The following is a 54,858-nucleotide window of genomic DNA, read 5'->3' as shown; positions in this document are numbered from 1 at the left end:
AGTCACGTCCATGGACATGGACGCCCAGGGCGTCGCCCGCAAGCCCGACGGCAAGGTCGTCTTCATCGACGGCGCGCTGACCTCCGAGATCGTCAGCGCCAACACCCACCGCAAGAAGAACAACTGGGAGCAGGCCAGCCTTACCGCCATCCACCGCGAATCGTCGCAGCGCGTACGCCCGGGCTGCCCGCATTTCGGCCTGCACGCCGGCGCCTGTGGCGGCTGCAAGATGCAGCATCTGCACGTGGGCGCCCAGGTGGCGTCCAAACAGCGCGTGCTGGAAGCCAACCTCTGGCACCTGGGCAAGGTGAAGGCCGAAACCGTGATGCGCCCCATCGAGGGCCCGGCCTGGGGCTACCGCTACCGGGCCCGGCTGGCGGTGCGCCACGTGATCAAGAAGGGCACCGTGCTGGTGGGCTTCCACGAGCGCAAGAGCCGCTACATCGCCGACATGGCCGTCTGCCCGGTGCTGCCGCCGCACGTGAGCGCCATGCTGGTGCCGCTGCGCGGACTCATCGCGTCGATGGATGCGCGCGATACCTGTCCGCAGATCGAGCTGGCCTGCGGCGACGACGTCACCGCGCTGGTGCTGCGGCACCTGGAGCCCCTGTCCGAGGCCGACCTGGCCCGCCTGCGCGCCTTCGCCGCCGAACAGTCGGTGCAGTGGTGGCTGCAGGCCAAGGGGCCGGACACCGTCAAGCTGCTGGACGAAGGCGGGCCGCAGCTGTCCTACGCGCTGCCCGACTTCGGCATCACGATGCCGTTCAAGCCCACCGACTTCACGCAGGTGAACCCGCACATCAACCGCGTGCTGGTGACCAAGGCGCTGCGCCTGCTGGACGCGCGCAAGGACGAGCGCGTGATCGACTGGTTCTGCGGCCTGGGCAACTTCACGCTGCCCATCGCCACGCAGGCGCGCGAGGTGCTGGGCATCGAGGGCAGCGAGACGCTGGTCGCCCGCTCCCGCGAGAACTACCAGCTGAACCAGGCCGCCGCCCCCCAGGGCCAGCCGCTGGCACCCACCGGCTTCGTTGCGCGCAACCTGTTCGAGATGACCCCCGAGATGCTGGTGGCCGACGGCGCCGCCGACAAGTGGCTGGTCGATCCCCCCCGGGAAGGCGCCTTTGCCCTGGCCAAGGCGCTGGCGGACATCCACCAGGCACGCATCGGCGCCGAAGATGCGGCGCCCCTGCCGGCAGCGGCGGACGGCTGGACGCCTCCGCAGCGCATCGTGTACGTGAGCTGCAACCCCGCGACGCTGGCGCGCGACGCCGGCCTGCTGGTGCACCTGGCGGGCTACCGCTGCGTGGCGGCGGGGGTGGTCAACATGTTCCCGCACACCGCGCACGTGGAGAGCATGGCGGTGTTCGAGCGGGCTTGAGGGGCCTGGCGTTGCAGGGCGGGGCGCGGCCTCGGCCGTGACCCGGGGCTCTGCACGGGCCTCTTTTCAGGGTCATAGAGGGCTTCAGCGCCCTATCCATCGGCGCATGTCGCTATAAAAAGTATAGCAATTGTGCGCTGTTCCACCCGGCCAGCCCGGCCAGCTCGTTCTATCAGGCCGCAGCGCGCTCGCGAACCGCCGCCTGGCCTCAGCCGCGCGTGCGGGCGGTGGATTCCCCGGACCGGCCGCCCGAGCCTTCGCCGTCCGTGGCGCGCTTGGCGGGCGTGGCGGGTTTTTCCTCGACCTTGCCCAGCACCGAGGGCGTGCCCTCGATCTTGTTCTCCCGCATGTAGCCGTCCATTTCCTTCCACCCGGCGAAGACCTGCGCCTTGGGTGCTTTCGGATTCAGGACGAAGCAGTCCTCCAGCCCGCGCATCGCGTGCCGGCAGGCGCCGCCCACCGCCTTGGCCTCTGACTCCTTGGCGACCGTGCGCGGATCCGGGCCCAGTCCAGGAATCTCACAGCCGGCTAGCAGCGGCAGAACCAGTACCGAGGCCAGCCAGCAGCGGCGAACGGAGGCGTGCAGTGGGTGCAAAAGGGCAGTCATGTGGTGAGCTTATCGGCAACGGCCCGGCTTAATTGAGGCCCATCGTGCAGGCCGCTCCGATCCACCGGGCATGAAAAAGGCCTCCGAAGAGGCCTGGCAGCTGGCTTGGCCGGCGTGGTTCACGCAGGCAGCCACGCTCACTCGCGTTCGCCGCCCATGATGCCCAGCAGCGCCAGCAGGCTCTGGAACACGTTGAAGACGTCCAGGTACAGGGCCAGCGTTGCGCTGATGTAGTTGGTTTCGCCGCCGTCCAGGATCTGCTTGAGGTCATACAGCATGTAGGCGCTGAAGATGCCGATCGCGGCGACCGAGATCGCCATCATGCCGGCCGACGAGCCCACGAACATGTTGATGACCGCGCCGACCATCAGCACCATGGCGCCCACGAAGAGCCACTTGCCCATGCCGGAGAGGTCGCGCTTGATGACGCTGGCCAGGCTGGCCATGACGAAGAACACGCCTGCCGTGCCGGCGAAGGCCGTCATGATGAGCTCGGCGCCGTTGGAGAAGCCCAGCACCATGCCGATGAGGCGCGACAGCATCAGGCCCATGAAGAAGGTGAAGGCCAGCAGCACGGGCACGCCGGCCGCCGAACGCTTGGTCTTCTCGATGGCGTACATGAAGGCGAACGCGCCGCCCAGGAACACGATCAGGCCCACGCCGCCGCGCAGCGACTGGGTGATGCCCGTGGCCACGCCCACCCATGCGCCCAGCACGGTGGGGAGCATGCTCAAGGCCAGCAGCCAGTAGGTATTGCGCAGCACCTTGTGGCGCTGCTCCTGCGAAATGCCGTAGCCCGCAGTGCCGAGGGAGGTGACTTCGGTGTTCATGATGTGGATTCTCCTGAGTGCCCGCAGGTTGCGGGTCATCAAATTCTAGGTGCAGCACCAAAACCGCATTGCAATACCCGCGCGTCGTCCCGTACTTTGGGCCCGGTCCGCCGCCGCTGCCTGCCCCGCGGCCGATCCCGCACTTTTGGGATGCATTGTTTTGCCCAGGCCGCACACGTGCTGGCTATGCACGCCGCTATGCTCTGCGGCTCCTTTGTTGTCCTTTATTCATCCGCCAGACGGCACTGCCCATGAAGACCAAACACGAACTCGAACTCGCCGACGTCAAGAAGATCGCTGCCGCTGCGGAAGCGGAAGCCTTGAAGAACCAGTGGGCCGTCACGATCGCCATCGTCGACGACGGCGGCCATCTGCTGTGGATGCAGCGCCTGGACGGTGCCGCAGCCATCTCGTCGCTGATCGGCCCGGCCAAGGCCCGTACCGCTGCCTTGGGCCGTCGCGAAAGCAAGGTCTACGAAGACATCATCAATGGCGGCCGCACGGCCTTCCTCACGGCGCCCGGCGTCGACGGCTTGCTGGAAGGCGGCGTGCCGATCATGAAAGACGGCCAGTGCCTGGGGGCCGTGGGTGTGAGCGGCGTGAAGTCCACGGAAGACGCGCAGATCGCACGCGCCGGCATCGCCGCGCTGGGCCTGTGACGCCGAGCAGCTGCATTTGCTATACATTCGATAGCATTCTGCACTGGTTCTGCCAGGGCATGGGGCACAAAACGATGGAGATCGTCATCGTTTCGTGCACCCACAAAAAAACCGGCCTTGTGCCGGTTTTTTTGTGGGGTCAGCGGTGGCAGCCGGTCATTGCGGCCCAGGGGAAAAAAGGCCTGGCTACGCAGGCGGTATGCCTGTTGGCTGGCTAAAACGACCCTTCGAATCCGCTGGCTGCGGATTCTGGAGTCGCCCCACGATGAAACCGTTGATTGTTGGGCACAGCGAGCTGTGATGATGTGCTGGCGGCCGGCCAGCGGGCTTGCCTGCCTACTTGGTCAGGATCAGTTTGCCCAGTTTCGTGGCCTGCAGGCGGTACACCGAGCCGTTGTGACTGATCGACACCGTCTTCTGGCCCTGCAGCAGTGCGCTGCTGTCCACAGAGTGGGCCGAGCCGGCATCCTGCCGGGCGGCAGAGCCGGAATCACCGGCGCCGCGCCCGTCGAACGGCTGGCCGGCGAAGAAGGAAGAGGCGGAGGGAGCGGTCAGGGTGGCTTGCATGAGAAATCCTCTTTGCGTTGCGGTTGAGTTAATGATAACCATTCGCAATTGATAGTCAAGCCTCAGTGCAGCTTTGCCACCGGCATTTGGTAAGAAAGTGAATCGCTGGCGGAGGGAAGCCGTTCCCGATGGCGCGCAGATGGGCCGCATTTACGGCTGCCCACCTGCCCGGCAGCCCGGCGGTGGCTACGGTTGCGGCTCGGTCACGAAACCGATCTTGCGCACGCCGGCCCGCTGCGCGGCCGACATGGCCTGTGCCACGCGCTCATAACGCACGTCCTTGTCGCCGCGGATGTGCAGGTCGGGCTGAGGATCCTTCGCCGCCTCGGCCTTCAGGCGCGGCTCCAGCTCGTCGTCGCCGATGGTGGTCTCGTTCCAGTGGTACTTGCCGTCGGCGGTGACGGAAAGGCGGATGGTTTCAGGCTTGATGTCCTCGCGCTGGTTGGAGGCGCGGGGCAGATCCACCGGCACGGCATGCTTCATGACCGGCACGGTGATGATGAAGATGATCAGCAGCACCAGCATGACGTCGACCAGCGGCGTCATGTTGATCTCGTTCATCACCTCATCGGCGTCGTCTTGCGTTCCGAAGGCCATGGCGCATCAACCCTTCTTGATCGGCAGCACCTTGGCCTGCTCACCGGGCGCGCTGACGCGGGCGCCGGTGACGAAATAGGCATGCAGGTCATGCGCGAAGCTGTTCAGGTTGTTCAGGATCGACTTATTGCCGCGCACCAGGGCGTTGTAGCCCAGCACGGCAGGAATGGCCACGGCCAGGCCCAGCGCCGTCATGATCAGTGCCTCGCCGATGGGGCCGGCGACCTTGTCGATGGTGGACTGGCCCGACGTTCCGATGGCCACCAGCGCGTGGTAGATGCCCCAGACCGTACCGAACAGGCCGATGAAAGGGGCGGTGGAACCCACCGAGGCCAGGATGGCGAGGCCCGACTGCAGGCGCGCGGTGAATTCGTCGATGGAATTGCGCAGGCTGCGCGTGACCCAGTCGCTCACGTCCAGGCTGTCGTGCAGATGCGCCTTGGTGTTGCGGTGGTGGGCAGTGGCTTCGCGGCCCTCCAGCGCCAGGTGGCGGAAAGGGTTGGTGTTGTCGTTGCCCAGCTTTTCCATGCCGGCGGCGAAATCCTCGCTATGCCAGAAGTCGCGCGCCATGCGGGCGTGCTTCTTGAATTTGACGATGTCCAGCGCCTTGATGAGGATGACGATCCACGACGCCAGCGACATGCCGAGCAGCAACACTGCCACGGCGCGCGTGACGAAGTCGCCCTGAATCCAGACGTTGGCGATGCCGAATTGCGATTCCATGAAAACTCCTGAAGATTATTCGAGAACAAAATTGACGGGGACCAGGTTCCACATGGTCTCTGGCACACCATTGCGCTTGCCCGGAACGAAGCGCCAGCGCATGACGGCATCCTGGGCCTGGCGGTCCAGCCGGTCGAAGCCGCTGGACTTGTTGACTTCCACCTTCTGGGGCAGGCCGTCTGTGCCGATCAGCACCCGGAGGATCACCTTACCCTGCTCACCCAGGCGCTTGCTGATGGCCGGATAGGTGGGTTTCGGATTGTTCAGGTAGGCCGCGTCGCTCGACGGCATCTCGATCTTGGGCGGTGCCGGCGGCGCGGGCGGAGCCGGGGCGGGTGCCGGTGGCGCCACCGGAGCCTGGATCGGCGGCGCCGGGGGCTGCGGTTCGACCGTGCCGGTCGGAGCGCTCGGAGCCGGGGTCGGGTCGGGAATGGCCACGGGCATGGGCGCAGGCCGCGGTGCTGGCGCACGCGGTGCCGGCTTGGGCGGGGGCGGGGGGGCCGGCTTCGGTGGGGGCGGCACTGGGGCAGGGGGCGGTGCGGGCGGGGTGATGAACTCGCTCAGCACTTCGGCTGGAACGATCACCTCGGCGGCACGGCGCAGCAGGCCGGATTGCAGCGCCCACAAACCCGCCACGTGCAGCAGCACCACCGAACCGGCGATGACCGCGTTGCGGCTCAAGCCCCCGGAGGAGCCATATCGATCGAACTGGGACATAGGAATAGGTACGGCCGGCGCCGCCCTCACGGCCCGCCGGCGGCCTGGAGGCCGGAGAAGTTATTTACGGAGAATCCAGCAGACCGAGCCGACGACGAGGATCAGGCTGCCAGCGAGTGTGGAGAGGAGTTCCATGCTTTGCTTTCCACGATGGATTTGGCAAGCTGGATCGTCTGCGTCGTCTCGTTGTGCAGCGCGGCCACCGGAAACGACACACCGCACTGCGCCACCACGGCGCGAGCGCAGTCTTCGCATCGGCCGCACTGTGTGGCGACACCCAACTCGAACTGGATCTCGTCGAAGCTCATGCCCGCCGTCGCATGGCGTGCAATTTCGCGGTCGGACACACGGCGGCAGACACAGACGATCATGGGGCAGGCAGTGTTGGCTGGCTGTTGAAGATGGCGCGATTATAAATGCGAATTCATCGCATTTGCAATTTCTATCGTCAAAGGAGGGGTAAGGCAACGTAAGAACGGGCTGGGCGCCGCATGGCCTGCCGGGCACGGATGGAGCGCCCGGATCTGCCCGGACGCCCGGACCGGGCACAAAAAAACCGGCACGCAGGCCGGTTTGTTTCCGAGGCATCCGCCCGGGGCGCAACGCCTTACTTGACGTGCTTGCCGATCAGGCCGGCCATTTCGAACATCGACACCTGGGGCTTGCCGAACACTTCCTTGAGCTTGGCGTCAGCGTTGATCATCCGCTTGTTGGACGCGTCTTGCAGGTTGTTGGCCTTGATGTAGACCCACAGCTTGCTGATGACTTCGGTGCGGGGCAGCGGCGTCGAGCCGACCACGGCGGCCAGGGCGGGGCTGGGGGTCAGGGCCTTCATGAAGGCGGCGTTGGGAGTGCGCTTCTTAGCGGGGGCGGCAGCCTTGGCTTCGGAGGCCGGCGCTTTTTTTGCAGTTGCCATGTTGGGTTTTCCTTGTTGGAAGTGAAATACGTTACCAGCGAAAACCTGCTTCCCACTGGCTGTGGCGATGCTAATAGGAAAAAAACGCGAATCCAAGGTGGGAAACTTTTTTTTGCCTCTAGATGTTGCGCCGCTGCGCTAGGGAAGCTCTGCCCGAATCGAGCGGAAAGTGGGCGCTGCGGATCGGGAGGGGCTGCAAGGCGCAAACCGCAGCCATGGCGGGGCTATGGCGAGGATTTGCAACGCCGCAGACTGCCCGAATCCGCAGAGGCACACGGCGCGGCGATTCATGCAGAGGGTCGCTAGGGGGTTTTGCGGCCCAACACTCCCGGGCCGACGCCTGCGGATCACGCCCGGCGGCTCTGGCGGGCCAGCAAGATCACCAGTACGGCCGTCATGATCACGCCGCAGGCCATCCATTCGCGCGGGCTCACGGCCTCCCCAGCCATCACGCTGCCCAGCAGCAACGCGATCAGCGGGTTGACGAACGCATAGCTGGAGGCCAGCGCCGGACTGGCATGGCGCAGCAGGTAGAGATAGGCACTGAAGGCCACCAGGGAGCCCAGCACCACCAGATAGAGCCACGCGGCTGCGGCCGCCGGCTGCGGCGGCCAGCTCGGCCGCTCACCCAGCGCCCAGGACACCGCGAGCAGAACCACGCCCCCGCAAAGCATCTCGCTGGCGAAGCCCGCCGCGCCGGGCGCGAGCGGATAGCGCGTGGTCGACAAAACCGAACCCAGCGACCAGGCGGCCGTGGCGCCCACCATGCACAGCATGCTGAGCGGCGACGCCGCGAAGCTGGCGCCGCGCACCAACAGCAGCACGCCTCCGAGCCCGAGCACCATCCCCAGGCATTCGCTCACAGAAGGCCGCCGCCCCCAGAGCAGTCCCCAGCCGCCGATCATCATCGGCACCACCGCGATGCAGGCTGCGATCAGCCCGGAGCCAATGGCCACGCTGGCTTGTGCGGTCAAGCCCATTCCTGCCCCGAGCATCAGGCTGCCGATGACTCCGGCATGGGCCCACTGCCGCGCCGTGGGCAGCGCGAACGCCGGTCGGTCGCCGCTGGAGAGCACGCGGCGCCCCAGGACCCAGCCCATCAACAAAAGGCCTGCGACGAGGAATCGCGAGCCCATCTGAAAGAAGGGCGGAAAGCTCACCAGCGCGACCCGTATCGCCAGATAGGTGGAACCCCAGACGAGATAGCACGCCAGTAGCGCGAGCACAACGGGCGCCGATCGCGTCGGCGTGAACCACCGCGCGGGGTGGCAGGACCAGGTGTTCATGCCGGGAATGCTACCCACCGGGTTGCCACACGGCCATGGCCGTTTCAAGGTTGAAATGCGCGCTCGCCTGGTTATTGCTGGTTAAATGGTGTGATGACCGAAACTTTGGGAATGGATGCGCACGATGGCCGTATATTGGCCGAGCTGCAGGCGGATGGCCGCCTGAGCATGGCCGAGCTGGGCCGCAGGGTGCACCTCAGCCAGCCGGCGGTGACCGAGCGGGTGCGTAAGCTGGAGGCGGCCGGTGTCATCCAGGGCTACGGGGCGCGGGTGAACCATGAGCGGCTGGGCTACGGCATCCGCGCGCTGGTGCGGGTGGGCCGGGCCGAGTACGCACGCGTGGTGAGGCTCATCGAGAACACGCCCGAAGTGCTGAATGCTTTCAACGTCACCGGGGAAGACAGCTGGATCCTGGAGATCGCGGTCATCGATGTGAGCCACCTGGACGCCGTGGTGACCGGGTTCTGCCTCCTCGCCCAGACGTCCACCTGCATCGTGCTGAACGCCGCGCGCGAGCATGCCCCGTTGCTGCCGGCGCGTCGGGACGCCATCCGACCGCCCATCCGCAAGGTCACGGGCCGCTAGCGCGGCCCGGAGGCCGGGGGTCTGGCTGGCGCACGGCCACGGGGAACGGGCAGGGTGGCGAGTACCACGCTCGCCAGCGCAATGCCGAAGGCCACCAGTTGCATGGGCGTCATGCGTTCGCCCAGCACCAGCACACCCACCAGCGTGGCGCTGACGGGCAGCAGCACCGTGAAGATGCCTCCCTGTGCAGCGGGCACGGCCTTCAGGCCGGTCATCCACAGCCACACGCTCCACACGCAGGCCGCCAGCGCGTAGAACACCAGCAGCAGCCAGGTGCCGGCGCCCACGGCACTGAAGTCGAACCGCCACGCGGTGTAGATGCCAAAGGGCGTCGCGATCACGAACCCCCAGAGATTGATGAGCGAGGTGATGCGCCGGGGGCCGAGCGTGCCGGTCAGCTTCTTGCCGATCACCGAATAGGCCGCCTCGCACAGCGAGGCCGCGACCAGCAACGCGTACCCCAGCCAGACCAGATTGTGGGCGTTTTGCGGCTGCAGCGCCGATGGATCAACAGCATGGTGCTCTGGTTTCGATAGCGAAAAAAGCAGAATGCCCACCACCGCCATGGCGACCGACAGCCAGGTGCGCAAGGCCACGCGCTCTCTAAGGAATGCCCAGCTCATCACGGCCACCGCTGCTGGGATGGACGACATGATCACACCCGCCGATGTGGCGCTCGTCATGCTGACGCCATAGATCATGCATACCGTGAACAGGAAATTGCCGAGCAGCGACTGCAGGAACAGCAGGCCCACGGTGCGGCCGGGGAGCGGGGCTTCCGTTGCCGGCTTGCGCAGCCAGTGGAGCATGGCGACGCCGCCGATGCCGAACCGCATCCAGGCCAGCAGAAACACCGGAAAGGCGGCAGCCAGCGGCTTGGACAGGGCAACGTAGCTGCCCACCAGCGACATGCTCAGTGCGAGGCAGAGGTAGGCGACGGGGCGGCTGGGCGTATTCACTAGACTGCGGCACAAATCATTGGAGATCCGATCATGCCCCACGAATCCACCACCGAACAGCCGGCGCCGGAGCGCCATGTCTTCGTCTATGGCACGCTGCGGCGCGGCGGCAGCAACGACATCACCCGGTTGCGTCCCGCGCCTCGGCTGGTTGGCACCGCCAGGTTGCGCGGAGTGCTCTATGGGCTGGGCCCTTATCCGGGCATGCGGCTCGAAGGGCATGGCGAGGACGATCCGCCGGTGATCGGCGAGGTCTACGCCGTCAGCGAGGCACTGGAGCGGCAACTGGATGTGATCGAAGGCCTGCGGCTGGACCTGCCGGCGCAGGACCTGGATGAGTACGCCAAGCGGGATGTGGTGGTCGAGGTGGGGGGCCAGCCTGTCGAATGCTTCATGTATGAGATCCACCCCCGGTTTGCGGAAGCCACGGCGCGGCTCTTGCATGGGGACTGGTTTCAGGTGGTGCCGCCGCAGCAGGCCGAACTGACCGAGGTGGAACTGGACGTTCAAACGGTGGAAACGCTCTCCCACCATGTGAAATAAGGCGATGCGGCGTTGCACAAAAATTTCTTGATATGAGAAATGTTTTTTCACATGGAAAGATTGGCATGCCAAGCCATTGAATTCAAAAGGAAATATTTAACTCTTGTATAAGACATAAGAGCTTGCGCAGGTCTTATAGAAGACTTAAAGTTGATCCCAAGGGCCAACGCCCGATGTGTCTGAAACTTCCCTTTCTGGAGAGAACCATGCCCCAATCGCTGAACGCCCAACTGAGCCGTGAACAACAGATCGCAGCCCTTGAACTCGATTGGGCTCAGAACCCGCGCTGGAAGGGCGTGAAGCGCAACTATTCCGCGGCCGACGTGGTGCGCCTGCGCGGCAGCGTGCAGCCAGAGCACACCTATGCGCAGCGCGGCGCGGAAAAGCTCTGGGACAAGATCAACGGCGGCGCCAAGAAGGGCTACGTGAATGCCTTTGGTGCCATCTCCGCCGGCCAGGCCATGCAGCAGGCCAAGGCAGGTCTGGAAGCGGTGTACCTGTCGGGCTGGCAGGTGGCTGCCGACGGCAATACCTCCGAAACCATGTATCCCGACCAGTCGCTGTACGCCTACGACTCGGTGCCCACCATGGTCCGCCGCATCAACAACACCTTCAAGCGCGCTGACGAAATCCAGTGGGGCCGCGGCGTGAACCCGGGCGACAAGGAGTTCATCGACTACTTCCTGCCCATCGTGGCGGACGCGGAAGCCGGCTTCGGCGGCGTGCTGAACGCCTTCGAGCTGATGAAGAACATGATCGCTGCCGGGGCTGCCGGCGTTCACTTCGAAGACCAGCTCGCTGCGGTCAAGAAGTGCGGCCACATGGGCGGCAAGGTGCTGGTGCCCACCCAGGAAGCCATCGAAAAGCTGCTGGCCGCGCGCTTCGCCGCCGACACCATGGGCGTGCCGACCATCATCCTGGCCCGCACCGACGCGGAAGCCGCCAACCTGATCACGTCCGACCACGATGCCAACGACAAGCCCTTCCTGACGGGCGAGCGCACGCAGGAAGGCTTCTACCGCGTGAAGAACGGCCTGGAACAAGCCATCAGCCGCGGCGTGGCCTACGCCCCCTACGCCGATCTGGTGTGGTGCGAAACCGGCGTGCCCGACATCGGCTTTGCCCGCGAATTCGCGCAGGCCGTGCATGCCGCCTGCCCGGGCAAGCTGCTGAGCTACAACTGCTCGCCTTCCTTCAACTGGAAGAAGAACCTCAATGAAAAGCAGATCGCGTCGTTCCAGGAAGATCTGTCCGCACTGGGCTACAAGTACCAGTTCATCACGCTGGCCGGCATTCACATCAACTGGTACAACACGTTCCAGTTTGCCCATGCCTATGCTCGCGGCGAAGGCATGAAGCACTACACCGAAATGGTGCAGGAACCCGAATTCGCAGCGCGCGAAAAGGGCTACACCTTCGTGTCGCACCAGCAAGAGGTGGGCGCGGGTTATTTCGACGACGTGACCACCGTGATCCAGGGCGGCTCCTCCAGCGTGAAGGCGCTGACGGGGTCCACCGAAGAAGAGCAGTTCCACTGATCTGCCGAGCTTTAGGCGGCCCAGGTGCCGTCCGTGCCACGGAAGCCCGGCCAGTGCCGGGCTTCGTCATTCGGGGCGGCGGCGACCCGAGGTGTGGGGTCGGCGGCGGGACGGGTTAAAATCCCCCGATCTCAACGCACAAGGGCGAGAAAGGCAATCTGGTTATGACACCGCGAACTACATCGGAGCCATCCACCGGCCTGTAAAGGCTGGACGTTCGCGCCTGCACACACCCATTGCTGCACCTTCCATCCAAAAGCGCGGACGCATGTTCCGCGCTTTTTGCTTTCGGGCGTTGCGCGGGCTCTTCCGGATGAATGGACGAACAGGATTTTCGAATGATTCAGATCACGCTTCCCGACAACTCCCAGCGCGAATTCCCCGGCCCGGTCACGGTGTCCGAAGTGGCCCGCTCCATCGGCCCCGGTCTGGCCAAGATCACGGTGGCCGGCAAAGTGGATGGCAAGCTGGTGGATGCCAGCGACCTCATCGACCACGACGCACGCCTGCAGATCATCACGCCGCGCGACCAGGAAGGGGTGGAAATCATTCGTCACTCCTGCGCGCACTTGGTGGGGCATGCCGTCAAGCAGCTCTATCCGACCGCCCGCATGGTGATCGGTCCGGTGATCGAAGAGGGCTTCTACTACGACATCGCCTTCGAGCGGCCTTTCACGCCCGAAGACATGGCCGCCATCGAGCAGCGCATGAAGGAGCTGATCGCGCTCGACTACGACGTCATCAAGAAGATGACGCCGCGCGCGGAGGTGATCGAAGTCTTCAAGTCGCGCGGCGAGGCGTACAAGCTGCGGCTGATCGAGGACATGCCCGATGAGACCGCCATGGGTCTTTACTACCATCAGGAATACGTGGACATGTGCCGCGGCCCGCACGTGCCGAACACGCGCTTCCTGAAGGCGTTCAAGCTCACCCGCGTGTCGGGCGCCTACTGGCGCGGCGATGCGAAGAACGAGCAGCTGCAGCGCATCTACGGCACGGCCTGGGCCGACAAGAAGGACCTGGACGCCTACATCCAGCGCATCGAGGAAGCCGAGAAGCGTGACCACCGCAAGCTGGGCCGCGAGCTCGACCTGTTCCACATCGACGAGTATTCGCCGGGCACCGTCTTCTGGCACCCCAAGGGCTGGACGGTGTGGCAGGGCGTGGAGCAGTACATGCGCCAGGTCTACCGCGACAACGGCTACCAGGAGGTGAAGGGCCCGCAGATCCTCGACAAGCATCTGTGGGAGAAGACCGGCCACTGGGACAAGTACCGCGAGAACATGTTCACGACGGAGAGCGAAAAGCACGACTACGCGCTCAAGCCGATGAACTGCCCGGGCCACATCCTGATCTTCAACCAGGGGGTGAAGAGCTACCGCGATCTGCCGCTGCGCTTCGGCGAGTTCGGTCAATGCCACCGCAACGAGCCCACGGGCGGCCTGCACGGCATCATGCGCGTGCGCGCCTTCACCCAGGACGATGGCCACATCTTCTGCACGGAAGACCAGATCCAGCAGGAATGCATCAACTTCACGGCACTGCTGCAGAAGGTCTACAAGGACTTCGGCTTCACCGACATCATCTACAAGGTCGCCACGCGGCCCGAGAAACGCATCGGTTCGGAAGAAAGCTGGGACAAGGCCGAGAACGCGCTGATCGAAAGCCTGAAGGCCTCGGGTTGCGACTACCAGATCGCGGTGGGCGACGGCGCCTTCTACGGCCCGAAGCTGGAGTACACGCTGCGTGACGCCATCGGCCGCCACTGGCAGTGCGGCACGATCCAGGTCGATCCGTCGATGCCCGAGCGGCTGGGCGCCGAATATGTGGGCGAAGACGGTGCGCGCCACACCCCCATCGTGCTGCACCGCGCGATCGTCGGCAGCCTGGAACGATTCATCGGCATCCTGATCGAACAGCACGCTGGCGCACTGCCCACGTGGCTGGCGCCGGTGCAGGTCGCGGTGCTCAACATCACGGGCGCGCAGGACGAATACTGTCGCGAAATTGCTGCAAAGCTTCAAAAAGCATTGCCGAATCAAGGCCTTAGAGTCGTGACCGATCTGCGTAACGAAAAGATCACGTATAAAATACGCGAGCATTCGTTGCAAAAGCTGCCTTACATCCTCGTCGCAGGCGAGAAGGAAAAGGCAGCCGGCGCCGTCGCAGTGCGCGCCCGAGGCAATCGAGACCTCGGTGTGATGTCTCTCGAAGCGTTCGTCGCGCTCATCGCAGAAGATATCGCCTCTAAAGCTTGATTTGGTTGAAAACATGCTTTAGCCCGCGTGGACAGTGCGGCATTAGCTACTATTTTTGTAGCATTTTGATTGAAGGAATAGAGCCATCGCTACTGAATTTCGTGATCGTCGCCACCGTGAAGAGCGCAAGCACCGCCTGAACCGGGAAATCATGGCCCCTGAGGTCCGCCTCTCGGGTCCTGACAACGAGCCTTTGGGTGTTGTGAGCCTCATGGAAGCTCTCCGCATGGCGGGCGAGTTGGATGTGGACCTGGTGGAGATTGCCGCCACGGCCAGCCCCCCCGTTTGCCGCCTCATGGATTACGGCAAGTTCAAGTACCTTGAACAAAAGCGCGCGGCGGAGGCCAAGGCCAAGCAGACGGTCATCGAAATCAAGGAAGTGAAGTTCCGTCCCGGTACCGACGACGGCGACTACAACATCAAGATGCGCAACATCCGCCGCTTCCTGGCGGAAGGTGACAAGTGCAAGATCACGCTGCGGTTCCGTGGACGGGAAATTACCCACCAGGAACTGGGGCTGGCACTGTTGAACCGCATCCGTGACGATCTGGGCGACACGATCCTGGTGGAGCAATTCCCCAAGCTCGAAGGGCGCCAGATGATCATGATGATCGCGCCAGGCCGCAAGAAGCCTGCGGCAGCCAAGCCTGCGGGCGAGGCCGCAGGCAGCGCCGCTCCGGCGGCCTGATGCGAGAGGCGGATCGTTCAGGTCCGCCAGCGGTGTCTTGAAGAATGTGCGGCGTGGGGCTGATCAAGCCCCGCGCGGCATGAGACGGCGTGAAAACGCCGTCGCGCAGCGCAGCGATGCAGCTGCTTAAAAGTGGCTCGGGGCCAACAAGTTTGCGAATCGGTTTGCAAACGCCTCACGAGCACAAACAAGAAGGAGCATTCACATGCCCAAAATGAAGACCAAGAGCAGCGCGAAAAAACGTTTCCGCGTTCGTCCCGGTGGCACCGTCAAGCGCGGTCAAGCCTTCAAGCGTCACATCTTGACCAAGAAGACCACCAAGAACAAGCGCCATCTGCGTGGTGCGGTTGCTGTGCACGAGACCAACATGGGCTCGATTTCACAGATGCTGCCCGGCATGGGCGTTTAATTTACTGACGAACAAGGAGTACTCACATGCCTCGCGTCAAACGTGGTGTAACGGCCCGTGCCCGTCACAAGAAAGTTCTAGCCCTCGCCAAGGGTTTCCGTGGTCGCCGCGGTAATGTCTTCCGCATCGCCAAGCAGGCGGTGATGAAGGCTGGGCAATATGCCTACCGTGACCGCCGCACCAAGAAGCGCGTGTTCCGCCAACTGTGGATCGCCCGTATCAACGCCGCTTCGCGCGAACTGGGCCTGACCTACAGCCAGTTCACGAACGGCCTGAAGAAGGCTTCCATCGAGATCGACCGCAAGATGCTGGCCGACCTCGCGGTGCACGACAAGGCTGCCTTCGGCAGCATCGTGGAACAAGTCAAGGCCAAGCTGGCTGCTTGAGTTCACGGTCGACTGCTACTGAATAGATAGCAGTCTGCGCACTAACAACAAGGGCTAGAGCTTGAAAAGGCACTAGCCCTTGTTTATTTTCACGAGTCGATATGAACGAGCTGGATTCCCTGGTCGAGAGCGCGCGGCAACTGTTCGCGCAAAGCACAACCCCTGCTGATCTGGAAAACGCCAAGGCGCAGTTTCTGGGCAAGTCCGGCCGCCTGACCGACCTCATGAAAGGCATGGCGCAGCTGACGGTGGAAGAGAAGAAGTCGCGCGGCGCTGCGATCAACCTGGCCAAGCAGGCCGTGGAAGCGGCACTGACCGACCGCCGCCAGGCGCTGGCCGATGCGGAACTGCAGCTCCAGCTCAAGGCCGAGGCGCTGGACGTGAGCCTGCCAGGACGCCAACGGGGCCGGGGTGGCCTGCACCCCGTCACGCTCACGCTCGAGCGGATCGAGCAGATCTTCGGCTCGATGGGTTTCGAGGTGGCCGAGGGCCCCGAGATCGAGACCGACTGGTTCAACTTCACCGCGCTCAACACGCCGCAGGATCATCCCGCGCGCTCCATGCACGACACCTTCTACGTGGAAGGTGGCACCCCCGATGCGCCGCACCTGCTGCGCACCCACACCAGTCCCATGCAGGTGCGCCACGCGATGCAGCACGTCAAGCGCCATCGCGCGAAGATCGATGCAGGGCAGGGCATGCCCGAGATCCGCGTCATCGCGCCCGGCCGCACCTACCGCGTCGACAGTGACGCCACCCATTCGCCGATGTTCCACCAGTGCGAAGGCCTGTGGATCGGCGAGAACGTGAGCTTCAAGGACCTGAAGGTCGTGTTCACGGCGTTCTGCCGCACCTTCTTCGAGAGCGATGACCTGGTGCTGCGCTTTCGGCCCAGCTTCTTTCCGTTCACCGAGCCCAGTGCCGAGATCGACATCCAATTCCAGACCGGACCGCTCGCCGGCCGCTGGCTGGAAGTGGCCGGCTCCGGCCAGGTGCACCCGAACGTGGTCCGCAACATGGGCCTGGATCCGGAAACCTACATCGGCTTTGCCTTCGGCATGGGCCCCGACCGGCTGACCATGCTGCGCTATGGCGTCAACGACCTGCGCCTGTTCTTCGACGGCGACGTCCGCTTCCTCACGCAGTTCCAGTGAAGCGCGCCGGCCCTGAGGCCTGAACGCCAGGGGCTGCACAGCGGCCCGACCATCGACCGAATCTAGAGAATCCGAAAATGCAATTTCCAGAATCCTGGCTGCGCGAGTTCTGCAACCCGCCGCTGACCACCGCCGAACTGGCCGAGACGCTGACCATGGCGGGCCTCGAAGTGGAAGAGCTGCGCCCGGTAGCGCCGGCTTTCACGCGCATCGTCGTCGGCGAGATCAAGGAGGCCGTGCAGCACCCCAATGCCGACCGTCTGCGTGTGTGCCAGGTCGACGTGGGCCAGGACGTGTTGCTGAACATCGTCTGTGGCGCCCCGAATGCGCGCGCCGGCATCAAGGTGCCGTGCGCGCTGGTCGGCGCCGAACTCCCGCCGGGTGAAGACGGCAAGCCGTTCCTGATCAAGCTCGGCAAGCTGCGGGGCGTCGAAAGCCAGGGCATGCTGTGCTCGGCCAAGGAATTGCAGCTGGCCGACGACCACGGCGGACTGCTGGAGCTGGCCGGCGACGCCGTTCCGGGCCGTGACATCCGGGAGCAGCTGGACCTGGACGACACGCTTTTCACCCTGAAGCTCACGCCCAATCTGGCCCACGCGCTGAGCGTGTACGGTATTGCCCGGGAGCTGTCCGCGCTGACTGGCGCGCCCTTGAAGTCGCCCGGCTTTCCCGCCGTGGCGACGCAACTGGAGGAGCGCCTTCCCGTGGCGGTGGTCGACGCCGACCTGTGCGGACGGTTCTCCGGCCGGGTGGTGCGCAACGTCAACACGCGGGTGGCCACGCCGCAATGGATGGTGGACCGGCTGGCCCGTTGCGGGCAGCGCAGCGTGTCGCCACTGGTGGACATCTCCAACTACGTGATGTTTGAATTGGGCCGGCCCTCCCACATCTTCGATCTGGACAAGATCGACGGCGGCCTGGAAGTGCGCTGGGGCCGTGAGGGTGAACAGCTCAAGCTGCTCAACGGCAACACGGTGACCGTGGACGGAGCCGTCGGTGTGATCGCCGACCGGCAGGCCGTCGAATCGCTGGCCGGCATCATGGGCGGCGACGCCACTGCGGTGTCGGACGACACGCGGCACATCTACATCGAAGCGGCTTTCTGGTGGCCCAAGGCGGTGGCTGGTCGTTCGCGCCGGTTCAACTTCTCGACCGACGCCGGGCACCGTTTCGAGCGTGGCGTGGATCCGAAGAGCACGGTGGAGCACATCGAGCGCATCACGCAGCTGGTGCTGGACATCTGCGGCACCCCCGAGACGGCATGTGGCCCGGTGGACGACCAGGTGCTGGACATCCCCCAGCCCAGGACCGTCACCCTGCGCGTCGCCCGCGCGGCCAAGGTCATCGGCATGCCGCTCACGCAGGAACAGTGCGTCGATGCGCTTGAGCGCCTCGGCCTGGACGTGACGGCGCAGGGCGGTGTGCTGCAGGTCGTGGCGCCTTCCTACCGCTTCGACATCAATATCGAAGAAGACCTGATCGAAGAAGTGGCACGCATGATCGGCTACGAGCAGCTGCCCACGACGCCGCCGCTCGCACCCATCACGCCCAAGCTGCGGGCCGAATCGCGCCGCAGCGCCTTCGCCGTGCGCCGCGAGCTGGCCGCGCTGGGCTATCAGGAAACCATCAACTTCAGCTTCGTGGAAGCGGCCTGGGAGCGTGATCTCGCGGCCAATGCGCAACCGATCCAGCTGCTCAACCCCATCGCCAGCCAGCTGAGCGTGATGCGCTCGTCGCTGCTGGGCTCGCTGCTGCAGGTGTTGAAGTTCAATCTGGACCGCAAGGCCGATCGCGTGCGGGTGTTCGAGCTGGGCCGCGTGTTCCTGCGCGACGGCTCTGTGGTCGACAGCGACACCACGGTGGCGGGTGTGCATCAGCCGATGCGCGTTGCCGGCCTGGCCTACGGTCCGGCGGACATGCTGCAATGGAGTGCCAAGACCACCCCGGTCGATTTCTTCGACGGCAAGGGAGACGTGCAGGCGCTGCTCGCGCCGCTGGCCGCCACCTTCGAGCCGGGCACGCACCCGGCCATGCACCCAGGGCGCTGTGCGCAAGTGGTGCTGGACGGAGAAGTCATCGGCCACGTTGGCGAGCTGCACCCGCAATGGCGCCAGTCCTGGGGATTGCCGCTGGCGCCTATAGCCTTCGAGCTGGACCTGGAAGCCGTGCTGCGCCGCCCCGTGCCGGTGTTCTCGGCCGTGGCCAAGCACCAGGCGGCCGAACGCGACATCGCGGTGGTGGTCGCCGAGCGAGTCACCCATGCCGAGGTCATGGCCGCCATCCGCTCCGCAGTGTCTGCCGACGTGCTGCGTTCTGCCGTGCTGTTCGACGTCTTCCGGCCCAAGCCCTTGCGCGACGGTGAGGTGCCGTCTGCAGGCGCACTGGCGGCGGGCGAGAAGAGTCTGGCGGTGCGGCTGACCCTGGGCAGCGACGTCGCCTCGCTGACAGAAGCCGAGATCGACGGGGCCGTGCAAGCGGCATTGCAGGAGCTGTCGCGCCGCACCGGCGCGAGGCTGCGGTGACATGTTGAAGGAAGGTTCAGACGTGGTGGAATTCACCGTGGAAAGCCTGGAGACGCCGGCGCTCACCAAGGCGCAACTGGCCGATCTGCTATTCGATCACATCGGGCTGAACAAGCGCGAGTCCAAGGACATGGTGGACGCGTTCTTCGATCTGATCGCCCAGAGCCTGGTGGAAGGGCGCGATGTGAAGCTGTCGGGCTTTGGCAACTTCCAGATCCGCACGAAAGCGCCCAGGCCTGGTCGCAACCCGCGCACCGGGGAGGCCATTCCCATCGAAGCGCGGCGGGTGGTGACGTTTCATGCGAGCAGCAAGCTCAAGGATCAGATCCAGAATCCGCCCGCAGCGTAAAGCGTGGCCTTGCGATTTGGCACTGGCAAGCCGCAGGGCCCTGGGGTACGCTTGCCGGCTGGCCTTTTCGTCCGCGAAGTTCCATGAGCACATCGCTTCCGTCCATTCCCGCAAAGCGCTACTTCACGATCGGTGAGGTGGCCGAGCTTTGCGGCGTCAAGCCGCACGTGCTGCGCTATTGGGAGCAGGAGTTCACCCAGTTGCGGCCGATGAAGCGCCGCGGCAACCGGCGGTACTACCAGCATCACGAAGTGCTGATGATCCGGCGCATCCGGGACTTGCTCTACGACCAGGGTTTCACCATCAGTGGCGCGCGCAACCGCCTTCAGGATGGCCCGGCGATCGAAGAGGACTTCGCGGTGGGCGGCTCGGAGCTTGCGCCCCCAGAGGTGGCTGTCACGGCGCCCCTGCTCCATGGCGCGGCGGTATCCATGGCCGGTGCGGGGCTGGATGCGGAATCGATTCGCAAAGAATTGCGCGAAATTCGCGAGCTTCTTTCGGAAGGCTGAATTTCCGTCCTATAATTGCGGTCTTGTCGGCGTGTAGCGCAGCCTGGTAGCGCACTTGCATGGGGTGCAAGGGGTCGCGAGTTCGAATCCCGCCACGCCGACCATTTTATCGATCGAATCAATGGGCTATGCCGCAAGGCGTAGCCCATTTTTTCTGCGCCCGCTGTGCCCGCGCAGCACGGCGCGCGACTGATGGGGGCGCCTTCGTGTTCCAGTGGATCGGCCGGGCCAGCCGTTGCGCGGTCAGTGCAGCTTGGAGGCGAAGAGAGTGCGAACCAGTGCCGGCAAGCACTGTTCCAGGGGCATGGCCTGCGCGATCAGGGTTTCGGCCCGCTCCACCTGGGCGCTCAGGATGCGACGCGTCTGCCGGGGGCCCACCATCGACACGAGCGTGGATTTGCCCGCGTCCTGGTGGCAGTCCTTGCCCAGCGTCGCTGGCTCCATTTCGAGATCGGCAAGATCGTCGGCCAGCTGGAAGGCCTGGCCCAACGCGTCTGCAGCCTCTCGCAGCAGGCCCCGGGTGCCGGCGTCGGCGCCCGCAGCCAGCGCCGCAATGTCGAAGGCGGCGGCAAACAGCACACCGGTCTTCAGTTCATTCGTTCGCGCGATGTGCGGCCTGCTCGACTCGCCGGCTGCGGCATGCAGATCGCGGTACTGTCCCGTCACCAGCCCTTCGATGCCCACGGCGTCGGAGAGGACCGCAACCATCTCGGTCCTGACATGAGCAGGAATGGCCGCGGCGGTGGCGGTGATCCGCCACGCCCGGGCCAGCAGCGCGATGGATGCCAGCATGGCGACGTCTTCCCCGAATGCGATGTGCACCGTCGGTTGGCTCCGGCGCAGCTTCGCATCGTCCATGCAGGGCAGATCGTCCAGGAAGAGGGAAGCAGCGTGCACCATCTCCAGGGCGCATGCCGCGTCGAGCACGTCGGTGGGATCGAGCTGGAACCCGCGGGCAGCCAGCAGCACCAGCAGCGGCCGCACGCGCTTGCCTGGTGCCAGCACACCGTACCGCATGGCGGCAGCCACGCGATCCTGTTGCGCATCGGCCGCAGGCAGTAGCATGCCAAGTCGCTCGTCGATCATCCGCCGCAACTCGTCCGTCGAATGCTCGGCGGGCTGGGCGATGGGAGCAACGGGAAGGGCGAAGGACGGCAAGACCGCAGGGAGGGCAAGCATGGTGTGACACTCATTGGTGCGCCCGCCAACCGGACGCCAAGGTTGGCACCTTAGTCACAAAGGCAGCGCTTGAACGGTCGCGGGGCGCAACTCGGGCCCGCGTCCTACAGCCGAGGTGGACACAATAGCCCGGTCGGCTCCTGGTTTGCCGCCAGGAACACACGCCCATGCATTTCGCCTTCATCGCTCCGCCTTTCACCAGCCATGTGCGCGCGTTGGAGGCCCTGGCGTCGGTGCTGCTGAACCGGGGCCATCGGGTGAGCTGGCTGCATCAGGCAGATGTCTCGCCCCTGTTGCATGACCAGCGCATCGAATTCCACGCGCTGGGTGCATCGACGCATCCGGCAGGACAGCTCGAAACCATCGTCGCCCGCGCTGCGAATCCGGGCGGCGTCGGCGGCCTGCGCAGGGTGATCGGCGACGTAGCCAGCGGAACCGACATGCTGTGCCGTGAGGCGCCAGCGGTGCTGGCGCGGCATGGCGTGGAGGTCATCGTCGCCGACCAGATGGAAGCGGCGGGTGGCCTGCTTGCGGCCGGTCTGGGTTTGCCATTCATTTCGGTGGCGTGCGCCCTGCCGGTGAACCGCGATCCGCGCGTGCCGCTGCCGGTCATGCCTTGGGGTTACGCCCAGGATCAGCGCGGCGAGCAGCTGAATGAGGGCAGCACCCGGGTGTACGACTGGTTGATGACACCCCATGAGCGCGTGATCCAGCGGCATGCGGAACATTTCGGCTTGGAAGGCCGGCGCACGCTGGCCGATTGCCTCTCGCCCATCGCCCAGATCAGCCAGACCACCGCCGGTTTCGACTTCCCCCGCGCGGATCTGCCCGCGCATTTCCACCATGTCGGTCCACTGCGCGGGCCTTTGGTGGCGGAACCACCGCTGGACCTTGAACTCAACGACTCCCGACCCTTCGTCTTCGCGTCCCTGGGCACCTTGCAAGGTGGCCGCTTGGGGCTCTTCCAGCGCATTGCGCGCGCGTGCCGCGCCGAGGGCCTGCAATTGCTCATAGCGCACTGCGACCGTCTGAACGGTGCGCAGGCGGCCGCCCTGGTGCAAGCCGGGGCTTGCGCAGTGACCGGCTTTGCGCCGCAACGCACTGCCCTGGCGCGAGCGGATCTGGTCGTGACCCATGCGGGCCTGAACACGGCGATGGATGCGCTGGAGGCAGGCACGCCGCAGCTGGCGCTGCCGCTGGCTTTCGATCAGCCAGGCGTGGCTGCGCGCATCGCCCATGCCGGCACCGGCATCAAGCTGCTTCCGCCGCTTGCCAGCGTGCGGGCGATGCGGCGTGCGCTGCGCACGCTGCTGAGCGAGCCGCAGTTTGCCGAGCGTACGCGGGTGCTTGGCAGAGAGGTCGCTGCTGCGGGCGGCGCTGAACGGGCGGCGGACATCGTGGAGGCGGCTCTCGGCCCGGCTACACCAGGCCTGCGGGCCGCGCCGTCAGTCCACCCGCGTTCTGCGGCCGCCAGTGCGGCAACAAGCCAGGCCATCCATGCGTGATACCGCCGCCGCATGTTCCCTGGACGCCGATCTGCTGCTGGTGGGCGGCGGGCTCGCAAATGGTCTGATCGCCCGGCGGCTGAGCGAAGCCCGGCCGGGCATGCGTATCCTGCTGCTGGAGGCTGGAGACACGCTGGGCGGCAATCACACCTGGAGCTTCCACGCTTCCGACCTGTCCGCGGCCCAACAGGCCTGGATCTCCCCGCTGGTCGTGTACCGATGGCCGGCGCACGATGTCGCCTTTCCCGGCTACCAGCGCCGCGTGGAAGGCGATTACTGCAGCGTCACCTCCGACCGCTTCGATGAATTCCTGCGCACGCGAACCGGCGTCGATGTTCGGCTCGGTTGCCAGGTCGATACCGTCGCGCCTACCAGTGTGCATCTCAAGAATGGACAGGTGCTGCGGTCCCGCGCGGTGATCGACGCACGGGGCGCGCCGGAGACGGCCCACCTGGCATTGAGATTCCAGAAATTTCTCGGCCAGGAGCTGCGTCTCGAACGGCACCACGGTCTCACCGCGCCGATGCTGATGGACGCCACCGTCGATCAGGTCGACGGCTATCGCTTCGTCTATGTGCTGCCGTTCACGGCAGATACCGTGCTGGTGGAAGACACCGTCTACGCCGACGGCAGCGACCTGTCGCGAGAGCGGCTCCGCGCGCACATCGCAGACTACGTGGCTGGCCGCGGGTGGCGTGTGGCCGAGTTGCTGCGAGAAGAAGAGGGCGTGCTGCCGATTGCACTTGCCGGCGATGTCGAAAGCCTCTGGCGTGACGCTCAAGGCGTGCCGAAAGCCGGGCTGGCCGCTGCCCTGTTCCATCCCACCACGGGCTATTCGCTGGCGCAGGCGGTCCGGCTGGCGGATCATCTGGCGGCCTTGCCGCGCAGCGCCTGGGACGACCCGGCGCAGGTGTTCTCCGCCGTGCGCGCCGCTGCCGTCGCTCAGTGGAAGTCCGACGGGTTCTTTCGCCTGCTCAACCGCATGCTGTTCCTGGCGGCAGAACCCGCCGCGCGGCGGGTGGTGATGGAGCGCTTCTACCGGCTGAAGGCAGGCCTCATCCACCGCTTCTACGCAGGTCGGCCCACCTGGCGAGACAAAGCCCGCGTCCTGACGGGCCGCCCGCCAGTGCCCGTGGCGGCTGCCATTCGTGCAGCGCTGCATCCCGTACCGGACGCGCCTTCCGATTCTTCGTTTCGTCCATCTGTCACGGCATCCCCTGAATGAATCCTTCCTCTTCTTCAGCGGCCACTGCCGCAGTCATCGGTTCGGGCTTCGGCGGCCTGGCGCTCGCCATGCGCCTGCAGGCCGCTGGTGTGCAGACCACGGTCTTCGAGTCGCGTGACAAGCCCGGCGGGCGGGCCTATGTCTATCGCGACCAAGGCTTCACGTTCGATGCCGGGCCGACGGTGATCACCGACCCTTCGGCGCTGGAGGAGCTGTTCGCGCTCTCCGGCCGATCGCTGGCCGACTATGTGGAGCTGCTGCCGGTCGCGCCTTTCTATCGCCTGTGCTGGGAGGATGGCACCACGCTCGACTACGCCAACGACCAGCAGGCGCTGGACGCACAGCTGCGGGCGTTTTCCCCCGACGATGTCGAGGGTTACCAACGCTTTCTGGAGTACTCCCGCGCGGTGTTCGAAGAGGGCTACCGCAAGCTCGGCACCGTCCCCTTCTTGAATTTCCGCGACATGGTGGCCGCCGGCCCGGCTCTGGTGAAGCTGCAGGCCTGGCGCAGCGTCTACAGCAAGGTGTCGCAGTTCATCAAGGACGAGAAGCTGCGGCAGGTCTTTTCGTTCCACTCGCTCCTCGTCGGCGGCAACCCGTTCGAGACCAGTTCCATCTACGCGCTGATCCACGCGCTCGAGCGCGAATGGGGTGTCTGGTTTCCGCGCGGCGGCACCAGTGCGCTGGTGCAGGGCATGGTGCGTTGCTTCGAGGACATGGGCGGCACGCTCCGGCTGTCCACGCCGGTGGAGCGTATCGAGGTGCAGTCGGGCCGTGCAAGCGCCGTCGTGGCCGGTGGGCAGTCCCATGGCTTCGATCAGGTCGCATCGAACGCGGACGTGGTTCACACCTACGAGCGCTTGCTCGGCCACACTCCGCGCGGACAGGCCGAGGCGCGGCGTCTGAAGGGCAAGCGGTTCAGCATGTCGCTGTTCGTGGTGCACTTCGGGCTGTCACGGCCACAGCCCCAGCTGCGGCACCACACGGTGTGCTTCGGCGCGCGCTACCGCGAATTGATCCGGGACATTTTTCACGGCAGCGAAATCCCCGAGGATTTTTCGCTCTACCTCCATGCGCCCTGCGCCACCGACCCGTCGCTCGCGCCTGCCGGCTGCTCCAGCCACTACGTGCTGGCCCCGGTGCCGCACCTGGGCAATGCGCCGGTCGACTGGTCGGTGGAAGGGCCACGCCTGCGCGACCGCATCTTCGACTACCTGGAAGCGCACTACATGCCGGGCCTGCGCGAGAGCCTGGTCACCAGCCGGATGTTCACGCCAGCCGACTTCCGGGACGAGCTGAACGCGCACCACGGCTCCGCCTTCTCCCTTGAGCCGGTGTTGACCCAGAGTGCATGGTTCCGCCCGCACAACCGCGATGCGGAGATTCCCAACCTCTACATCGTCGGTGCCGGCACGCATCCGGGCGCGGGCGTCCCGGGCGTGGTCGGCTCCGCCAAGGCCACCGCCGGCCTGATGCTCGAGGAGGCGGGCCGATGATGCGCGCGCACACGCCTGCGGCGGCCCGGGTCATCGCGCACGGCGATGCGGCGATTCGGACTGGCTCGCACAGCTTCGCCGCCGCGGCCCGGCTGTTTGCGCCCGAGGTGCGGGAAGCTGCGGTGATGCTGTATGCATGGTGCCGGCACTGTGATGACGTGGTGGATGGCCAGACCCTGGGTCACGGTCAACGGGCTGCGCACCCGGGTGACAGCGCTGCCTTGCTTGCCCAGTTGCGCCATTCCACGCGCCAGGCGTGCAGCGGTCTGCCGCAGGACGACCCGGTCTTTGCCGGGCTGGCCGAGGTGGTGCGGCGCCACCGCATCGCGCCGGTCTATTTCGAGCACCACCTGGACGGCTTCGCCATGGATGTGGCGGGCCAGCGCTACGCCAGCCTGGACGACATACTGGCCTACTGCTGGCGCGTGGCCGGCGTCGTCGGCGTGATGATGTCGCAGATCATGGGCCGCAGCGATGCGCCCACGCTGGATCGTGCCTGCGACCTGGGCATGGCGTTCCAGCTCACCAACATCGCCCGGGACGTGGTCGAGGACGCCGCCATCGGCCGCGTGTACCTGCCTGCCGACTGGCTGGCCGCCGAAGGCCTGCCAAGTGACGCGCGGCTGGCGGAACCGCAGCACCGCGCGGCGCTGGCGCGCGTGGCCCAGCGGTTGGTACAGACGGCCGAGCCGTACTATGACTCGGCGATGGCGGGTCTGCCTTCGCTGCCGCTACGCTCCGCCTGGTCGATTGCCACGGCGCGTTGCGTCTACCGGGCCATTGGTCGCAAGGTGCACCACCGCGGTCCTGCCGCATGGGACACCCGCGCCCGCACGTCGGGCGTGGAAAAAATCGGCTGGGTGGTGGCTGCCGCCGCGCAGGCTGTCGCGTCCAGGACGCACGGTCCGGCGCCAAGAGATCCGCAACTCTTTCAGCGCCCGGTCTGAGCGAAGAGGGCAGGGGACAGCCGCTCAGCCCCGGCTCGGGCGGCGTTCCTTGCGCAGTCGCTGCACTTGCTGCAGGCGCTGCTTGAGCCGATCCGGCGCAGGCGCCCACAGGAAGCCGAACGACACGCAGTCTTCCCGGCCATGCACCGCGTGGTGCAGGCGATGGGCCTGGTAGAGGCGTTTCAGGTAGCCGGACCGTGGCACCCAGCGCCACGGCCACCGCTTGTGCACCAGCCCGTCATGCACGAAGAAATAGAGCGCGCCGTACAGCGTCATTCCCGCGCCCACCCACTGCAGCGGCCAGTGCCCCGACGTTCCCAGGGCGATCAGCACGATCGCCACGCCAGCAAACACCACCGCATAGAGGTCGTTCTTCTCGAACCAGCCCGTCGCGGGCTCGTGGTGGGAGCGGTGCCAGCCCCAGCCCCAGCCGTGCATGATCCAGCGGTGCGCAGCCCACGCGAAAACCTCCATGCCGGCCACCGTGGCAACCAGGATTCCGAGCGAGGCGAGTGGCGTGTCCATGGAGAGGCGCGCATTCGCGCGGCGAGGGGGAAACCGGACATGCTACCTGATGGTGAGGGAGCGACGGCGCTCGCCGTGCCTGGCCGGCACGCAAAACAGCCCGCCACGAAACCCTGCCCGGCACCCTGCCGGGCGGCGTGATCGATGCGGGTTATCCCGCGCTCATGGCGGGTCCGGCCGGCACCTGCGGATATAATCGGGGGCTTTCCCGCAAAAACGTCGCCCGGCCGCACCCAAAGCAATTCCCCAACAAGCAGCAGTCCTCAGGAACGCCTTCCTGCGGGCTCCGGGCGACCCGTAACCATTCGGAGAACCCAGTGCTCTTGTCTTTACAGGGATCCTTCCCGCCCGCCATCCTGGCGCTCGCAGACGGCACGGTCTTTATCGGCAACTCGATCGGTGCCACCGGCACCACCGTCGGCGAAGTGGTGTTCAACACCGCCATCACCGGCTATCAGGAAATCCTCACCGACCCCAGCTATTGCCAGCAGATCGTCACCCTGACGTATCCGCATGTGGGCAACTATGGTGTCAATGGCGAGGACATCGAGGCTGACAAGATCCACGCTGCCGGCCTCATCATCAAAGATCTGCCGCTGCTGGCCAGCAACTTCCGCAGCACCGAGACGCTGTCGCAGTACCTCGTGCGCGAGAAGACCGTCGCCATCGCCAACATCGACACCCGCAAGCTCACCCGTCTGCTGCGTGACAAGGGCGCGCAGAACGGCGCCATCCTGGGCCTGGCGGCGGGCGAGGCCGTGACGCAGGCGCGCGTGGACGAAGCCCTGGCAGCCGCCAAGGCGGCCCCCAGCATGAAGGGCCTGGACTTGGCGCAGGTCGTGAGCACCAAGACCTCCTACGTCTGGGACCAGACCGAGTGGCAGCTGGGCTCGGGCTACGGCCGGCTGGAGCAGCCGCGGTTCCACGTGGTGGCCTACGACTTCGGGGTGAAGAAGAACATCCTGCGCATGCTGGCGCAGCGGGGCTGCAAGCTGACCGTGGTGCCCGCCAAGACGCCGGCCGCCGACGTGCTGGCGATGAACCCCGATGGCGTGTTCCTCGCCAACGGCCCCGGTGATCCGGCGCCCTGCGACTACGCCATCGAAGCCACGCGCCAGGTGATCGATGCTGGCGTGCCGACCTTCGGCATCTGCCTGGGACACCAGATCATGGCCCTGGCCAGCGGCGCCAAGACCTTCAAGATGGACAACAGCCACCACGGCGCGAACCACCCCGTGAAGGATCTGGACGACGGTCGCGTGAGCATCACCAGCCAGAACCACGGCTTCTCGGTGGAAACCGACTCGCTGCCCTCCACGCTGCGCCCGACGCACATCAGCCTGTTCGACGGCACCTTGCAGGGCCTGGAGCGCACCGACAGGCCGGCCTTCTGCTTCCAGGGCCACCCCGAAGCTTCGCCCGGACCCCACGACATCGCCTACCTGTTCGACCGTTTCACGGCCCTGATGGAAAAGCACAAGACGGAGAACAAGAATGCCTAAGCGCAGTGATCTCAAATCGATCCTCATCATCGGCGCCGGCCCGATCATCATCGGCCAGGCCTGCGAGTTCGACTATTCCGGCGTGCAGGCCTGCAAGGCGCTGCGCGAAGAGGGCTACAAGGTCATCCTGATCAACAGCAACCCTGCGACGATCATGACGGACCCGGCCACGGCGGACGTGACCTACATCGAGCCCATCACCTGGCAGACGGTCGAGAAGATCATCGCCAAGGAGCGCCCCGACGCGATCCTGCCGACCATGGGCGGCCAGACCGCGCTGAACTGCGCGCTGGACCTGTGGCACCACGGCGTGCTGGAAAAGTACCAGGTCGAGCTGATCGGCGCCACGCCGGAGGCCATCGACAAGGCCGAGGACCGGCTGAAGTTCAAGGACGCGATGACCAAGATCGGACTGGGCTCGGCCCGTTCCGGCATCGCCCATTCCATGGACGAAGCCTGGGCCGTGCAGAAGACGGTGGGCTTTCCGACCGTCATCCGCCCCAGCTTCACGCTGGGCGGCACCGGCGGCGGCATCGCCTACAACCCGGAAGAATTCGAGACCATCTGCAAGCGCGGCCTGGAAGCCTCGCCCACGAACGAGCTGCTGATCGAGGAATCGCTGCTCGGCTGGAAGGAGTACGAGATGGAAGTGGTCCGCGACAAGGCGGACAACTGCATCATCATCTGCTCCATCGAAAACCTGGACCCGATGGGCGTGCACACCGGTGACTCGATCACCGTGGCGCCCGCGCAGACGCTTTCCGACAAGGAATACCAGGTGCTGCGCAACGCCTCGCTGGCCGTGCTGCGCGAGATCGGTGTGGACACCGGTGGCTCGAACGTGCAGTTCTCCATCAACCCGAAGGACGGCCGTATGGTCGTCATCGAGATGAACCCGCGCGTGTCGCGTTCGTCGGCGCTGGCTTCCAAGGCCACGGGTTTCCCGATCGCCAAGGTGGCGGCCAAGCTGGCGGTGGGCTACACCCTCGACGAACTCAAGAACGAGATCACCGGCGGCGCCACGCCGGCCTCGTTCGAGCCGTCGATCGACTACGTGGTCACCAAGATCCCACGGTTCGCGTTCGAGAAATTTCCCACGGCCGACAGCCGCCTGACGACGCAGATGAAGTCGGTGGGCGAAGTCATGGCCATGGGCCGCACGTTCCAGGAGTCGTTCCAGAAGGCCCTGCGCGGCCTGGAAGTCGGCGTGGACGGCATGAACGAGAAGACGCAGGACCGCGAGCTGCTCGAAAAGGAACTCGGCGAGCCCGGCCCCGAGCGCATCTGGTACGTGGGCGATGCTTTCGCCATGGGCCTGTCGGTCGATGAAGTCTTCGAGCTGACCAAGATCGACAAGTGGTTCCTCACCCAGATCGAGCAGATCGTGAAGATCGAACTCGACATCGACAAGCTGGTGTCCGAGAAGGGCGCCGGCGCGCTGGCCGCGCTCGACGCCGCCACCCTGCTGTCGCTGAAGCAGAAGGGTTTCTCCGACCGCCGGCTGGCCAAGCTGCTCAAGACGAACGAGAAGGCCGTGCGCGAGGCACGCCGCGCGCTGCAGGTGCGCCCCGTGTACAAGCGCGTGGACACCTGCGCGGCCGAATTCGCCACCAACACGGCGTACCTCTACTCCACCTACGAAGCCGCGCCCTACGGCGGCACGGCCGAGTGCGAGGCCCAGCCTTCTGGCAACAAGAAGATCATGGTGCTGGGTGGCGGGCCGAACCGCATCGGCCAGGGCATCGAGTTCGACTACTGCTGCGTGCATGCCGCGCTCGCCATGCGCGAGGACGGCTATGAAACCATCATGGTCAATTGCAACCCCGAGACCGTCTCGACCGACTACGACACGTCGGACCGCCTCTATTTCGAGCCCGTCACGCTCGAGGACGTGCTGGAGATCGTCGACAAGGAAAAGCCGGTCGGCGTGATCGTGCAGTACGGGGGGCAGACGCCGCTGAAGCTGGCCCTGGGCCTGGAAGCCGAAGGCGTGCCGATCATCGGCACCACGCCTGACATGATCGACGCCGCCGAAGACCGCGAGCGCTTCCAGAAGCTGCTGGGCGACCTGGGCTTGCGCCAGCCGCCCAACGCCACGGCTCGCACCGAGGCCGAGGCACTGGAGAAGGCCGCGGCCCTGGGCTATCCGCTCGTGGTGCGTCCGAGCTACGTGCTGGGGGGCCGTGCGATGGAGATCGTGCACGAGCAGCGCGACCTGGAGCGCTACATGCGCGAGGCCGTGAAGGTGAGCAACGACTCGCCCGTGCTGCTGGACCGCTTCCTCTCCAACGCCATCGAATGCGACGTGGACTGCGTGCGGGATGCCTCCGGCGTCACCTTCATCGGAGGCGTGATGGAGCACATCGAGCAGGCCGGCGTGCATTCGGGCGATTCCGCCTGTTCGCTGCCGCCGTACTACCTGTCGCAAGGCACCATCGACGAGATCAAGCGTCAGACGGCCGCCATGGCCGCAGGGCTGAACGTGGTGGGCCTGATGAACGTGCAGTTCGCCATCCAGGAAGTGGACGGCAGCGACGTGATCTACGTGCTGGAAGTGAACCCGCGCGCCTCGCGGACGGTGCCGTTCGTCTCCAAGGCCACGGGCATCCAGCTGGCCAAGGTGGCGGCGCGCTGCATGGCTGGCCAGACGCTGGCGTCGCAGGGCATCACGAAGGAGGTCACGCCGCCTTACTTCAGCGTGAAGGAAGCCGTGTTCCCGTTCGTCAAGTTCCCCGGCGTGGACACGATTCTCGGCCCCGAGATGAAATCCACCGGCGAAGTGATGGGCGTGGGCAAGACCTTCGGCGAGGCATTCGTGAAGAGCCAGCTCGGCGCGGGCACCAAGCTGCCGACGTCCGGCAAGGTGTTCCTCACCGTCAAGAACGCCGACAAGCCGCGCGCCGTCGACATCGCCCGCCAGCTGGTGGCCCTGGGCTTCGAGCTGGTGGCCACCAAGGGCACGGCAGCCGCCATTGCCGAGGCCGGCGTGCCGGTGGGCGTGGTGAACAAGGTCACCGAGGGCCGCCCGCACATCGTGGACATGATCAAAAACGACGAGATCGTCATGGTCATCAACACGGTGGAGGAGCGCCGCAACGCCATCGCCGATTCGCGCGCGATCCGCACCAGCTCGCTGCTGGCCCGCGTCACCACCTTCACCACCATCTTCGGTGCGGAGGCGGCGGTAGAAGGCATGAAGCATCTCGAAAACCTGGATGTGTATTCGGTGCAGGAACTGCATGCGCAGCTGACCGCCTGAGAGGGCCCGGGGCTGTGCGCCAGGGCCCGCCCGGACGCCGGGCCCGCCCGTGCCGGCCGCAGGGTCCACGGGCTTTCCAGAGGGAGAGTGCAGCTGCAAACGCGGCATAATCCCCTGTCGAACCAAGAACCGCCGCGCGGCAACGCGCGGCGGTTTGCTTTTGGTGGCGTCGCGGCACTGCAAGGCAGTGTGGCTTGCGCGCCGAGCAGCGCCGCGCGTTCGTCGCGCGGCAACGAGTTGAACGGAGAGATCACCCATGGCCACCATTCCGATTACCAAGCGCGGCGCAGAGAAGCTGAAGGAAGAGCTGCACCGCCTGAAGACCATTGAGCGTCCCGCTGTGATCAACGCGATCGCAGAAGCGCGCGCGCAGGGCGATCTCAGCGAGAACGCCGAGTACGAGGCTGCCAAGGATCGCCAGGGCTTCATCGAAGGCCGCATCCAGGAAGTCGAAGGCAAGCTGTCTGCCGCGCAGATCATCGACCCGACCCAGCTGGATGCTGGCGGCAAGGTCGTGTTCGGCGCGACGGTGGAACTGGAAGACGAGGAGAGCGGCGAGGCCGTGACCTATCAAATCGTGGGCGAGGACGAGGCGGACCTGAAGCTGGGGCTGATCAATGTGTCCAGCCCCATCGCCCGCGCGCTCATCGGCAAGGAGGAGGGCGATACGGCGGAAGTGCAGGCACCCGGCGGCCTGCGTCGCTACGACGTGGTGGCGGTCAGCTACCGCTGAGATCCCAGGAATCGCAAGAGGCGCGCGCCATGCAGGAACGTCTGCCCCTTCTGGCTGCCGCGTTGTGGTGGGGCAGCCTCTCGGCCATCGGTTTCGTGGTGGTGCCGCTGCTGTTCGTGCACCTGCCCACGCCTGCGCTGGCGGGGGCCATGGCCGCCCGCCTTTTCGAGGCGCAGACTTTCATTTCGATAGCATGTGGCGCCCTGCTGCTGGTGCTTTCCAAGCGAAAGTATGCGGAAGTCGAGGAGGCATGGGCGCGCGCTGCTATGGTTTTCATCATCGGCGGCCTGTTGCTGGCGCTGGTGTCGCAGTACGGCGTGTCGCCGCGCATCGTCGCCCGGCAGAACCTCAAGGTCTGGCATTCGGTCGGCACGGTGCTGTATGCGCTCCAGTGGCTGTGCGCGCTGCTCGTGCTCTGGCGCATCGCCCGGCCGCTGGTGTCCGCTCCCGCCTTGCCTCCCGCTGCCGCGACAACGGCTGACTGATAGTCCGCTGTGCGCCCCAGGCTGCAGCCCGGCCACTGCGGCTCGTGCTGGTGCTGGTGCTGGTGCTGGTGCTGGAGGGCAGGGCGCGCCGAGCCGGCCGCCCCGCAGATTTACTGCTTTGTCTGGCTCATTCGTGCCAGTGCTCGGCCACCCAGGTGGCCGGCTGGATGTGCCGAAACCGCCGGTTGCGCCGACCCGCCAGCGCATCGGGCGGGTTGCATTCCCCATGGAAGATCACGATGCGTGCGCCCGGCGGCACTGCCGGCGCCTTCCAGTAATTGGACGGCCAGGCGGGAATGCTGTGGTATTTGAAGCTCGGGCACCACGCGTCGGGCCAGTAGGACAGCTTGTTCTGGCGATGCAGGAAGTCGGACAGGTAGGCCTGCTCGTTGCGGAACCGGCTTCGGATCTCGTCGAAATGCCCGCGGAAGTACTCCAGCACGTCCGGGTGCGCACCGATCTCGAAGCGGTAGACCGACGAGTTGCCGGTGACCCGCCAGGGGCGCTTGTAGTCGTGGATGATCACGAATTCGCCCGGCTGCGTGAAGAAATCGTCCAGGCTGCCGGTGACGACCACGTCCACGTCCAGGAACAGCGCCGTGCCCCGCAGCCCGTGCAGGTCTGCGCTGAATGTGGCGAGCTTGGTCCAGCCGCGCTCCGGAATGCCTGCGGGCAGGTCGAGCGGCGGAATGGGCAGGCACAGCACTTCGCTGCGGATGCCCTGGGGGTCGTCCGTCAGGCAGACGAAGCGGAAATCGCCGCTCAGGTGGCGGCGCACCATGGCGTAGAGCCGGTTGACGTATTCGGGGCCGTATTTCGTGCCCCACTTCATGCAGATGACGTGGCGCTCCGGCGCCGAGGCGCCAGGCATCAATCGGCCTGCCGTTTCTTGACCGACTTCTGCTTGGGTTTGGCGCGCTTGATCTGTCCGCCCGGGGTGAGCCGCTGGTTGCCCAGCACCCGCAGCTGCTTGACTTCTGGACGCTGGCCGCCGCGCTTGCTGAATTTCAGCACCTTCACGTCGCGCGGGCCGGGCATGCGGTCCTCGTCCACGGTTTTCTCCTTGGGCGGGATCGGCCGCCACAGCACCAGCAGCTTGCCGATGTGCTGAATGGGAGCGGCGTTCAGGTCATTGGCGAGCTGCTGGTAGATCTGCTCGCGCGCCACGCGGTCGTCGTTGAACACGCGGACCTTGATGAGGCCGTGCGCGTTGAGGGCGGCGTTCACCTCTTTTTGCACGGCGGGGGTCAGGCCGTCGCCGCCGATCAGGACGACGGGGTCCAGGTGGTGGGCTTCGGCGCGGTGTTCCCGGCGCTCGGCGGGAGTCAATTGAATGAGGGGCATGGGCCGTATTATCTCAATGCGCCGGGCTGGTGCCGGCAACCGGCTCCGCGGCAGGTGAATGCACAGCGAAAAAACAGATGAAAGCCGACAACAAACCCAAGAAGGTCAACAAGGCCTGGCTGCACGACCACATGAACGATCCCTACGTCAAACAGGCGCAGCGGGACGGCTACCGGGCGCGTGCGGCGTACAAGCTCAAGGAGATCGACGAGCAGCTCGGCCTCATCCGCCCTGGCCATGTGGTGGTCGACCTGGGTTCGGCCCCGGGCGCCTGGAGCCAGTACGTGCGCAGGCGCCTGTCGCCCGGGGGTGCCGCCTCCGGCACGCTCAACGGCACCATCATCGCGCTCGACATGCTGCCCATGGAGCCGATCGAGGGCGTCACCTTCCTGCAGGGCGACTTCCGGGAAGACGAGATCCTCGCCCAGCTGCAGGAGGCCGTGCAGGGGCGGGCGGTCGACGTGGTGGTGTCGGACATGGCGCCCAATCTCTCCGGCATTGCATCGGCCGACGCCGCCCGCATCTCTCTCCTGATCGAGCTGGCGGTGGATTTCGCCAAGTCGCACTTGAAGCCCGAAGGCGCACTCGTCGCCAAGCTGTTTCACGGGGCGGGCTATGACGAGCTGGTCAAGCTCTTCAAGGACAACTTCCGGACCGTGAAGCCCTTCAAGCCCAAGGCGTCGCGTGATCGTTCGGCCGAAACCTTCCTGGTCGGCATCGGCTTGAAGTGACGCGGCCGCCCTTTGGCAGGCGGACGCCCGGGCGGTGACCATGATCTCGGCTGGGGTAAGCCACTCCGGCGCCCAGCTTGAAACGCCTAAAATGCGCCTCAACTGAGATAGAACGGCTTCATGACGGGTTCATGGCTGTTCCACCCTTCCCTATCTGGAGTTCCGCTTGAACAATCAGTGGTTTTCAAAAGTCGCCGTCTGGCTCGTCATCGCCATGGTGCTTTTTACGGTGTTCAAACAGTTTGACACCCGTGCCGGTGCCGGCGCCGGCGCCGTCGGCTACTCGGAATTCCTGGACGAGGTGCGCAGCAACCGCATCAAGAGCGCCACCATCCAGGAAGGGCAGGGCGGCACCGAGATCGTCGCCGTCACCAACGATGATCGCAAGATCCGCACGACCGCCACCTACCTCGACCGGGGCCTCGTCGGCGATCTGATCAACAACAACGTCAAGTTCGACGTGAAGCCCCGCGAAGAAGGCTCGCTGCTGATGACGCTGCTGGTCAGCTGGGGCCCGATGCTGCTGCTGATCGGCGTGTGGGTGTACTTCATGCGGCAGATGCAGGGCGGCGGCAAGGGCGGAGCTTTCAGCTTCGGCAAGAGCAAGGCGCGCCTGCTGGACGAGAACAGCAACACCATCACTTTCGCCGACGTGGCGGGCTGCGACGAGGCCAAGGAAGAAGTGAAGGAAGTCGTCGACTTCCTGAAAGACCCACAGAAGTTCCAGAAGCTCGGCGGCCGGATTCCCCGCGGCCTGCTGCTGGTCGGCCCGCCCGGCACCGGCAAGACGCTGCTGGCCAAGTCCATCGCTGGCGAGGCCAAGGTGCCTTTCTTCAGCATCTCCGGCTCCGACTTCGTCGAAATGTTCGTGGGTGTGGGTGCGTCCCGCGTGCGCGACATGTTCGAGAACGCCAAGAAGAACGCGCCCTGCATCATCTTCATCGATGAAATCGATGCCGTGGGCCGCCAACGTGGCGCCGGCCTGGGCGGTGGCAACGACGAGCGCGAGCAGACCCTCAACCAGATGCTGGTCGAGATGGACGGCTTCGAGACCAACCTGGGCGTGATCGTGGTGGCCGCGACCAACCGGCCCGACATCCTGGACGCCGCCCTGCTGCGTCCCGGCCGGTTCGACCGCCAGGTCTACGTGACGCTGCCCGACATCCGGGGCCGCGAGCAGATCCTCAATGTGCACATGCGCAAGATCCCCGTGGCGCAGGACGTGAACCCTAGCGTCATCGCCCGCGGCACGCCTGGCATGTCGGGCGCCGACCTCGCCAACCTGTGCAACGAGGCTGCGCTGATGGCCGCGCGCCGCAGCGCCCGCACCGTGGAGATGCAGGACTTCGAGAAGGCCAAGGACAAGATCATCATGGGCCCCGAGCGCAAGAGCATGGTCATGCCCGAGGAAGAGCGCCGCAACACGGCCTACCACGAGGCCGGCCACGCCCTGATCGGCAAGCTGCTGCCCAAGTGCGACCCGGTCCACAAGGTCACCATCATTCCCCGTGGCCGCGCCCTGGGCGTGACGATGAGCCTGCCGGAGAAGGACCGCTACAGCTACGACCGCGAATACATGCTCAACCAGATCAGCATGCTGTTCGGTGGCCGTATCGCCGAGGAAGTGTTCATGAACCAGATGACCACCGGCGCCAGCAACGACTTCGAGCGTGCCACGTCCATCGCCCGCGACATGGTCACCCGTTACGGCATGACCGAGGCCCTGGGCCCCATGGTGTATGCCGAGAACGAAGGCGAAGTGTTCCTGGGCCGCTCGGTCACCAAGACCACTAACATGAGCGAGCAGACCATGCACAAGGTGGACAGCGAAGTGCGGCGCATCATCGATGAGCAGTACGCCCTGGCGCGCCGGCTCATCGAAGAGAACCAGGACAAGATGCACGCCATGGCGAACGCCATGCTCGAATGGGAAACCATCGACGCCGAGCAGCTCGATGACATCATGGCCGGCCGCCCGCCCCGTCCTCCCAAGGACTGGACGCCTCGCACTCCTTCCTCCGGGGGGGACCATCCCGGGGGCGGCACGCCTGCGGTGAACACCGATCCGGCGCCCACTGCTGCGTGAAGCACCGGGTCGGAAAAAAAGCAACGGGGCCTTGGGGCCCCGTTCTCGTTGAGGGTGCCTACCTTGCCTGAATCAACCACAGTCGATCCCGCCGGCGGCAACCCGGTGACTGGTCCCGCCGAGTCCGTCAGCCGCTGGCGGACGTCCCGCTACCTGCTCGACCTTTCCGCGCCCCTCGTCATGGGCATCGTCAACGTCACGCCGGACTCGTTTTCCGATGGCGGACGGAATGCGAACACCTCCGCAGCGCTCGCCCACTGCGAGCAGCTGCTGGCGGACGGCGCAAATATCCTGGACATCGGCGGCGAATCGACGCGTCCGGGAAGCCCGGCCGTCCCGCTGGAAGAAGAGCTGGCCCGTGTCCTGCCGGTCGTGAGGGAAGCCACGCGGCTGAACGTGCCCCTCTCGGTGGACACCTACAAGCCTGAGGTGATGCGCGCCGTGCTCGATCTGGGTGCCGACATCGTCAACGACATCTGGGCGCTGAGGCAGCCGGGGGCCGCGCAGGTGGTGGCCAGCCATCCGCAGTGCGGCGTTTGCCTGATGCACATGCACCGCGATCCCCAGACCATGCAGCAAGCGCCCATGGAGGGCGATCCTGTCCAGCAGGTGCTCTCGTTTCTGGAGCGCGCAGCCCTGGATCTGCAAGGGCTGGGGGTGGAAAAGTCCCGCATCGTTCTGGATGCGGGCATCGGCTTCGGCAAAACGGTCGAGCAGAACTTCGCGCTGCTGGCGCAGCAAGCGCGCTTGCAGGCGGCCGGCTATGCGTGGCTGGCAGGCTGGTCGCGCAAGTCGTCCCTGGGCGCCGTCACCGGTTTGCCGGTCGATCAGCGGCTGGGCGCGAGCGTCGCCGCCGCGGTGCTGGCCGTGGAGCGGGGCGCCCGCATCGTTCGTGCGCATGATGTGCGCGATACGGTCGCGGCGCTGCGGGTGTGGCAGGCGATGCAGGCGCAACAGGATGCGTTGCGCGGGAGTTCGGCGACGCAGCCACAGTGACCCACGCCCGCGTCGCTTCCCCGCACAGGCGGGGCAGGGAGAGCCGGTGTCGCGGACTGCGCAGGAGGCGCAGGAGGCGCAGCCTATGAAGCGGTATCGGCTCCGCCAAACCACCTTCCTTCGAGACAGTGCCGACCCAAACAACCAGATAGAGAGGAAGAAACAATGAAAAGAGACTATTTCGGCACCGACGGCATTCGCGGCACGGTGGGCCAGCCACCGATCACGCCCGACTTCGTGTTGCGGCTCGCGCACGCCGTGGGTCGGGTACTGCGCGAAACCGACAAGCGCCCCACGGTGCTCATCGGCAAGGACACGCGCATCTCGGGTTACATGCTCGAGAGCGCGCTGGAATCCGGCTTCAATTCTGCTGGCGTGGACGTGGTGCTGCTCGGGCCGCTGCCCACGCCCGGCGTGGCCTACCTGACCCGTGCGCAGCGCGCCAGCCTGGGCGTGGTGATCAGCGCCAGCCACAACCCCTATCCCGACAACGGCATCAAGTTCTTCAACGCCCAGGGCGCCAAGCTGTCCGACGCCTGGGAGCAATCGGTCGAGCGGGCGCTGGAGGCGGAACCGGTCTGGGCCGACTCGGCCTCGCTGGGCAAGACGCGCCGGCTCGACGACGCGGCCGGCCGCTACATCGAATTCTGCAAGAGCACCTTCGCGCATGACCTGACGCTGCGCGGGCTCAAGATCGTGGTCGATGCCGCCCATGGCGCGGCCTACCACATCGCGCCCAAGGTGTTCCACGAACTCGGCGCCGAGGTGCTGGCCATCGGCTGTTCGCCCGACGGCCTGAACATCAACCACGAAGTGGGTGCCACCCATCCGGATGCGCTGGTGCGCGCCGTGCGGGCCAATCACGCCGACTACGGCATTGCGCTGGACGGCGACGCGGACCGCCTGCAGATCGTCGATGCCGGCGGTCGCCTCTACAACGGCGACGAACTGCTCTATCTGATGGCGACCGACCGCCTGAACCGGGGCGAAGCGGTACCCGGCGTGGTCGGTACCCTGATGACCAACATGGCGGTGGAAGTGGCACTGCGACAGCGCGGCGTGCAGTTCGTGCGGGCCAAGGTGGGGGACCGCTACGTGCTCGAAGAGCTGGCCCGCAACGGCTGGCTGCTGGGTGGCGAAGGTTCGGGCCATCTGCTGGCGCTCGACCGCCACACCACGGGCGACGGTCTGGTCAGCGCCCTGCAGGTGCTGCAGGCATGCGTGCGCAGCGGCCGCACGTTGCCGCAGCTGCTGGACGATGTGACGCTGTTCCCCCAGGTGCTGCTCAACGTGCGGCTGGCTCCTGGCCAGGACTGGAAGGCCAACCGGGTGTTGTCGGATGCCATCACGGCCACGGAAGCCGAACTGGGCGACAGCGGGCGGGTGCTGATCCGGGCCAGCGGTACCGAGCCGCTGCTGCGGGTGATGGTGGAGGCGCGTGAGGCGGAGCAGGCCAATCGCTGCGCGCAACGCCTGGTGGATGCCGCCCGGGCCGGCTGAGCGCAGTATTCCCCCGCGCCGGCACGGCGTCAGGTGGGCCCGGCAGCCGCCGCGCTGCAGAAGACCGCCGGGTGGTCTCTCGGCGGCTTCGGACGGACTTCAGCTGACCAGTGCCGACAGGTCCTGCTCCGCAGACGGTGTCGGCAGGGCCAGACTGCCACGCAGCAGCGGCGTGATCTGATCGGCTGGCATGGGCCGGCTGAGAAAGTAGCCTTGTGCCTCGTCACAGCCCTGTTGCCGCAGGAAGGCCATCTGTTCCGCTGTTTCCACCCCCTCGGCGGTGGTCCGCATGCCCAGCGCCTGCGCCATGCGGATGATGGCGCTGACGATGGCGCGGTCGTTGGGATCGTGCCCCAGGTCGCGCACGAAGGACTGGTCGATCTTCAGCTTGTAGATCTGGAAGCGCTTCAGATGGCTGAGCGACGAGTAGCCCGTGCCGAAATCATCCATCGACATGTGCACGCCGCGTTCGCGCAACTGGTCCATAGTGGCAATGGCCGAGCGCGGATCATCCACCGCCACGCCCTCCGTCAATTCCAGCTCCAGCACATGGGCGGGCAGCACCGCTTCTTCCAGAATGCGGCTGACCAGCTCGGGCAGCTGCGGCTGCCGGAACTGCACGGCCGACAGGTTGACCGCCACCTTCAAGCTGTGCAGGCCGAGCGCGTGCCAGGCATGCAGTTGCGCCAGCGCGGTGCGCAGTACCCACTCGCCGATCTGCAGGATCTGTCCCGTATCTTCCGCGATGGGAATGAATTCGGCGGGCGACACCGAGCCCAGCTCCGGATGGTCCCAGCGCAGCAGCGCCTCCACGCTGCGGATCGCCCCCGTGCTGAGCGTGACCTGGGGCTGGTAGTGCAGATGCAGCTGGTCGCGCTCCAGCGCCCGGCGCAGCGCATTTTCCAGCCGCAGGGCGCGGGCGGACTGGGCGTGCATCTCGGGCGTGAAGAAGCGGAAGGTGTTCCGGCCGTCCGACTTGGCGCGGTACATGGCCGTGTCGGCCGACTGGGTCAGTGCCTCGAAGTCGGCGCCGTCCTGCGGGAAGAGGGCGATGCCCATGGAGGGCGCCATGGTCAGTTCGTGATGCCCGATCTGATAGGGCTGGCGCGAAGCCTCCTGCAGCTTGCCGGCGACCCGCGCCGCGCCAGCCGCATTGGCGCCCGGCAGCAGCAGCACGAACTCGTCGCCGCCCAGCCGGGCCACGGTGTCGCGCTCGCGCACGATGGCGCGCAGCCGCTTGCCGATCTCGACCAGCAGGTCGTCGCCCACGCGGTGACCCAGCGAGTCGTTGACGTGCTTGAAATGGTCCAGATCGAGGAACATCACGGCCAGCGGCGTGCCGTTTTCCTGGGCCAGACGGATCGCCTGCTGACTGCGTTCGGCCAGCAGCGTGCGGTTGGGCAGGCCGGTGAGCGCGTCGTAGTGCGCCAGCCAGTAGATGCGCTCCTGGTCGAGCTTGCGGTCGTGGATCTCGCGGTGCAGGTTGGTGACGGTGGTACGCAGCTCCGCCGTGCGGTCCAGCACCAGTTGCTCCAGTTCGTCGTTGAGCCGCTGGATCGTGGTGGGCGCGGGGGGCAGCTCGCCCGTGCTGCGCGCCAGCGTCCACAGCATTCCGCGATGATCTCCCTCGGCGCTCGGCAGGGCCCGGATGGTCACATGGCACGGTGTGGGCAGGCCGTCGCGCCCGTGGAACGTGACCATGCCATCCAGCACACCGGGCGCCGCCTGAGGCCAGGTCAGCGACCCGACCTGCTCATCCGGCGCATAGCCGAGCAAGGCTTTGCAGGCAGCATTGCAGTGCAGAAGATGCTGCTGATCCACCAGGGCCACGGGAGCCCCGATGCCTTCCAGCAGTGCCGCGATCCACGCATGCTGTTCGGAAAACACTACGTCGGGCAGGCTTTCCGAAGCGGATGACAGGGGCGGCATAAAGAAGGAGTGAGACGGCGGGAGGGCGGATTTGTACCAAATTGTATTCGCTTCACGGTTTTGCCCTTCCTGCGCTCCAGCGACGCACACCGTGAGCGCCAGGCCGTCAGGCCATTCCGCACCTCGACTGTGCAACCGCCTCCTGCGCATACATCTTTCCAGCGATGTACTCGCCATGCGTCACATACAACAGACCGGCTACTTTGTTGATGACGTGCTGCTCCTCCACGCCGGCGTGCCCGTCGGCGTAGGCCACCCGCCAGAGCGCCTCCACGAAGCTGATCTTCTGCGGCTGCGTCCAGTGCTCGTTCAGGGCCGAGGTGAAGTGCTGGAAGTCATACGCCGTGCGGGCGGCTGCGTCTGCCTGCTTCAGCAGAAGCTCCAGATCAGCGGCCTGCAGGCTGAAGCGTTCGTAAAGCGCCCGCGCAACCGCCTGCCGCTCGGCGTCGCCCGCTTGGGGTTTGGCGTGCGCGACCTCGACCAGCAGCACCGCGGTGGCCAGCTGCACGGCATGCAGGCGTTCAGCCTCAGTGGCCTCCGCGCTCGCAAATCCCAGGGTGTCGAGGAATTCGTGAAGTGTCTTGAGCATCCCTCTGTGATTTAGGCCGCGATCTTTGGTTCCGGCCCCGCAGCGCACCCGCTGCGCACCAGTAGCGCACTCGCTGCGCAAGGTTCTCCTACACGCCCAAGGCTTTCCGGACGTCCCGCAGCGTCACGGCGGGTTCGTAGCTTGCAGGCTTTGACCCCAGAAAGGAACCCAGCCATGGTCGACGAATTGCGGGATGCGTTGAAAGAACTGCTGGCCTATGACGATGCGCGCGCCAGTGCGCCCTTCGAACACGGCCTGGTGGCCTTGGCGGGCTGCGGGCTGCTGGCCTGCGCACTCACGGCGCCATCGCGCGGCCAGGCCGTCGGCCGCGCCCTGGTGGCGGGCGCGTTGTTGCTGCGTGCGGCTTCGGGGCAGGACGGCTTGCGAAAGTGGGTGCAGGCGCCCCAGCCCGGGCAGGTGGCCGAAGAAGGCAAGAGTGTGATCGCTTTTCCCTAAAGCGATCCGCCGCACAGCTGCCGACGCCGCTCTCGTTCTGCAGGACCCGCGGCAAGCCCCGCGATCCGGCGGCCCGAAAGAGAGCGGGCTGCCTAGCGGGTGAGCGCCCGGTGCGCGGCCATCTGGCGGCTGCCGCGCAGCTCCAGCACCTTGCGCGCGTCATCCGCTCGCAGCATGGCGCGCCCGACACCCGTGACTCCGTGCACCCAAGCGGGGTGTCCGGGCTCGTCGGGCAACTGGGCCTCCACCATCCCGGCGGCGCGCAGGACGCGCAAATGATCCACCGAGGTTTCGTCCTTCACCAGGACGGGAAACACTTCGCAGAAGGCCAGCTGGCGCAGCAGTTCCATGGACATGGTGGCGTGCTCGATGAGGCGGCCGGATGCGCGGTTCACTGCCGCGTTCATCCTCCGTGCTTGCCCGACAGGGCTTGATGGAGCGATTGCGAAAGTTCCAGGTGCCGGCGCAGGTTCAGCAGCGTCCGTGCGGCGAACTCCTGGATGTCCCGGTCCTGCGTGCTCCGCTCCACCTGCTCGAAGAGCGCCACGCTGGCGCGGTGCGCCTGCACGCCCAGCACTTCCACGTATTGCCGTTCAAACGCTTCCGGCGCCAGGGGGGCCATCCGTTCGATCTGCGCCTGTTGTGCCGCGTCGGGCGTGCGGGGCAGGGCATGGCTGCGGGCGGTGGCCAGGCTGGCCAGTTCGCGGTTGACGACCGCATGGTCGTCGGCCATTTGCTGCGCGAAGGCACGCACCTCTGTCGTGCGGGCCTTGCCCTGTGCCAGCCGGGCGGCGGCGATTTCGGCGAGCCCGTTGCGCGCAGCGGTGTCGAGGAAATGAGACTCCTGCGGCGTGAGGGCCCGCGTCAGCGGTTTTTGCGACCATGCGGGCGCAGCGGCCAGCATTGCCAGGCAGGCTGCGGCCAGGCCCAGGCTGCGGCGCGTCCAAAGGCGGCCGGGGTGCTCGGGATGATCGGAACATCGGGTCATTCGCTTCGCTCCTTCGTGCGATACCTTGTGCAGAGAAAAAGGGGAGGACGGAGATGACGGCCGATCCTTGAGGCGCGGGTCGCGGCGCGTCTGTAGGAATGCGCCGCATGCCCCAGGCTGGCCCAGGCCCCCGCCTGCCCGACAATCGCAGCAATGACCCCGATCAAAACGAACGCCCCGACCCTGCTGCCCCGCCAACTGCTGGTGGCCCCCGACCCGCACGACCCGCAACCGCTGGTGCTCTACCACGGCCGCTGCGCGGACGGCTTCGGCGCCGCCCTGGCTGCCTGGACCTATTACGGCGGCCAGGTCGAATGCGTCGGGCTGTCGCATGGCCAGGCCACCTCGGTGGAAGACCTGCCCCCGCTGGACGGCCGGGCGGTCTACATTCTCGACTTCGCCTTCGCGCCCGATCTGCTGGGCGCCATCGACGAGCGCGCCGCCAAGCTGGTGCTGCTCGATCACCACAAGAGCGCTGCCGAACAGCTGATCGGCTTCGCCTGCCGCTGCGGCGTGGTGCACTTCGACATGAGCAAGTCCGGCGCACGTCTGGCGTGGGACTTTTTCCATCCTGACGCGCCGCTGCCCGATCTGGTGCGCTTCATCGAAGACCGCGACCTGTGGGCGTGGAAATTCCCCGAAACCGCGGGCTTCGTCGCCGCGCTCGACATGGAGCCGTTCGACTTCGCCCGCTGGCAGCAGATGGCGGCGTTCACCCCATCCGAAACGGCCGCGTTCGTCGCGCGCGGGCAGGCCATGGACGAGAAATTCCGGCATCTGGCGCAGGACGTGGCCGGCGGCGCGCAGCCGCTGGTGTTCAACGGCGAGGCCGGCCTGATGGTGAATGCGCCCGGCGCCTTCCACAGCCTGGTCGGGGAACTGCTTTCCGCCCAGAGCGGCACCTTCGCGCTGATGTGGACGGTGGGCAAGGATGGCAAGGTCAAGGTCGGCCTGCGCTCGCAGCGCGGCTACGACTGCTCGCTCCTGGCCGTGACCATGGGCGGGGGCGGGCACGCCCAGGCCTGCGGTTTCCGCATGGGCGCGGAGCGGCTGCCAGAACTGTTGAGCGGCCAGTTCACCGCATGACGCCACGCCGGGCGCCCCACCGTTGACCGCTCGCCGGCCGCCAAGCGCGGCTCAGGCCAGCCGCAGATCGACCGGCCGGGCCTGCGGGAACACCCGCGCCAGCGCGGCGGGGCGCAAACCATAGGTCCGGGCGAAGAGGCCGCCCAGCACGCTGCGGTAGTCGTTCAACACCGGGTAGTCGCGGTTCTGGAACAGGGTGGTGGCCGTCAGTGCCTGCTGCTCGCCCACGATGCGGCCACCGGCGATACCGCCGCCCAGCACCCACATCACGCTGCCGTGCCCGTGGTCGGTGCCGCGATTGCCGTTCTCGCGGAAGGTGCGGCCGAACTCGCTGACCACCACGACGGTCGTGCGGTTCCACGCCGGCCCCATCTCGTCGGCGAACGCGGCCAGGCCCCGGCCCAGTTCCTCGAAGCGTTTGGCCAGCGCGCCCGTGGCGTTGCCCTGGCCCACATGGGTGTCCCAGCCGCCCACGTCCACGAAGCCGAGGTTGTAGCGTGACTGCATCAGGCGCGCCATGCGCCGCGCCGTGCCTTCGAAGCCCTTGGTGCTGAGCGCGTTGCGGCTGGCAGCGTCCATCTCGCCCTGCATGGTGCGCGCCACCTCGTCGCGGGTCTGGAAGCCCTCGGCCACCGGCCCGGCCAGGGCGGTGCCCTGGTACATGGAGGCGATCAGGGCGGCCTGCCGGTCGTCGATGCCCGGCTTCGCCGCGCCGGCCGCAGCCAGCGCCGTATTGGGTACCTCGTAGCCGCCGCGCAGCACCAGCGGCAGCGTGTCGGTGAAGGCCATGGGCGACAGGTGGTCATGCCAGCGCGGCTGAGCGCCCAGCTCCAGCGCCAGGCGATTGAGAAAGCCCGATCGGTAGTCGCGCCGCGTGCCCACCGGCTGCCCCAACTCGATGCTGTCCTGCGTGTCGAAATGGCTGCGCGTCAGGTCTTCGGTGCCCGAGAACGGAACGAAGGCGACCTGCTTGCGTTCGTAGAGCGGTTGCAGCGAGCCCGCCAGCGCCGGATGCAGACCCCAGTCGGCCGTGAGCGGCAGCGCACCACCCGCGCTGCCCGGCCGTGCGATGGCGATGTTCGGACGCGTGGCGTAGTAGTAGTCGCTGGCCGTGGGCACCAGCAGGCTGGCGCAGTCGTAGCCGCCGCGCAGAAAGACCAGCAGGAAGCGCGCGTCGGTGGCGCCTTCGGGCGTGGCGGCGAGGCTGGCCTGCAGCACACCCGGCGCGGCAAGCGCAGCCAGGGCCTGCAGGCACTGCCTGCGGCGGGGTGATGGCAGGGAGGGATGGGCAGAGCGGGGCATAACGAACCTTTCGCGGCGCTTCAGGCGTACATGAATTCGGGGGAAGCCAGCAGGAACGTGTTCCATTCGGCAGGCGACGCCGCCCGGGCCAGCGCCACGCGGGTGGCCGGCGCGAGCAGCGGTTCGAGCGTGCGGAAAGCGCCGCTGTGGGCGATGTCGGGCGGCGCCACCTTCGGGGCCGGAGCGCCTTCCACGCGGTAGAGGGCGCCGGCACCCGCGCCGCCCAGGGCGCGAGCGATCTCGAAGCGCACGGCCAGCTGGCCGGAACTGGTCCAGGCCGCAGCCTCCAGCGGGTAGCCGTCCGGCGTGGCCCGGCCATAGAGCGGCTCGGCCAGCCGCTGCAGCCAGGACAGCGCCGGGTCCGGGTTGGCCAGCACGCGGTCGCCATACCCCAGCCGCAGGCCGGCCATGACGTACTGCACCGGGTCGCGCAGCCGGCTGCCCAGTGACGCGGTGAAGGCCTGGCTGCCGATCAAGGCCTCCAGCACGGCGGCGATGTCACCGTCGCTGCGGGTGAAGCGGTCGGCGAGGGCCTCCGCCAGCGCGGGCGAGGGCGTGTCGCCCACCAGGTACAGGGCGAGCTTGCGGCAGACGAAGCGCGCCGTGGCGGGTGCGCGCGCCAGGCGGTCCAGCGCTTCGTCCAGCTCGGCCATGCCCTGCGCCTGCAGCGGCTGTCCCAGCAGCTCCTTCGGGTTCCAGTCGTGGCGCTGCGGGTTGAATTCGTAGAGGCCCCGGCGCACGTACTGGTGCGCCCATTCGGGCTTGAGCTTGGGCGCCGGATCGTCCAGGGGGCGCAGCGACACGCCGTGGCCCGTGAGCACGCGCGCCAGCTCCTGTACGTCGCGCTGCGTGTAGCCGCCGTCCACGCCCAGCGTGTGCAGCTCCATCAGCTCGCGCGCATAGTTTTCGTTGATGCGCCCGGCCGCGTTCTGGGCATTGTCCAGATAGCGGAGCATGGCCGGGTGCCGCACGGTGGCGCCCAGCAGGTCGCGAAAGCGCCCCAGTGCGTGCGGGCGGATGGCACGGTCTTCATAGTCGCCCACCATCGCGCGGATATCCGCCTTGCCCGCGAAGAGGCTGAAATGGTTCATCCAGAACCAGGTCATCTTCTCCTGCAGCTGGGCGGGCGAATGCACGGCGCGCAGCACGAAGCGGCGCTCCGCCTCGCGCTGCAGGGCGCGCATGTCGCGCTGGTAGCTTTCCTGGGCGGCCTTGCGGGCGTCTTCCGTGGCCTCGTCCTTGATGGACTGCTGGCGCGCCTGCATGTCGATGGCGAGCTGATCCATCGGCGTGCGGGTGATGGTCATCGCGTCGATCTGCGCCTGCGCGGCCGGCGGCAGCACGGCGGGAGACGCCGGCCGCAGCAGGGCGGCGACGGTGGCTGCGCTGCCGCCGCGTTGCCACGCATCGACCGAGGCGCTGCTTGCGCCCCAGGTCAGCCGGTCGAGCAGATGCAGTCCGAAGGCGGCGTCCCCAGCCTGCGGGGAGGAGGGCTGCGCCATGCCGGCACCCGGTGCGAAGGGCACCGCCCCGCTGCTGAATGCCGGTGCCGACCACGCCGCCACGGCCACGGCTGCCAGCCATTCCCGGCGCCGCACACCTTGGGCGGGGCCGTCGGCCGCGCCGGCAGGGGAAGCCGCTCCGAGGGGCGCGGAGGGCAGCGCAGCGGGCTTGTACGACAGCATGGCAGGTGGTTGGAGTGGCTGATGCCGCGCATGGTGCGCCGCCGCATGGCCTGCCGCAAGGGGGCGGCCCGGCTTTTACCCGGGCGACACAGATGTATCGGCCTGTGGGGCGGGCGCCCAGCTCAACGGCTGCCTTGCGCCACGGTTGGTGTGGCGTCCTCGAACCGGTCCACCTTGCGCAGCGGCTTGAACAGCACCGCCCATGCGCCGACCACGCCCAGCGTGCACACACCGCCCAGCACGGCGGCCGGCACCACGCCCACCCAGGCGGCGCTGGTGCCGGCGCGGAACTCGCCCAGCTCGTTCGACGAGCCGATGAACAGCATGTTCACGGCGTTGACGCGGCCGCGCATCGCATCGGGGGTGGAGAACTGCACCAGCGCGCCGCGGATGTACATACTCACCATGTCGGCCGCGCCCGCCACCATCAGCGCGGCGAACGAGATCCAGAACACGGTGGAAAGCGAGAACACCAGATTGGCCACGCCGAAGACCGCGACGGCGATGAACATGGTGCGGCCGACCTGGCGATTGAACGGCCGGGCGCTGAGATACAGACCCGTGGCCACCTCGCCAATGGCCATCGCGCTGCGCAGCGCGCCGAGGCCCTGCGGCCCGACGTGCAGCACCTCGTGCGCATAGATCGGCAGGAGCGCAACCACCCCGCCCAGCAGCACGGCGAACAGGTCGAGCGAGATGGTGCCCAGGATGATCGGGCGCGAGCGGATGAAGCGAATGCCTGCGCCGAAGCGCTCCACCATGCTGCCCTGCGTGGGGCCCAGCGGGGCGGCATGCGCCACCGGCACGCGCAGCAGCAGCAGGGTGCCCAGCGCCAGGCTGGCCAGGCAGACCAGATAGGTCAGCTCTCCACCGCCGGCTGCGTACAGCAGGCCACCGAGGAACGGCCCGCCGATGCTGGCCGAGCGCATCAGCATGCTGTTGGCGGCGATGGCCTGGGCCAGCTGCTCGCGCGGCACGATCTGCGGCAGCAGGCTCTGCAACGCGGGCCCCGAGAACGCACGCGAGCAGCCGAAGAGCACCAGCACCGCGTAGATGCCCATGACACCGGCCGAGCCATGTCCCGACAGCCACCACAGCAGGCCGCTGCACACGGCGCCCACCGACCAGCTCACCGTGAGGATGCGCTTGCGGCTGTAGCGGTCGATCAGGTCGCCCGCCGGCAGCAGCAGGCACAGCATGGGCAGGAACTGGGCCAGGCCCACATAGGCCAGCGCCATCGGCTCGCGCGTGAGGTCGTAGACCTGCCAGGCGACCACCACCGCCTGCACCTGCGTGGCGAAGACGGCGGCGAGCCGCGCCAGCAGAAAAGCCATGAAGCCGGGGTGGCGGTACACGCTGGGGGCTGGCGAGGGGCCGGCGGACGGGGTGGGTTCGTTGGACATCAGGACGGGGGGCGGGAGGGGGCGCGAGATCGCAGCCGGTGCGGGGCATCGCTCGGGGACCGCCGGGCGGGGCGGTCCGGTGTGCAGCCGGTGAAAGCGCAGAGAGCGCTGAAAGCGGCTGATGCTAGCCGCTTCGTCCACCGGGCGTGCGGCGGGCAGGGCGCGCCTGCCGTCGTCCCTCAGCGCTGCGCATGTCGGCGCCGGTAGTCCCACGGGGGCTGCGGACGCTTTTGCGACCAGAGCCCGACCTGGGCTGCGCGGGCCTTGCGCTGCAGTGCGGCCAGTTCGGGGTAGCGCGATGCATGGGGCGTGTACACCCAGGCCAGGCCCGCGCGCACCTGTTCGGCCGCCACGTCGCGGCCGCCGCAACGCACATGGGCCAGCAGCCGGCCGTAGGTGTCGTGTCCGGCGGTGCGCAGCATGGCCTGCTGTCGAAAGCACAGCTGCGCCAGGTTCTGGCGGGCCCGCTGGCCGAAGGCCTGCTTGCTTTCGGGCGCGTCGATGGAGACGATGCGCACCCGCTGGGGCCGGTATTCGCCCGGCGTGCCGCAGCGCACGGTGAGCGTGTCGCCGTCGCTGATGGCGACGACCAGGCAGAAGAGGGAGGTGGCGATGGCGGACACGGGGCAGGGTGGTGGCGCAGGAAAAAGCCGCGCACTATACCTCCCCCTCGTAGCGGAAGCGCCCCGGATGGGGCGAAGGCCGCAAGCCCTGGCGGCTGCCTAAAAACAAGGCACTGCGCTGAAACCCAGCACTGGCGCGGCCTCGCGGGGGTTGTTCCGAGGCTTGTCCACAGATCGACCCACAGGCTGCGGGCATAACTCGATGCCCTCTGGAGTCATGCCTGGAATACAGGTGTTTTCTGTCGCTGGCGCTTGGTATATATGGTTTTGTTGCTATGAAAAACATAGCAATTCCTCGGTGCCTGCCCAATCGCCCGGCGCCAACCCATCCAGCGTGTAGGGGCCGATGGCCGCACGCACCAGCCGCAGCGTGGGGTGGCCGACGGCGGCCGTCATGCGGCGCACCTGGCGATTGCGGCCTTCGCGGATGGTGAGCGCGATCCAGGCCGTGGGCCGCGCCTGGCGCACGCGAATCGGCGGATCGCGCTCCCAGAGCGTGGCTGGTGGGTCCATGCGTTCGGCGCGGGCCGGCAGCGTGACGCCATCATTCAGTTGCACGCCGCGGCGCAGGGCCGCCAGCGCCTCATCCCCAGGCTCGTCCTCCACCTGCACCCAGTAGGTCTTTTCCATCTTGAAACGCGGGTCGGCAATGCGTGCCTGCAGCCGGCCGTCGCTGGTCAGCAGCAGCAGGCCTTCGCTGTCGGCGTCGAGCCGGCCGGCCACATACACGCCCGGCAGGTCGATGAAGTCCTTCAGCCCCCGCCAGCGGCCCTCGGGCGTGAACTGGCTCAGCACGCCGTACGGCTTGTTGAAACGGATCAGCCGGGGCGTGCCGGCGGAAGGGCCGGGGCGGGCGACGGGCCGGGCAAGCGTCGGGCGCGGGGGGCGGGGCAGGGACATGGGGCCGCCAGCATAGCGGCTCGCGATGCCCGCGCCGCCGTGCGCAAGGCCGGCCGAAGCGGCTGGGCGCTTGGATAGAATGCGCCCCTCGCGCTCGATCCATGAGCGCAGCCAGCTATCTTTTCGATAGCGAAATTCCGCCGACGCACCCCCGCTGCGCGCCTCGGCCTCGTCGTCTTTCCCGCGTTTCTCGACCCTGGCGCAGCGCGCCGGCCTTTCGCCATGATCACCATTTCGCTCGATATTGCCCAGACCGTGGGCGTGGCCGCCGTCCTGCTGGTGGTGGGGGAATTCATCCGCAACCGCGTCGCGCTGCTGTCGCGCTATTTCATTCCCGGGCCGGTGATCGGCGGCGTGCTGTTTTCGCTCGCAGCGCTGGCAGGCTACCAGGGCGGGTATTTCTCCATCCAGTTCGACGCCAGCATCCGCGCCTTCCTGCTGCTGGTCTTCTTCACCACCATCGGCTTTTCCGCCAGCTTCGAGATGCTCAAGAAGGGCGGCGTGGGCGTGGCCATCTTCCTCGCCGCGGCGGTGGCGCTGGTGCTGCTGCAGAACGTGGTGGGTGTGGGCGTGGCGGCCCTGCTCGGCGCACATCCGCTGATCGGGCTGGCGGCAGGGTCGGTGTCGCTCACCGGCGGGCATGGCACCTCGGCGGCCTTCGGGCCGCTGCTGGAACAGGCCGGCGCCGCCGGAGCGCTGCCGGCCGCCATTGCGGCGGCCACCTGGGGGCTGGTGTCCAGCTCGGCCATTGGCGGGCCAGTGGGCTCGCTGCTCATGCGCCGCCACGGGCTGACCGGCCCGAAGCCTGGCGCCGCTGCAGGGACCGCAGCCGTGCCCGCTGCCGGCCATGTCGTCACCGCGAACGAAACCGAGGACACGAACTCCCGCACCATGATGCATGCCACCATGCTGATCGCGCTGGCCATCGGCGCGGGCACGGTGATCGTGCAGTGGCTGGCGGATGCAGGCATCGTCATTCCGGCCTATCTGGGCCCCATGCTGGTCGCAGCGGCGCTGCGCAACCTGATCGACTGGCGCAACGGCGTGCTGCCGGCGGCGCAGTTCGACGTGGTGGGAAACGTGTCGCTGGGCTTCTTCCTCGCCATGGCACTGATGTCGATGAAGCTCTGGGAAATGGCTGAGGTGGCCGGCCCGCTGCTGGTCATCCTGATCGCGCAGACCGCGCTGATGTTCGGCTTCGCCTACTTCGTCACCTTCCGGGTGATGGGCCGCGACTACGACGCCGCCGTCATCGCCGCCGGCCACTGCGGCTTCGGACTCGGCGCCACGCCCAACGCCATGGCCAACATGCAGGCCTTCACGGCCGTCAACGGCCCGTCGGTGAAGGCGTTTTTCGTGATCCCCCTGGTGGGCTCGCTCTTCATCGACTTCTTCAACGCGTTCATCATCACCGGCTTCATGAACGTGCTGCGCTGACCCCACCGCGCGCGGCCTGCACTCCGCTGCGGCCCCGGCCGCTCCCCGCTCCCCGCTTCCCGCTTCAGGCGGCCAGGAACAGCGCCGGGTCCACCATCGTCCGGTTGAGCATCACGCCCCAGTGCAGGTGCGGGCCGGTCACCCGGCCGGTGGCGCCCACGCGGCAGTAGGCCTGGCCCGTGGCCACCACGTCGCCCACGCGCACATCGGTCGCGCTCAGGTGGCAGGCCATGGTCAGCAGGCCGCCACCGTGGTCCAGCCAGACGGTATTGCCGTTGAAGAAATAGTCGCCCGTGTCGATCACGCGGCCTGGCAGCGGCGCGACGACGGGCGTGCCCGTGGCGGCGGCGATGTCCATGCCGCTGTGCGGGCTGCGCGCCTGTCCGTTGAAGACGCGGCGCAAGCCGAAGGAGCTGGAACGGCGGCCCGGCACCGGGACCTGCATGCGCAGGTCTTCCGCCCGTGGCAGCGGCGTGGAATAGGTCGCCATCACCCCCTGCTGGTGGTCGCGCTCGCGTTCGTAGCGCGCCTGGTCCTGGGCCGACAGATCGACCGTGCGCGGCGCCACGTTGAGCCGCTGCTCGCGGTACTGGTGCGGCGCCACCTCATAGGCCACGCGGCGTTCCGGCTCGCCCGCAGCCCGCACGGTGACCGATGCCGGCCCGACCGGGGCCGAGAGCGGAATGCCCACGATGGCCGTCCATTCGATCATGTCGCCCAGCACCAGGACGGGGATGCCGTTCGCCAGCACCACGGGCCGCTCGGTGGCCGGCCCGAGCGACAGCCGCGCCACGCCGCCCGGCACTGCCGAATGGCGTGGCCACACGGCGGTGTCGGCCGTGCGGGCCGGGGCGGCGGCCCACGCCGGCAGCGACAGGGCGCTGGCGCAGCCCAGGACCTGCTGCAGCAGAAGTCGGCGTTGGAGACGGGCGGGAGGCGGGTTGCTGGCGAAAGTCATCGAGCGGTCGGGGCGAGGTGCGGAGCCTTCATGGCGAAGCGCCTATCTTCGCATCGGCAGTTCCTGACCGCAGGGAGGACTTGGCTCAGCGATCCGTCTTGCCTTCGTCCGGGCCAGAAGGCTGGTGCTGCGGGCGTTCGTTGTCCGGATGCGGCTGGTAGGCCGGCTTGGACGGTTGGGTGCTGCTGTCGGTTTCGACGAGCGCCGGGCTCGGCCGGTCGTCGTCCTTGCGGGGCTTGCCGTCGGGGGAGTCGAGTTGCGTGACCATGAGGGGCCTCCTATGAAGTCGGTGAAGGGGAACGGGGTGAAAGCGTGGACCAGCGATCGCGGGCGAGGCTCAGGGCGTCAGCACCACCTTGCGGCAGTCGTTCTGCGCCTTGTCGAACATCTCGTAGGCCTGTTCGGCTTCGCCGAGCTTCATACGGTGGGAGATGATGACGTCGGGCCGCATCCGGCCCTCGCCGATGAGCTCGATCAGCTCCGGCATGTAGCGCTGGGCATGCGTCTGGCCCATCTTGAAGGTCAGGCCCTTGTCGAAGGCGTCGCCGAACAGGAAGCCGTGGATGAAGCCCGCATACACGCCAGGCACGCTGACCACGCCGCCGCGCCGCGTGGCGGCGATGCACTGGCGCAGCGCCTTGCCGCTCGATCCTTCCAGCTTGATGGCGGTGAGCGCCGTCTCCAGTGCGCTGCCCTTGGCCTCGAAGCCCACGGCGTCGATGGTGGCGTCCACGCCATGGCCGGCGGTGGCCTGCAGGATCACCTCGGCCGGGTCGTCCTCAGTGGCGAAGTTGATCGGCGTGACGCCGTAGTGCTCGACGGCGAACGCCAGCCGCGCTGGGTTGTCGTCTACCATGAAGATCTGCTCCGCGCCCACATGCCGCGCGCACAGTGCCGACATCAGACCGACCGGGCCGGCGCCGAAGATGGCCACCGAGGACCCGCGCCCCAACTCCGCATTCACCACCGCCTGGTAGCCGGTGGGCAGGATGTCCGAGAGGAACAGCACCTGCTCGTCGCTCAGCACGTCCGGCACCTTGAGCGGCCCCACGTTGGCCTGCGGCACGCGCACGAATTCCGACTGTCCGCCGGCATAGCCGCCGTACAGGTGCGAATAGCCGAACAGGCCCGCGCCGGGCGTGGCCGACTTCTTGTTCATGATCGCGCCACGGCCGGGGTTGGTGGTCTCGCAGGCCGCGAACAGTGTCTTGTCGCAGTAGTAACAGCTGCCGCAGGCGATCACGAACGGGATCACCACCCGGTCGCCCGGGCGCAGGTCGGTGACGCCGGCCCCCACGTCTTCCACCACGCCCATGAACTCATGGCCCAGGATGTCGCCGTCCTTCATCTCCGGGATCTTGCCGCGGTAGATGTGCAGATCGGAGCCGCAGATGGCGGTGGCGGTGACCCGCAGGATGATGTCGTCGGGCGCATAGAGCACGGGATCGGGGACCGTCTCCACGCGAACCTTCTTGGCGCCTTGGTAGGTGAGAGCCTTCATGGGTGCGAACTCCTGGGTGATGCGGAGTCGCGAGCCTACGGAGCGTTGCCGTGCGGGTTTTGTCGGCCATCGCGCCGTGTCTGCCGTCCCCACTGTGTGCAGAACGGCGTGAGCGGGCGGGGCGCACCTGGCTGAACCGCGGTGGATGCCGGTGCGTGCGGGAAGGCCAGGGAAGGGTGGAGAAGGGCGTGCAGCCAGCGAACGGGTGACCCGTCCTGAATAGCGTTGACACTGAGGGACTGTTAAAACTCCAGCCGGACTATCCGGCCAATGACGCCCGATGCACTGCATCGGGCGTTCGCATT

54 protein-coding genes and 1 tRNA gene (1 of these 55 only partly in view) are annotated in these 54,858 nt (G+C 66.8%); 29 read left to right on the top strand and 26 right to left on the bottom strand.

What is annotated here, in order from left to right; genetic code table 11:
* A protein-coding gene (gene rlmD, locus ASF94_RS13860; protein WP_082493297.1) for a 23S rRNA (uracil(1939)-C(5))-methyltransferase RlmD crosses the window boundary here: on the top strand, nt 1-1,381 show its 3' portion. 116 nt of this gene lie to the left of the window's left edge; 1,381 of the gene's 1,497 nt are visible here — the last part of the coding sequence; the start codon falls outside the window, past its left edge; the stop codon is at nt 1,379-1,381.
* Between the two features lie 208 nt (nt 1,382-1,589).
* On the opposite strand, the gene ASF94_RS13855 is transcribed toward rlmD, so the two are convergent.
* The gene (locus ASF94_RS13855; RefSeq protein ID WP_056667420.1) at nt 1,590-1,988 is read right to left on the bottom strand and encodes a hypothetical protein; all 399 of its coding nucleotides are present in this window, start codon (nt 1,986-1,988) and stop codon (nt 1,590-1,592) included.
* 137 nt (nt 1,989-2,125) lie between these two features.
* Nucleotides 2,126-2,818, bottom strand: a complete 693-nt coding sequence (locus ASF94_RS13850) for a Bax inhibitor-1/YccA family protein (protein ID WP_056667416.1) — start codon at nt 2,816-2,818, stop codon at nt 2,126-2,128.
* A gap of 251 nt (nt 2,819-3,069) precedes the next feature.
* On the opposite strand from ASF94_RS13850, the gene ASF94_RS13845 reads away from it, so the two are divergent.
* A complete protein-coding gene (locus ASF94_RS13845) occupies nt 3,070-3,477 on the top strand; it encodes a heme-binding protein (protein ID WP_056667407.1) in 408 nt (135 codons plus the stop codon).
* A 336-nt stretch (nt 3,478-3,813) separates the two neighbouring features.
* Here the strand turns inward: ASF94_RS13845 and hemP are convergent, their stop codons facing one another.
* The 7 genes from hemP to ASF94_RS13810 form a co-directional block, all read right to left on the bottom strand.
* Entirely contained in the window at nt 3,814-4,044 is a 231-nt protein-coding gene (gene hemP, locus ASF94_RS13840; protein ID WP_056667404.1) for a hemin uptake protein HemP, read from the bottom strand.
* Between the two features lie 186 nt (nt 4,045-4,230).
* Nucleotides 4,231-4,641, bottom strand: coding sequence for a biopolymer transporter ExbD (locus tag ASF94_RS13835; RefSeq protein ID WP_056667402.1), 411 nt, complete (start codon nt 4,639-4,641; stop codon nt 4,231-4,233).
* Nucleotides 4,642-4,647: 6 nt separating this feature from the next.
* A complete protein-coding gene (locus ASF94_RS13830) occupies nt 4,648-5,364 on the bottom strand; it encodes a MotA/TolQ/ExbB proton channel family protein (protein ID WP_056667399.1) in 717 nt (238 codons plus the stop codon).
* A 15-nt stretch (nt 5,365-5,379) separates the two neighbouring features.
* Nucleotides 5,380-6,081, bottom strand: coding sequence for an energy transducer TonB (locus ASF94_RS13825; protein ID WP_056667397.1), 702 nt, complete (start codon nt 6,079-6,081; stop codon nt 5,380-5,382).
* Between the two features lie 101 nt (nt 6,082-6,182).
* Nucleotides 6,183-6,452, bottom strand: a complete 270-nt coding sequence (locus tag ASF94_RS13820) for a bacterioferritin-associated ferredoxin (protein WP_056667395.1) — start codon at nt 6,450-6,452, stop codon at nt 6,183-6,185.
* Nucleotides 6,453-6,688: 236 nt separating this feature from the next.
* Nucleotides 6,689-6,997 carry an SWIB/MDM2 domain-containing protein gene (locus ASF94_RS13815; RefSeq protein WP_056667392.1) on the bottom strand — a complete coding sequence of 103 codons (309 nt, stop codon included), beginning with the start codon at nt 6,995-6,997 and terminating at the stop codon, nt 6,689-6,691.
* 347 nt (nt 6,998-7,344) lie between these two features.
* Nucleotides 7,345-8,283 carry an EamA family transporter gene (locus ASF94_RS13810; RefSeq protein ID WP_056667390.1) on the bottom strand — a complete coding sequence of 313 codons (939 nt, stop codon included), beginning with the start codon at nt 8,281-8,283 and terminating at the stop codon, nt 7,345-7,347.
* 93 nt (nt 8,284-8,376) lie between these two features.
* Between ASF94_RS13810 and ASF94_RS13805 the strand changes: the two genes are divergently transcribed.
* Nucleotides 8,377-8,868: an Lrp/AsnC family transcriptional regulator gene (locus ASF94_RS13805; RefSeq protein ID WP_056667388.1), complete on the top strand. Its 492-nt coding sequence runs from the start codon at nt 8,377-8,379 to the stop codon at nt 8,866-8,868.
* Here the strand turns inward: ASF94_RS13805 and ASF94_RS13800 are convergent.
* Nucleotides 8,865-9,827 carry a DMT family transporter gene (locus tag ASF94_RS13800; protein ID WP_255355268.1) on the bottom strand — a complete coding sequence of 321 codons (963 nt, stop codon included), beginning with the start codon at nt 9,825-9,827 and terminating at the stop codon, nt 8,865-8,867. The two genes, ASF94_RS13805 and ASF94_RS13800, sit on opposite strands and share 4 nt — an antisense overlap.
* Before the next feature lie 33 nt (nt 9,828-9,860).
* Between ASF94_RS13800 and ASF94_RS13795 the strand changes: the two genes are divergently transcribed.
* The 11 genes from ASF94_RS13795 to ASF94_RS13745 all read left to right on the top strand — a co-directional run bounded on the left by ASF94_RS13795 (nt 9,861) and on the right by ASF94_RS13745 (nt 20,287).
* Nucleotides 9,861-10,370 (top strand): gamma-glutamylcyclotransferase, encoded by a 510-nt coding sequence (locus ASF94_RS13795; protein ID WP_082493296.1) that lies wholly within the window; start codon nt 9,861-9,863, stop codon nt 10,368-10,370.
* Between the two features lie 206 nt (nt 10,371-10,576).
* A complete protein-coding gene (gene aceA / locus ASF94_RS13790; RefSeq protein ID WP_056667382.1) occupies nt 10,577-11,908 on the top strand; it encodes an isocitrate lyase in 1,332 nt (443 codons plus the stop codon).
* A gap of 338 nt (nt 11,909-12,246) precedes the next feature.
* On the top strand, nt 12,247-14,166 hold the full coding sequence (gene thrS / locus ASF94_RS13785; protein ID WP_056667379.1) for a threonine--tRNA ligase: 1,920 nt from the start codon (nt 12,247-12,249) through the stop codon (nt 14,164-14,166).
* A gap of 85 nt (nt 14,167-14,251) precedes the next feature.
* Nucleotides 14,252-14,854 carry a translation initiation factor IF-3 gene (gene infC / locus ASF94_RS13780; protein WP_082493295.1) on the top strand — a complete coding sequence of 201 codons (603 nt, stop codon included), beginning with the start codon at nt 14,252-14,254 and terminating at the stop codon, nt 14,852-14,854.
* A 205-nt stretch (nt 14,855-15,059) separates the two neighbouring features.
* Nucleotides 15,060-15,263: a 50S ribosomal protein L35 gene (gene rpmI, locus ASF94_RS13775; protein WP_008904041.1), complete on the top strand. Its 204-nt coding sequence runs from the start codon at nt 15,060-15,062 to the stop codon at nt 15,261-15,263.
* A gap of 26 nt (nt 15,264-15,289) precedes the next feature.
* The gene (gene rplT, locus ASF94_RS13770) at nt 15,290-15,649 is read left to right on the top strand and encodes a 50S ribosomal protein L20 (protein WP_056667373.1); all 360 of its coding nucleotides are present in this window, start codon (nt 15,290-15,292) and stop codon (nt 15,647-15,649) included.
* Between the two features lie 101 nt (nt 15,650-15,750).
* Nucleotides 15,751-16,803 carry a phenylalanine--tRNA ligase subunit alpha gene (gene pheS / locus ASF94_RS13765; RefSeq protein WP_056667371.1) on the top strand — a complete coding sequence of 351 codons (1,053 nt, stop codon included), beginning with the start codon at nt 15,751-15,753 and terminating at the stop codon, nt 16,801-16,803.
* Between the two features lie 77 nt (nt 16,804-16,880).
* The gene (gene pheT / locus ASF94_RS13760) at nt 16,881-19,325 is read left to right on the top strand and encodes a phenylalanine--tRNA ligase subunit beta (protein ID WP_056667368.1); all 2,445 of its coding nucleotides are present in this window, start codon (nt 16,881-16,883) and stop codon (nt 19,323-19,325) included.
* 1 nt (nt 19,326) lies between these two features.
* A complete protein-coding gene (locus tag ASF94_RS13755) occupies nt 19,327-19,674 on the top strand; it encodes an integration host factor subunit alpha (protein ID WP_056667367.1) in 348 nt (115 codons plus the stop codon).
* A gap of 83 nt (nt 19,675-19,757) precedes the next feature.
* Entirely contained in the window at nt 19,758-20,183 is a 426-nt protein-coding gene (locus ASF94_RS13750) for a MerR family transcriptional regulator (protein ID WP_056667363.1), read from the top strand.
* 27 nt (nt 20,184-20,210) lie between these two features.
* Nucleotides 20,211-20,287, top strand: a tRNA-Pro gene (locus ASF94_RS13745).
* Nucleotides 20,288-20,426: 139 nt separating this feature from the next.
* On the opposite strand, the gene ASF94_RS13740 is transcribed toward ASF94_RS13745, so the two are convergent.
* Nucleotides 20,427-21,362 (bottom strand): polyprenyl synthetase family protein, encoded by a 936-nt coding sequence (locus ASF94_RS13740; RefSeq protein WP_082493293.1) that lies wholly within the window; start codon nt 21,360-21,362, stop codon nt 20,427-20,429.
* A gap of 206 nt (nt 21,363-21,568) precedes the next feature.
* Here ASF94_RS13740 and ASF94_RS13735 point away from each other — a divergent pair, with 206 nt between their 5' ends.
* Genes ASF94_RS13735 through ASF94_RS13720 form a run of 4 tightly spaced genes read left to right on the top strand, consistent with a single transcriptional unit; the run spans nt 21,569 to nt 26,535 of the window.
* The gene (locus tag ASF94_RS13735; protein WP_235505374.1) at nt 21,569-22,867 is read left to right on the top strand and encodes a nucleotide disphospho-sugar-binding domain-containing protein; all 1,299 of its coding nucleotides are present in this window, start codon (nt 21,569-21,571) and stop codon (nt 22,865-22,867) included.
* Complete coding sequence (gene crtY / locus ASF94_RS13730) at nt 22,860-24,092, top strand: lycopene beta-cyclase CrtY (protein ID WP_056667361.1); 1,233 nt, start codon at nt 22,860-22,862, stop codon at nt 24,090-24,092. Before ASF94_RS13735 ends, crtY begins: the two co-directional genes overlap by 8 nt.
* Nucleotides 24,089-25,588 (top strand): phytoene desaturase, encoded by a 1,500-nt coding sequence (locus tag ASF94_RS13725; protein WP_056667360.1) that lies wholly within the window; start codon nt 24,089-24,091, stop codon nt 25,586-25,588. The genes crtY and ASF94_RS13725 overlap by 4 nt, the downstream gene beginning before the upstream one ends.
* The gene (locus ASF94_RS13720) at nt 25,585-26,535 is read left to right on the top strand and encodes a phytoene/squalene synthase family protein (RefSeq protein WP_235505373.1); all 951 of its coding nucleotides are present in this window, start codon (nt 25,585-25,587) and stop codon (nt 26,533-26,535) included. The genes ASF94_RS13725 and ASF94_RS13720 overlap by 4 nt, the downstream gene beginning before the upstream one ends.
* Before the next feature lie 24 nt (nt 26,536-26,559).
* Here the strand turns inward: ASF94_RS13720 and ASF94_RS13715 are convergent, their stop codons facing one another.
* Entirely contained in the window at nt 26,560-27,060 is a 501-nt protein-coding gene (locus ASF94_RS13715) for a sterol desaturase family protein (RefSeq protein WP_056667359.1), read from the bottom strand.
* A gap of 317 nt (nt 27,061-27,377) precedes the next feature.
* Between ASF94_RS13715 and carA the strand changes: the two genes are divergently transcribed.
* From carA to ASF94_RS13695, 4 genes are all read left to right on the top strand, one after another.
* Nucleotides 27,378-28,562: a glutamine-hydrolyzing carbamoyl-phosphate synthase small subunit gene (carA, locus tag ASF94_RS13710; protein ID WP_056667358.1), complete on the top strand. Its 1,185-nt coding sequence runs from the start codon at nt 27,378-27,380 to the stop codon at nt 28,560-28,562.
* Nucleotides 28,555-31,821, top strand: coding sequence for a carbamoyl-phosphate synthase large subunit (gene carB / locus ASF94_RS13705; protein WP_056667357.1), 3,267 nt, complete (start codon nt 28,555-28,557; stop codon nt 31,819-31,821). Before carA ends, carB begins: the two co-directional genes overlap by 8 nt.
* Before the next feature lie 256 nt (nt 31,822-32,077).
* Nucleotides 32,078-32,554 carry a transcription elongation factor GreA gene (greA, locus tag ASF94_RS13700; RefSeq protein WP_056667355.1) on the top strand — a complete coding sequence of 159 codons (477 nt, stop codon included), beginning with the start codon at nt 32,078-32,080 and terminating at the stop codon, nt 32,552-32,554.
* Nucleotides 32,555-32,583: 29 nt separating this feature from the next.
* Nucleotides 32,584-33,039 carry a DUF4149 domain-containing protein gene (locus ASF94_RS13695; RefSeq protein ID WP_056667352.1) on the top strand — a complete coding sequence of 152 codons (456 nt, stop codon included), beginning with the start codon at nt 32,584-32,586 and terminating at the stop codon, nt 33,037-33,039.
* 127 nt (nt 33,040-33,166) lie between these two features.
* On the opposite strand, the gene ASF94_RS13690 is transcribed toward ASF94_RS13695, so the two are convergent.
* Together ASF94_RS13690 and ASF94_RS13685 are read right to left on the bottom strand one after the other, a co-directional pair.
* Nucleotides 33,167-33,910: a hypothetical protein gene (locus ASF94_RS13690; protein ID WP_056667349.1), complete on the bottom strand. Its 744-nt coding sequence runs from the start codon at nt 33,908-33,910 to the stop codon at nt 33,167-33,169.
* A complete protein-coding gene (locus ASF94_RS13685) occupies nt 33,910-34,383 on the bottom strand; it encodes a YhbY family RNA-binding protein (protein ID WP_056667346.1) in 474 nt (157 codons plus the stop codon). Before ASF94_RS13685 ends, ASF94_RS13690 begins: the two co-directional genes overlap by 1 nt.
* 77 nt (nt 34,384-34,460) lie before the next feature.
* Here ASF94_RS13685 and ASF94_RS13680 point away from each other — a divergent pair, with 77 nt between their 5' ends.
* The 4 genes from ASF94_RS13680 (at nt 34,461) to glmM (ending at nt 39,696) form a co-directional block, all read left to right on the top strand.
* A complete protein-coding gene (locus tag ASF94_RS13680) occupies nt 34,461-35,114 on the top strand; it encodes an RlmE family RNA methyltransferase (RefSeq protein ID WP_056667342.1) in 654 nt (217 codons plus the stop codon).
* A 166-nt stretch (nt 35,115-35,280) separates the two neighbouring features.
* Nucleotides 35,281-37,200: an ATP-dependent zinc metalloprotease FtsH gene (gene ftsH / locus ASF94_RS13675; protein WP_056667338.1), complete on the top strand. Its 1,920-nt coding sequence runs from the start codon at nt 35,281-35,283 to the stop codon at nt 37,198-37,200.
* A gap of 180 nt (nt 37,201-37,380) precedes the next feature.
* Nucleotides 37,381-38,196: a dihydropteroate synthase gene (folP, locus tag ASF94_RS13670; protein ID WP_056667337.1), complete on the top strand. Its 816-nt coding sequence runs from the start codon at nt 37,381-37,383 to the stop codon at nt 38,194-38,196.
* Between the two features lie 165 nt (nt 38,197-38,361).
* Nucleotides 38,362-39,696 (top strand): phosphoglucosamine mutase, encoded by a 1,335-nt coding sequence (gene glmM / locus ASF94_RS13665; protein ID WP_056667335.1) that lies wholly within the window; start codon nt 38,362-38,364, stop codon nt 39,694-39,696.
* A 99-nt stretch (nt 39,697-39,795) separates the two neighbouring features.
* Here the strand turns inward: glmM and ASF94_RS13660 are convergent, their stop codons facing one another.
* Nucleotides 39,796-41,625, bottom strand: a complete 1,830-nt coding sequence (locus ASF94_RS13660) for a GGDEF and EAL domain-containing protein (RefSeq protein ID WP_082493290.1) — start codon at nt 41,623-41,625, stop codon at nt 39,796-39,798.
* Nucleotides 41,626-41,731: 106 nt separating this feature from the next.
* The gene (locus tag ASF94_RS13655) at nt 41,732-42,214 is read right to left on the bottom strand and encodes a TerB family tellurite resistance protein (RefSeq protein WP_056667333.1); all 483 of its coding nucleotides are present in this window, start codon (nt 42,212-42,214) and stop codon (nt 41,732-41,734) included.
* Between the two features lie 174 nt (nt 42,215-42,388).
* Here ASF94_RS13655 and ASF94_RS13650 point away from each other — a divergent pair, with 174 nt between their 5' ends.
* Complete coding sequence (locus ASF94_RS13650; RefSeq protein WP_056667331.1) at nt 42,389-42,670, top strand: hypothetical protein; 282 nt, start codon at nt 42,389-42,391, stop codon at nt 42,668-42,670.
* 92 nt (nt 42,671-42,762) lie between these two features.
* On the opposite strand, the gene ASF94_RS13645 is transcribed toward ASF94_RS13650, so the two are convergent.
* Together ASF94_RS13645 and ASF94_RS13640 are read right to left on the bottom strand one after the other, a co-directional pair.
* On the bottom strand, nt 42,763-43,065 hold the full coding sequence (locus ASF94_RS13645; RefSeq protein WP_235505372.1) for a hypothetical protein: 303 nt from the start codon (nt 43,063-43,065) through the stop codon (nt 42,763-42,765).
* Between the two features lie 8 nt (nt 43,066-43,073).
* Nucleotides 43,074-43,658 (bottom strand): DUF4142 domain-containing protein, encoded by a 585-nt coding sequence (locus ASF94_RS13640; RefSeq protein WP_082493289.1) that lies wholly within the window; start codon nt 43,656-43,658, stop codon nt 43,074-43,076.
* 153 nt (nt 43,659-43,811) lie between these two features.
* On the opposite strand from ASF94_RS13640, the gene ASF94_RS13635 reads away from it, so the two are divergent.
* Complete coding sequence (locus ASF94_RS13635) at nt 43,812-44,744, top strand: DHH family phosphoesterase (protein ID WP_056667326.1); 933 nt, start codon at nt 43,812-43,814, stop codon at nt 44,742-44,744.
* Between the two features lie 51 nt (nt 44,745-44,795).
* Here ASF94_RS13635 and ASF94_RS13630 read toward each other — a convergent pair whose 3' ends face one another.
* The 5 genes from ASF94_RS13630 to ASF94_RS13610 all read right to left on the bottom strand — a co-directional run bounded on the left by ASF94_RS13630 (nt 44,796) and on the right by ASF94_RS13610 (nt 50,657).
* Nucleotides 44,796-46,046: a DUF1501 domain-containing protein gene (locus tag ASF94_RS13630; RefSeq protein ID WP_056667323.1), complete on the bottom strand. Its 1,251-nt coding sequence runs from the start codon at nt 46,044-46,046 to the stop codon at nt 44,796-44,798.
* 20 nt (nt 46,047-46,066) lie between these two features.
* The gene (locus tag ASF94_RS13625) at nt 46,067-47,731 is read right to left on the bottom strand and encodes a DUF1800 domain-containing protein (RefSeq protein WP_056667320.1); all 1,665 of its coding nucleotides are present in this window, start codon (nt 47,729-47,731) and stop codon (nt 46,067-46,069) included.
* A gap of 122 nt (nt 47,732-47,853) precedes the next feature.
* Nucleotides 47,854-49,134 (bottom strand): MFS transporter, encoded by a 1,281-nt coding sequence (locus ASF94_RS13620; protein ID WP_056667319.1) that lies wholly within the window; start codon nt 49,132-49,134, stop codon nt 47,854-47,856.
* A 179-nt stretch (nt 49,135-49,313) separates the two neighbouring features.
* Nucleotides 49,314-49,757 (bottom strand): thermonuclease family protein, encoded by a 444-nt coding sequence (locus ASF94_RS13615; protein ID WP_056667316.1) that lies wholly within the window; start codon nt 49,755-49,757, stop codon nt 49,314-49,316.
* Between the two features lie 273 nt (nt 49,758-50,030).
* A complete protein-coding gene (locus ASF94_RS13610) occupies nt 50,031-50,657 on the bottom strand; it encodes a pseudouridine synthase (RefSeq protein WP_056667313.1) in 627 nt (208 codons plus the stop codon).
* A gap of 222 nt (nt 50,658-50,879) precedes the next feature.
* Between ASF94_RS13610 and gltS the strand changes: the two genes are divergently transcribed.
* The gene (gene gltS, locus ASF94_RS13605) at nt 50,880-52,094 is read left to right on the top strand and encodes a sodium/glutamate symporter (RefSeq protein WP_056667310.1); all 1,215 of its coding nucleotides are present in this window, start codon (nt 50,880-50,882) and stop codon (nt 52,092-52,094) included.
* Nucleotides 52,095-52,158: 64 nt separating this feature from the next.
* Here the strand turns inward: gltS and ASF94_RS13600 are convergent, their stop codons facing one another.
* The 3 genes from ASF94_RS13600 to ASF94_RS13590 all read right to left on the bottom strand — a co-directional run bounded on the left by ASF94_RS13600 (nt 52,159) and on the right by ASF94_RS13590 (nt 54,553).
* Nucleotides 52,159-53,052, bottom strand: a complete 894-nt coding sequence (locus ASF94_RS13600) for a M23 family metallopeptidase (protein ID WP_082493287.1) — start codon at nt 53,050-53,052, stop codon at nt 52,159-52,161.
* A gap of 85 nt (nt 53,053-53,137) precedes the next feature.
* On the bottom strand, nt 53,138-53,320 hold the full coding sequence (locus tag ASF94_RS13595; protein WP_056667307.1) for a hypothetical protein: 183 nt from the start codon (nt 53,318-53,320) through the stop codon (nt 53,138-53,140).
* Between the two features lie 69 nt (nt 53,321-53,389).
* Nucleotides 53,390-54,553, bottom strand: coding sequence for a zinc-dependent alcohol dehydrogenase (locus ASF94_RS13590; protein ID WP_056667304.1), 1,164 nt, complete (start codon nt 54,551-54,553; stop codon nt 53,390-53,392).
* Nucleotides 54,554-54,858 lie beyond the last annotated feature (305 nt).

Origin of the sequence: Acidovorax sp. Leaf160, assembly GCF_001424265.1 — a bacterium.
Lineage (GTDB): Bacteria > Pseudomonadota > Gammaproteobacteria > Burkholderiales > Burkholderiaceae_C > Paracidovorax.
The sequence above is the reverse complement of the archived record's forward strand: the minus strand, read 5'-3'. Positions and strand labels throughout refer to the sequence as shown.

What these genes read in the sequence shown, in the direction of transcription:
- ASF94_RS13835 (WP_056667402.1), bottom strand. Translation starts at nt 4,641, where the DNA reads ATGGCCTTCGGAACGCAAGACGACGCCGATGAGGTGATGAACGAGATC.
- ASF94_RS13725 (WP_056667360.1), top strand. Translation starts at nt 24,089, where the DNA reads ATGAATCCTTCCTCTTCTTCAGCGGCCACTGCCGCAGTCATCGGTTCG.
- ASF94_RS13830 (WP_056667399.1), bottom strand. Translation starts at nt 5,364, where the DNA reads ATGGAATCGCAATTCGGCATCGCCAACGTCTGGATTCAGGGCGACTTC.
- ASF94_RS13815 (WP_056667392.1), bottom strand. Translation starts at nt 6,997, where the DNA reads ATGGCAACTGCAAAAAAAGCGCCGGCCTCCGAAGCCAAGGCTGCCGCC.
- folP (WP_056667337.1), top strand. Translation starts at nt 37,381, where the DNA reads ATGGGCATCGTCAACGTCACGCCGGACTCGTTTTCCGATGGCGGACGG.
- glmM (WP_056667335.1), top strand. Translation starts at nt 38,362, where the DNA reads ATGAAAAGAGACTATTTCGGCACCGACGGCATTCGCGGCACGGTGGGC.
- ASF94_RS13660 (WP_082493290.1), bottom strand. Translation starts at nt 41,625, where the DNA reads ATGCCGCCCCTGTCATCCGCTTCGGAAAGCCTGCCCGACGTAGTGTTT.
- ASF94_RS13795 (WP_082493296.1), top strand. Translation starts at nt 9,861, where the DNA reads ATGCCCCACGAATCCACCACCGAACAGCCGGCGCCGGAGCGCCATGTC.
- ASF94_RS13590 (WP_056667304.1), bottom strand. Translation starts at nt 54,553, where the DNA reads ATGAAGGCTCTCACCTACCAAGGCGCCAAGAAGGTTCGCGTGGAGACG.
- ASF94_RS13845 (WP_056667407.1), top strand. Translation starts at nt 3,070, where the DNA reads ATGAAGACCAAACACGAACTCGAACTCGCCGACGTCAAGAAGATCGCT.
- greA (WP_056667355.1), top strand. Translation starts at nt 32,078, where the DNA reads ATGGCCACCATTCCGATTACCAAGCGCGGCGCAGAGAAGCTGAAGGAA.
- ASF94_RS13720 (WP_235505373.1), top strand. Translation starts at nt 25,585, where the DNA reads ATGATGCGCGCGCACACGCCTGCGGCGGCCCGGGTCATCGCGCACGGC.
- ASF94_RS13600 (WP_082493287.1), bottom strand. Translation starts at nt 53,052, where the DNA reads ATGACTTTCGCCAGCAACCCGCCTCCCGCCCGTCTCCAACGCCGACTT.
- ASF94_RS13635 (WP_056667326.1), top strand. Translation starts at nt 43,812, where the DNA reads ATGACCCCGATCAAAACGAACGCCCCGACCCTGCTGCCCCGCCAACTG.
- ASF94_RS13750 (WP_056667363.1), top strand. Translation starts at nt 19,758, where the DNA reads ATGAGCACATCGCTTCCGTCCATTCCCGCAAAGCGCTACTTCACGATC.
- rplT (WP_056667373.1), top strand. Translation starts at nt 15,290, where the DNA reads ATGCCTCGCGTCAAACGTGGTGTAACGGCCCGTGCCCGTCACAAGAAA.
- ASF94_RS13825 (WP_056667397.1), bottom strand. Translation starts at nt 6,081, where the DNA reads ATGTCCCAGTTCGATCGATATGGCTCCTCCGGGGGCTTGAGCCGCAAC.
- ASF94_RS13755 (WP_056667367.1), top strand. Translation starts at nt 19,327, where the DNA reads ATGTTGAAGGAAGGTTCAGACGTGGTGGAATTCACCGTGGAAAGCCTG.
- ASF94_RS13595 (WP_056667307.1), bottom strand. Translation starts at nt 53,320, where the DNA reads ATGGTCACGCAACTCGACTCCCCCGACGGCAAGCCCCGCAAGGACGAC.
- ASF94_RS13640 (WP_082493289.1), bottom strand. Translation starts at nt 43,658, where the DNA reads ATGACCCGATGTTCCGATCATCCCGAGCACCCCGGCCGCCTTTGGACG.
- ASF94_RS13655 (WP_056667333.1), bottom strand. Translation starts at nt 42,214, where the DNA reads ATGCTCAAGACACTTCACGAATTCCTCGACACCCTGGGATTTGCGAGC.
- ASF94_RS13740 (WP_082493293.1), bottom strand. Translation starts at nt 21,362, where the DNA reads ATGCTTGCCCTCCCTGCGGTCTTGCCGTCCTTCGCCCTTCCCGTTGCT.
- ASF94_RS13855 (WP_056667420.1), bottom strand. Translation starts at nt 1,988, where the DNA reads ATGACTGCCCTTTTGCACCCACTGCACGCCTCCGTTCGCCGCTGCTGG.
- ASF94_RS13850 (WP_056667416.1), bottom strand. Translation starts at nt 2,818, where the DNA reads ATGAACACCGAAGTCACCTCCCTCGGCACTGCGGGCTACGGCATTTCG.
- ASF94_RS13625 (WP_056667320.1), bottom strand. Translation starts at nt 47,731, where the DNA reads ATGCTGTCGTACAAGCCCGCTGCGCTGCCCTCCGCGCCCCTCGGAGCG.
- ASF94_RS13805 (WP_056667388.1), top strand. Translation starts at nt 8,377, where the DNA reads ATGACCGAAACTTTGGGAATGGATGCGCACGATGGCCGTATATTGGCC.
- hemP (WP_056667404.1), bottom strand. Translation starts at nt 4,044, where the DNA reads ATGCAAGCCACCCTGACCGCTCCCTCCGCCTCTTCCTTCTTCGCCGGC.
- pheS (WP_056667371.1), top strand. Translation starts at nt 15,751, where the DNA reads ATGAACGAGCTGGATTCCCTGGTCGAGAGCGCGCGGCAACTGTTCGCG.
- carB (WP_056667357.1), top strand. Translation starts at nt 28,555, where the DNA reads ATGCCTAAGCGCAGTGATCTCAAATCGATCCTCATCATCGGCGCCGGC.
- ASF94_RS13620 (WP_056667319.1), bottom strand. Translation starts at nt 49,134, where the DNA reads ATGTCCAACGAACCCACCCCGTCCGCCGGCCCCTCGCCAGCCCCCAGC.
- ASF94_RS13630 (WP_056667323.1), bottom strand. Translation starts at nt 46,046, where the DNA reads ATGCCCCGCTCTGCCCATCCCTCCCTGCCATCACCCCGCCGCAGGCAG.
- ASF94_RS13610 (WP_056667313.1), bottom strand. Translation starts at nt 50,657, where the DNA reads ATGTCCCTGCCCCGCCCCCCGCGCCCGACGCTTGCCCGGCCCGTCGCC.
- crtY (WP_056667361.1), top strand. Translation starts at nt 22,860, where the DNA reads ATGCGTGATACCGCCGCCGCATGTTCCCTGGACGCCGATCTGCTGCTG.
- pheT (WP_056667368.1), top strand. Translation starts at nt 16,881, where the DNA reads ATGCAATTTCCAGAATCCTGGCTGCGCGAGTTCTGCAACCCGCCGCTG.
- ASF94_RS13810 (WP_056667390.1), bottom strand. Translation starts at nt 8,283, where the DNA reads ATGAACACCTGGTCCTGCCACCCCGCGCGGTGGTTCACGCCGACGCGA.
- thrS (WP_056667379.1), top strand. Translation starts at nt 12,247, where the DNA reads ATGATTCAGATCACGCTTCCCGACAACTCCCAGCGCGAATTCCCCGGC.
- aceA (WP_056667382.1), top strand. Translation starts at nt 10,577, where the DNA reads ATGCCCCAATCGCTGAACGCCCAACTGAGCCGTGAACAACAGATCGCA.
- ASF94_RS13690 (WP_056667349.1), bottom strand. Translation starts at nt 33,910, where the DNA reads ATGCCTGGCGCCTCGGCGCCGGAGCGCCACGTCATCTGCATGAAGTGG.
- ASF94_RS13650 (WP_056667331.1), top strand. Translation starts at nt 42,389, where the DNA reads ATGGTCGACGAATTGCGGGATGCGTTGAAAGAACTGCTGGCCTATGAC.
- ASF94_RS13695 (WP_056667352.1), top strand. Translation starts at nt 32,584, where the DNA reads ATGCAGGAACGTCTGCCCCTTCTGGCTGCCGCGTTGTGGTGGGGCAGC.
- ASF94_RS13820 (WP_056667395.1), bottom strand. Translation starts at nt 6,452, where the DNA reads ATGATCGTCTGTGTCTGCCGCCGTGTGTCCGACCGCGAAATTGCACGC.
- gltS (WP_056667310.1), top strand. Translation starts at nt 50,880, where the DNA reads ATGATCACCATTTCGCTCGATATTGCCCAGACCGTGGGCGTGGCCGCC.
- rpmI (WP_008904041.1), top strand. Translation starts at nt 15,060, where the DNA reads ATGCCCAAAATGAAGACCAAGAGCAGCGCGAAAAAACGTTTCCGCGTT.
- ASF94_RS13715 (WP_056667359.1), bottom strand. Translation starts at nt 27,060, where the DNA reads ATGGACACGCCACTCGCCTCGCTCGGAATCCTGGTTGCCACGGTGGCC.
- ASF94_RS13680 (WP_056667342.1), top strand. Translation starts at nt 34,461, where the DNA reads ATGAAAGCCGACAACAAACCCAAGAAGGTCAACAAGGCCTGGCTGCAC.
- ASF94_RS13685 (WP_056667346.1), bottom strand. Translation starts at nt 34,383, where the DNA reads ATGCCCCTCATTCAATTGACTCCCGCCGAGCGCCGGGAACACCGCGCC.